The sequence below is a fragment of the Deinococcus peraridilitoris DSM 19664 genome (assembly GCF_000317835.1).
GTDB classification, from domain to species: Bacteria; Deinococcota; Deinococci; order Deinococcales; family Deinococcaceae; genus Deinococcus_A; species Deinococcus_A peraridilitoris.
The window spans coordinates 3,015,124-3,068,282 of sequence record NC_019793.1 but is presented as its reverse complement, the minus strand read 5'-3'; the positions used below and the strand labels follow the sequence as shown (position 1 = coordinate 3,068,282).

At 63.8% G+C, this 53,159-nt stretch carries 67 protein-coding genes and 1 tRNA gene (2 of these 68 only partly in view); 19 read left to right on the top strand and 49 right to left on the bottom strand.

Annotated features, from left to right (window positions below; all coding sequences use genetic code 11):
• The 29 genes from infA to rpsL all read right to left on the bottom strand — a co-directional run.
• Positions 1-233: the 5' portion of a translation initiation factor IF-1 gene (gene infA, locus DEIPE_RS14945; RefSeq protein ID WP_015236808.1), read on the bottom strand. It extends 19 nt beyond the left edge of the window; 233 of the gene's 252 nt are visible here — the first part of the coding sequence; it begins with the start codon at positions 231-233; the stop codon falls past the left edge of the window.
• A gap of 52 nt (positions 234-285) precedes the next feature.
• Positions 286-876 carry an adenylate kinase gene (locus DEIPE_RS14940; protein WP_015236807.1) on the bottom strand — a complete coding sequence of 197 codons (591 nt, stop codon included), beginning with the start codon at positions 874-876 and terminating at the stop codon, positions 286-288.
• Positions 873-2,183, bottom strand: a complete 1,311-nt coding sequence (gene secY / locus DEIPE_RS14935) for a preprotein translocase subunit SecY (RefSeq protein WP_015236806.1) — start codon at positions 2,181-2,183, stop codon at positions 873-875. The genes DEIPE_RS14940 and secY overlap by 4 nt, the downstream gene beginning before the upstream one ends.
• A gap of 94 nt (positions 2,184-2,277) precedes the next feature.
• A complete protein-coding gene (gene rplO, locus DEIPE_RS14930; RefSeq protein ID WP_015236805.1) occupies positions 2,278-2,736 on the bottom strand; it encodes a 50S ribosomal protein L15 in 459 nt (152 codons plus the stop codon).
• Positions 2,733-2,900, bottom strand: a complete 168-nt coding sequence (gene rpmD, locus DEIPE_RS14925; protein WP_015236804.1) for a 50S ribosomal protein L30 — start codon at positions 2,898-2,900, stop codon at positions 2,733-2,735. The genes rplO and rpmD overlap by 4 nt, the downstream gene beginning before the upstream one ends.
• Positions 2,897-3,403 carry a 30S ribosomal protein S5 gene (gene rpsE / locus DEIPE_RS14920; protein WP_015236803.1) on the bottom strand — a complete coding sequence of 169 codons (507 nt, stop codon included), beginning with the start codon at positions 3,401-3,403 and terminating at the stop codon, positions 2,897-2,899. Before rpsE ends, rpmD begins: the two co-directional genes overlap by 4 nt.
• Entirely contained in the window at positions 3,393-3,722 is a 330-nt protein-coding gene (gene rplR / locus DEIPE_RS14915) for a 50S ribosomal protein L18 (RefSeq protein WP_015236802.1), read from the bottom strand. Before rplR ends, rpsE begins: the two co-directional genes overlap by 11 nt.
• Complete coding sequence (rplF, locus tag DEIPE_RS14910; protein ID WP_015236801.1) at positions 3,722-4,279, bottom strand: 50S ribosomal protein L6; 558 nt, start codon at positions 4,277-4,279, stop codon at positions 3,722-3,724. Before rplF ends, rplR begins: the two co-directional genes overlap by 1 nt.
• A 9-nt stretch (positions 4,280-4,288) precedes the next feature.
• Positions 4,289-4,690 (bottom strand): 30S ribosomal protein S8, encoded by a 402-nt coding sequence (rpsH, locus tag DEIPE_RS14905; RefSeq protein ID WP_015236800.1) that lies wholly within the window; start codon positions 4,688-4,690, stop codon positions 4,289-4,291.
• 179 nt (positions 4,691-4,869) lie between these two features.
• A complete protein-coding gene (gene rpsN / locus DEIPE_RS14900) occupies positions 4,870-5,139 on the bottom strand; it encodes a 30S ribosomal protein S14 (protein ID WP_015236799.1) in 270 nt (89 codons plus the stop codon).
• Between the two features lie 40 nt (positions 5,140-5,179).
• Positions 5,180-5,716: a 50S ribosomal protein L5 gene (rplE, locus tag DEIPE_RS14895; RefSeq protein ID WP_015236798.1), complete on the bottom strand. Its 537-nt coding sequence runs from the start codon at positions 5,714-5,716 to the stop codon at positions 5,180-5,182.
• A gap of 72 nt (positions 5,717-5,788) precedes the next feature.
• Positions 5,789-6,130, bottom strand: coding sequence for a 50S ribosomal protein L24 (gene rplX / locus DEIPE_RS14890; protein WP_015236797.1), 342 nt, complete (start codon positions 6,128-6,130; stop codon positions 5,789-5,791).
• A complete protein-coding gene (gene rplN, locus DEIPE_RS14885) occupies positions 6,130-6,534 on the bottom strand; it encodes a 50S ribosomal protein L14 (protein ID WP_015236796.1) in 405 nt (134 codons plus the stop codon). Before rplN ends, rplX begins: the two co-directional genes overlap by 1 nt.
• Positions 6,531-6,827: a 30S ribosomal protein S17 gene (gene rpsQ, locus DEIPE_RS14880; RefSeq protein WP_015236795.1), complete on the bottom strand. Its 297-nt coding sequence runs from the start codon at positions 6,825-6,827 to the stop codon at positions 6,531-6,533. The genes rplN and rpsQ overlap by 4 nt, the downstream gene beginning before the upstream one ends.
• Positions 6,827-7,030 (bottom strand): 50S ribosomal protein L29, encoded by a 204-nt coding sequence (rpmC, locus tag DEIPE_RS14875; RefSeq protein WP_015236794.1) that lies wholly within the window; start codon positions 7,028-7,030, stop codon positions 6,827-6,829. The genes rpsQ and rpmC overlap by 1 nt, the downstream gene beginning before the upstream one ends.
• Entirely contained in the window at positions 7,017-7,442 is a 426-nt protein-coding gene (gene rplP, locus DEIPE_RS14870; protein ID WP_015236793.1) for a 50S ribosomal protein L16, read from the bottom strand. The genes rpmC and rplP overlap by 14 nt, the downstream gene beginning before the upstream one ends.
• A complete protein-coding gene (gene rpsC / locus DEIPE_RS14865; RefSeq protein ID WP_015236792.1) occupies positions 7,442-8,191 on the bottom strand; it encodes a 30S ribosomal protein S3 in 750 nt (249 codons plus the stop codon). The genes rplP and rpsC overlap by 1 nt, the downstream gene beginning before the upstream one ends.
• Positions 8,184-8,576 carry a 50S ribosomal protein L22 gene (gene rplV / locus DEIPE_RS14860; protein ID WP_015236791.1) on the bottom strand — a complete coding sequence of 131 codons (393 nt, stop codon included), beginning with the start codon at positions 8,574-8,576 and terminating at the stop codon, positions 8,184-8,186. The genes rpsC and rplV overlap by 8 nt, the downstream gene beginning before the upstream one ends.
• Positions 8,576-8,863, bottom strand: a complete 288-nt coding sequence (rpsS, locus tag DEIPE_RS14855) for a 30S ribosomal protein S19 (protein ID WP_015236790.1) — start codon at positions 8,861-8,863, stop codon at positions 8,576-8,578. The genes rplV and rpsS overlap by 1 nt, the downstream gene beginning before the upstream one ends.
• A 12-nt stretch (positions 8,864-8,875) precedes the next feature.
• The gene (gene rplB / locus DEIPE_RS14850; protein WP_015236789.1) at positions 8,876-9,709 is read right to left on the bottom strand and encodes a 50S ribosomal protein L2; all 834 of its coding nucleotides are present in this window, start codon (positions 9,707-9,709) and stop codon (positions 8,876-8,878) included.
• 13 nt (positions 9,710-9,722) lie between these two features.
• Entirely contained in the window at positions 9,723-9,953 is a 231-nt protein-coding gene (rplW, locus tag DEIPE_RS14845) for a 50S ribosomal protein L23 (RefSeq protein ID WP_052326806.1), read from the bottom strand.
• Positions 9,954-10,009: 56 nt separating this feature from the next.
• The gene (rplD, locus tag DEIPE_RS14840) at positions 10,010-10,615 is read right to left on the bottom strand and encodes a 50S ribosomal protein L4 (protein ID WP_015236787.1); all 606 of its coding nucleotides are present in this window, start codon (positions 10,613-10,615) and stop codon (positions 10,010-10,012) included.
• Positions 10,615-11,235, bottom strand: a complete 621-nt coding sequence (gene rplC, locus DEIPE_RS14835) for a 50S ribosomal protein L3 (protein WP_015236786.1) — start codon at positions 11,233-11,235, stop codon at positions 10,615-10,617. Before rplC ends, rplD begins: the two co-directional genes overlap by 1 nt.
• Positions 11,232-11,555, bottom strand: coding sequence for a 30S ribosomal protein S10 (gene rpsJ, locus DEIPE_RS14830; RefSeq protein ID WP_015236785.1), 324 nt, complete (start codon positions 11,553-11,555; stop codon positions 11,232-11,234). The genes rplC and rpsJ overlap by 4 nt, the downstream gene beginning before the upstream one ends.
• A complete protein-coding gene (gene tuf, locus DEIPE_RS14825; RefSeq protein ID WP_015234848.1) occupies positions 11,555-12,772 on the bottom strand; it encodes an elongation factor Tu in 1,218 nt (405 codons plus the stop codon). The genes rpsJ and tuf overlap by 1 nt, the downstream gene beginning before the upstream one ends.
• A 318-nt stretch (positions 12,773-13,090) precedes the next feature.
• Positions 13,091-13,468 (bottom strand): hypothetical protein, encoded by a 378-nt coding sequence (locus DEIPE_RS14820; RefSeq protein WP_015236784.1) that lies wholly within the window; start codon positions 13,466-13,468, stop codon positions 13,091-13,093.
• A 64-nt stretch (positions 13,469-13,532) separates the two neighbouring features.
• On the bottom strand, positions 13,533-15,626 hold the full coding sequence (gene fusA, locus DEIPE_RS14815) for an elongation factor G (RefSeq protein WP_015236783.1): 2,094 nt from the start codon (positions 15,624-15,626) through the stop codon (positions 13,533-13,535).
• Between the two features lie 112 nt (positions 15,627-15,738).
• Positions 15,739-16,209: a 30S ribosomal protein S7 gene (rpsG, locus tag DEIPE_RS14810; protein WP_015236782.1), complete on the bottom strand. Its 471-nt coding sequence runs from the start codon at positions 16,207-16,209 to the stop codon at positions 15,739-15,741.
• Between the two features lie 8 nt (positions 16,210-16,217).
• The gene (gene rpsL / locus DEIPE_RS14805; protein ID WP_015236781.1) at positions 16,218-16,622 is read right to left on the bottom strand and encodes a 30S ribosomal protein S12; all 405 of its coding nucleotides are present in this window, start codon (positions 16,620-16,622) and stop codon (positions 16,218-16,220) included.
• Between the two features lie 321 nt (positions 16,623-16,943).
• Between rpsL and DEIPE_RS14800 the strand changes: the two genes are divergently transcribed.
• Positions 16,944-17,028 (top strand) — tRNA-Leu (locus DEIPE_RS14800).
• Between the two features lie 69 nt (positions 17,029-17,097).
• Here DEIPE_RS14800 and DEIPE_RS14795 read toward each other — a convergent pair.
• Positions 17,098-18,243: a glycosyltransferase family 4 protein gene (locus DEIPE_RS14795; RefSeq protein WP_015236780.1), complete on the bottom strand. Its 1,146-nt coding sequence runs from the start codon at positions 18,241-18,243 to the stop codon at positions 17,098-17,100.
• Between the two features lie 79 nt (positions 18,244-18,322).
• Between DEIPE_RS14795 and hisA the strand changes: the two genes are divergently transcribed.
• The 3 genes from hisA (at position 18,323) to proB (ending at position 21,484) form a co-directional block, all read left to right on the top strand.
• Complete coding sequence (gene hisA, locus DEIPE_RS14790) at positions 18,323-19,036, top strand: 1-(5-phosphoribosyl)-5-[(5-phosphoribosylamino)methylideneamino]imidazole-4-carboxamide isomerase (RefSeq protein WP_015236779.1); 714 nt, start codon at positions 18,323-18,325, stop codon at positions 19,034-19,036.
• A gap of 65 nt (positions 19,037-19,101) precedes the next feature.
• Complete coding sequence (locus DEIPE_RS14785) at positions 19,102-20,352, top strand: glutamate-5-semialdehyde dehydrogenase (RefSeq protein WP_015236778.1); 1,251 nt, start codon at positions 19,102-19,104, stop codon at positions 20,350-20,352.
• A gap of 19 nt (positions 20,353-20,371) precedes the next feature.
• Positions 20,372-21,484: a glutamate 5-kinase gene (proB, locus tag DEIPE_RS14780; protein ID WP_015236777.1), complete on the top strand. Its 1,113-nt coding sequence runs from the start codon at positions 20,372-20,374 to the stop codon at positions 21,482-21,484.
• A gap of 75 nt (positions 21,485-21,559) precedes the next feature.
• On the opposite strand, the gene DEIPE_RS14775 is transcribed toward proB, so the two are convergent.
• From DEIPE_RS14775 to DEIPE_RS14765, 3 genes are read right to left on the bottom strand one after another with little or no spacing between them, the layout of a single operon-like run.
• Entirely contained in the window at positions 21,560-22,744 is a 1,185-nt protein-coding gene (locus DEIPE_RS14775; protein ID WP_015236776.1) for a YihY/virulence factor BrkB family protein, read from the bottom strand.
• Between the two features lie 45 nt (positions 22,745-22,789).
• Positions 22,790-23,566, bottom strand: coding sequence for an FAD-dependent thymidylate synthase (gene thyX, locus DEIPE_RS14770; protein ID WP_015236775.1), 777 nt, complete (start codon positions 23,564-23,566; stop codon positions 22,790-22,792).
• 6 nt (positions 23,567-23,572) lie between these two features.
• Positions 23,573-24,064 (bottom strand): EVE domain-containing protein, encoded by a 492-nt coding sequence (locus tag DEIPE_RS14765; RefSeq protein WP_015236774.1) that lies wholly within the window; start codon positions 24,062-24,064, stop codon positions 23,573-23,575.
• Between the two features lie 107 nt (positions 24,065-24,171).
• Here DEIPE_RS14765 and DEIPE_RS14760 point away from each other — a divergent pair, with 107 nt between their 5' ends.
• Complete coding sequence (locus tag DEIPE_RS14760; RefSeq protein WP_015236773.1) at positions 24,172-25,308, top strand: S1C family serine protease; 1,137 nt, start codon at positions 24,172-24,174, stop codon at positions 25,306-25,308.
• Positions 25,309-25,375: 67 nt separating this feature from the next.
• Here DEIPE_RS14760 and DEIPE_RS14755 read toward each other — a convergent pair whose 3' ends face one another.
• Positions 25,376-26,119: a chlorite dismutase family protein gene (locus tag DEIPE_RS14755; RefSeq protein WP_041230927.1), complete on the bottom strand. Its 744-nt coding sequence runs from the start codon at positions 26,117-26,119 to the stop codon at positions 25,376-25,378.
• A gap of 65 nt (positions 26,120-26,184) precedes the next feature.
• Positions 26,185-27,201, bottom strand: coding sequence for an aldo/keto reductase (locus DEIPE_RS14750; protein ID WP_041231604.1), 1,017 nt, complete (start codon positions 27,199-27,201; stop codon positions 26,185-26,187).
• Between the two features lie 88 nt (positions 27,202-27,289).
• Here DEIPE_RS14750 and DEIPE_RS14745 point away from each other — a divergent pair, with 88 nt between their 5' ends.
• The gene (locus DEIPE_RS14745) at positions 27,290-27,667 is read left to right on the top strand and encodes a VOC family protein (protein WP_015236770.1); all 378 of its coding nucleotides are present in this window, start codon (positions 27,290-27,292) and stop codon (positions 27,665-27,667) included.
• A gap of 67 nt (positions 27,668-27,734) precedes the next feature.
• Here DEIPE_RS14745 and DEIPE_RS14740 read toward each other — a convergent pair whose 3' ends face one another.
• The 4 genes from DEIPE_RS14740 to DEIPE_RS14725 all read right to left on the bottom strand — a co-directional run bounded on the left by DEIPE_RS14740 (position 27,735) and on the right by DEIPE_RS14725 (position 33,317).
• A complete protein-coding gene (locus DEIPE_RS14740; RefSeq protein WP_342663271.1) occupies positions 27,735-28,850 on the bottom strand; it encodes an AI-2E family transporter in 1,116 nt (371 codons plus the stop codon).
• A gap of 304 nt (positions 28,851-29,154) precedes the next feature.
• Entirely contained in the window at positions 29,155-30,210 is a 1,056-nt protein-coding gene (locus tag DEIPE_RS14735; RefSeq protein ID WP_015236768.1) for a helix-turn-helix domain-containing protein, read from the bottom strand.
• Positions 30,211-30,435: 225 nt separating this feature from the next.
• The gene (locus tag DEIPE_RS14730; RefSeq protein ID WP_015236767.1) at positions 30,436-31,341 is read right to left on the bottom strand and encodes an ABC transporter permease; all 906 of its coding nucleotides are present in this window, start codon (positions 31,339-31,341) and stop codon (positions 30,436-30,438) included.
• Positions 31,341-33,317 carry an ABC transporter permease gene (locus DEIPE_RS14725; protein ID WP_245557542.1) on the bottom strand — a complete coding sequence of 659 codons (1,977 nt, stop codon included), beginning with the start codon at positions 33,315-33,317 and terminating at the stop codon, positions 31,341-31,343. The genes DEIPE_RS14730 and DEIPE_RS14725 overlap by 1 nt, the downstream gene beginning before the upstream one ends.
• Before the next feature lie 79 nt (positions 33,318-33,396).
• Between DEIPE_RS14725 and ndk the strand changes: the two genes are divergently transcribed.
• Positions 33,397-33,813 (top strand): nucleoside-diphosphate kinase, encoded by a 417-nt coding sequence (gene ndk / locus DEIPE_RS14720; RefSeq protein WP_041231603.1) that lies wholly within the window; start codon positions 33,397-33,399, stop codon positions 33,811-33,813.
• A 237-nt stretch (positions 33,814-34,050) separates the two neighbouring features.
• Positions 34,051-35,214 (top strand): pyridoxal phosphate-dependent aminotransferase, encoded by a 1,164-nt coding sequence (locus DEIPE_RS14715; protein WP_015236764.1) that lies wholly within the window; start codon positions 34,051-34,053, stop codon positions 35,212-35,214.
• Positions 35,215-35,310: 96 nt separating this feature from the next.
• Here DEIPE_RS14715 and DEIPE_RS14710 read toward each other — a convergent pair whose 3' ends face one another.
• The 4 genes from DEIPE_RS14710 to DEIPE_RS14695 form a co-directional block, all read right to left on the bottom strand.
• Complete coding sequence (locus tag DEIPE_RS14710; protein WP_157448890.1) at positions 35,311-35,670, bottom strand: hypothetical protein; 360 nt, start codon at positions 35,668-35,670, stop codon at positions 35,311-35,313.
• 110 nt (positions 35,671-35,780) lie between these two features.
• On the bottom strand, positions 35,781-36,788 hold the full coding sequence (locus tag DEIPE_RS14705) for an LptA/OstA family protein (protein WP_015236762.1): 1,008 nt from the start codon (positions 36,786-36,788) through the stop codon (positions 35,781-35,783).
• The gene (locus DEIPE_RS14700; protein WP_015236761.1) at positions 36,785-37,669 is read right to left on the bottom strand and encodes an LptA/OstA family protein; all 885 of its coding nucleotides are present in this window, start codon (positions 37,667-37,669) and stop codon (positions 36,785-36,787) included. Before DEIPE_RS14700 ends, DEIPE_RS14705 begins: the two co-directional genes overlap by 4 nt.
• Before the next feature lie 2 nt (positions 37,670-37,671).
• Positions 37,672-38,247 (bottom strand): hypothetical protein, encoded by a 576-nt coding sequence (locus DEIPE_RS14695; protein WP_015236760.1) that lies wholly within the window; start codon positions 38,245-38,247, stop codon positions 37,672-37,674.
• A gap of 109 nt (positions 38,248-38,356) precedes the next feature.
• Here DEIPE_RS14695 and DEIPE_RS14690 point away from each other — a divergent pair, with 109 nt between their 5' ends.
• Positions 38,357-39,145 (top strand): TatD family hydrolase, encoded by a 789-nt coding sequence (locus tag DEIPE_RS14690; RefSeq protein WP_015236759.1) that lies wholly within the window; start codon positions 38,357-38,359, stop codon positions 39,143-39,145.
• A gap of 3 nt (positions 39,146-39,148) precedes the next feature.
• Here DEIPE_RS14690 and DEIPE_RS24110 read toward each other — a convergent pair whose 3' ends face one another.
• Positions 39,149-39,301, bottom strand: coding sequence for a hypothetical protein (locus tag DEIPE_RS24110; protein WP_157448889.1), 153 nt, complete (start codon positions 39,299-39,301; stop codon positions 39,149-39,151).
• A gap of 159 nt (positions 39,302-39,460) precedes the next feature.
• A complete protein-coding gene (locus tag DEIPE_RS14685) occupies positions 39,461-40,054 on the bottom strand; it encodes an NUDIX domain-containing protein (protein WP_015236758.1) in 594 nt (197 codons plus the stop codon).
• A gap of 122 nt (positions 40,055-40,176) precedes the next feature.
• Between DEIPE_RS14685 and DEIPE_RS14680 the strand changes: the two genes are divergently transcribed.
• Positions 40,177-41,730 (top strand): N-acetylmuramoyl-L-alanine amidase family protein, encoded by a 1,554-nt coding sequence (locus DEIPE_RS14680; RefSeq protein ID WP_052326716.1) that lies wholly within the window; start codon positions 40,177-40,179, stop codon positions 41,728-41,730.
• Positions 41,731-41,745: 15 nt separating this feature from the next.
• Here the strand turns inward: DEIPE_RS14680 and DEIPE_RS14675 are convergent, their stop codons facing one another.
• Together DEIPE_RS14675 and DEIPE_RS14670 are read right to left on the bottom strand one after the other, a co-directional pair.
• Entirely contained in the window at positions 41,746-42,432 is a 687-nt protein-coding gene (locus DEIPE_RS14675; protein ID WP_015236756.1) for a Crp/Fnr family transcriptional regulator, read from the bottom strand.
• Positions 42,433-42,633: 201 nt separating this feature from the next.
• The gene (locus tag DEIPE_RS14670) at positions 42,634-42,870 is read right to left on the bottom strand and encodes a ferredoxin (protein WP_015236113.1); all 237 of its coding nucleotides are present in this window, start codon (positions 42,868-42,870) and stop codon (positions 42,634-42,636) included.
• 116 nt (positions 42,871-42,986) lie between these two features.
• On the opposite strand from DEIPE_RS14670, the gene DEIPE_RS14665 reads away from it, so the two are divergent.
• Both DEIPE_RS14665 and DEIPE_RS14660 read left to right on the top strand, forming a co-directional pair.
• Positions 42,987-44,222 (top strand): M16 family metallopeptidase, encoded by a 1,236-nt coding sequence (locus DEIPE_RS14665; protein WP_157448888.1) that lies wholly within the window; start codon positions 42,987-42,989, stop codon positions 44,220-44,222.
• Entirely contained in the window at positions 44,209-45,486 is a 1,278-nt protein-coding gene (locus DEIPE_RS14660) for a M16 family metallopeptidase (protein ID WP_015236754.1), read from the top strand. The genes DEIPE_RS14665 and DEIPE_RS14660 overlap by 14 nt, the downstream gene beginning before the upstream one ends.
• 8 nt (positions 45,487-45,494) lie before the next feature.
• Here DEIPE_RS14660 and DEIPE_RS14655 read toward each other — a convergent pair whose 3' ends face one another.
• Positions 45,495-46,910 carry a DUF512 domain-containing protein gene (locus tag DEIPE_RS14655; protein WP_245557541.1) on the bottom strand — a complete coding sequence of 472 codons (1,416 nt, stop codon included), beginning with the start codon at positions 46,908-46,910 and terminating at the stop codon, positions 45,495-45,497.
• Between the two features lie 253 nt (positions 46,911-47,163).
• Between DEIPE_RS14655 and DEIPE_RS14650 the strand changes: the two genes are divergently transcribed.
• From DEIPE_RS14650 to tmpR, 3 genes are read left to right on the top strand one after another with little or no spacing between them, the layout of a single operon-like run.
• Positions 47,164-47,955 carry a CDP-alcohol phosphatidyltransferase family protein gene (locus DEIPE_RS14650; RefSeq protein WP_015236752.1) on the top strand — a complete coding sequence of 264 codons (792 nt, stop codon included), beginning with the start codon at positions 47,164-47,166 and terminating at the stop codon, positions 47,953-47,955.
• On the top strand, positions 47,952-48,374 hold the full coding sequence (locus tag DEIPE_RS14645) for an NUDIX domain-containing protein (protein WP_015236751.1): 423 nt from the start codon (positions 47,952-47,954) through the stop codon (positions 48,372-48,374). Before DEIPE_RS14650 ends, DEIPE_RS14645 begins: the two co-directional genes overlap by 4 nt.
• The gene (gene tmpR / locus DEIPE_RS14640; protein WP_015236750.1) at positions 48,340-49,077 is read left to right on the top strand and encodes a bifunctional dihydropteridine reductase/dihydrofolate reductase TmpR; all 738 of its coding nucleotides are present in this window, start codon (positions 48,340-48,342) and stop codon (positions 49,075-49,077) included. The genes DEIPE_RS14645 and tmpR overlap by 35 nt, the downstream gene beginning before the upstream one ends.
• 91 nt (positions 49,078-49,168) lie before the next feature.
• Here tmpR and DEIPE_RS14635 read toward each other — a convergent pair whose 3' ends face one another.
• On the bottom strand, positions 49,169-50,455 hold the full coding sequence (locus DEIPE_RS14635) for an LCP family protein (protein ID WP_015236749.1): 1,287 nt from the start codon (positions 50,453-50,455) through the stop codon (positions 49,169-49,171).
• 218 nt (positions 50,456-50,673) lie between these two features.
• Here DEIPE_RS14635 and DEIPE_RS14630 point away from each other — a divergent pair, with 218 nt between their 5' ends.
• The 4 genes from DEIPE_RS14630 to DEIPE_RS14615 form a co-directional block, all read left to right on the top strand.
• Entirely contained in the window at positions 50,674-51,459 is a 786-nt protein-coding gene (locus tag DEIPE_RS14630) for a TVP38/TMEM64 family protein (RefSeq protein ID WP_052326715.1), read from the top strand.
• A 201-nt stretch (positions 51,460-51,660) separates the two neighbouring features.
• Positions 51,661-52,284 (top strand): DNA-3-methyladenine glycosylase family protein, encoded by a 624-nt coding sequence (locus tag DEIPE_RS14625; RefSeq protein ID WP_015236747.1) that lies wholly within the window; start codon positions 51,661-51,663, stop codon positions 52,282-52,284.
• 73 nt (positions 52,285-52,357) lie between these two features.
• Complete coding sequence (locus DEIPE_RS14620) at positions 52,358-53,047, top strand: Crp/Fnr family transcriptional regulator (RefSeq protein WP_015236746.1); 690 nt, start codon at positions 52,358-52,360, stop codon at positions 53,045-53,047.
• 1 nt (position 53,048) lies between these two features.
• Positions 53,049-53,159: the beginning of a hypothetical protein gene (locus DEIPE_RS14615; RefSeq protein ID WP_015236745.1), read on the top strand. It continues 165 nt past the right edge of the window; only the first 111 of its 276 coding nucleotides appear in the window; its start codon is at positions 53,049-53,051; its stop codon lies off the right edge, out of view.

Sequence of the window (53,159 nt, the reverse complement as noted above, 5' to 3'; positions counted from 1 at the left end):
CGACCGCGAGACGTATCATACGGCGAGATTTCGAGAACCACGCGGTCTCCAGGCAGGATGCGAATGTAGTGAATTCGCATTTTCCCTGAGATGTACGCCAGGAGTTCCTGACCGCCATCAAGCTGCACTTTGAAGGTAGTGTTGGGCAGTGCCTCTAGTACCACACCCTCAGCCCGAACGGTGTCGGAATCTTTTCGTTCTTTCCGCGGTTCCCGAAGTTGTCGTTTCGCCACTCGTCCTCCAGGCTTCTAAAAGCCAAAAGCTATGTTAACACGCACTCCCGCCTCAGGCAAGGACGTTTTGCAGGCGCGTGTAAACTTCGTCCATGTCGCCAACCCCGTCGACGGTCTGCAACTGGCCACGGCTCGAGTAATACTCGATCAGCGGCTGGGTCTGCTCGCGGTACACTTCCTGCCGTCGGCGCGCCACCTCTTCGGTGTCATCACTGCGCCCCGAATCACGACCCCGCGACACGATGCGCGCGATCAGTTCGGCGTCAGGAACTTCCAGCAGGGGAACGCCCGCAATTGGGGTCCCGAGCTCCTCAAGCAACACATCAAGTTCGCGCGCTTGTGCAACCGTCCGAGGAAAGCCGTCGAAAATCACTCGCACCCGTTCCAGGCCGGCCAACTTGTCACGGATCAGGGCAATCAAAATGTCATCAGGGACCAGGTGGCCAGCATCCAAGATGGGCTTGACCTGCAAGCCAAGATCGGTCCCACGTGTCACGTGGTCGCGCAAGATGTCGCCCGTTGAAATCTTGACAAGCCCGTAATTGCGGGCCAGCCGCTCTGCCTGAGTGCCTTTTCCCGCACCCGGAGGTCCAAGAAAAATGACCGCATGGTTCTGGCTACGGTTATCCAGTCGGTTGGTCACAGGCGCCCCCGCAGACGGCCCTTGGAAATAAAGCCGTCGTACCGGCGAACCGTCAGCTGTGCTTCCACCTGCTTGAGGGTGTCAAGCGCCACACCGACGATGATCAGCAGGCCGGTACCGGAGAACTGGAACGTCTGAATTCCGGTCAGCGTGCGTACTACCTGTGGCAGCACGGTCAAGACCGCCAGGAACAACGCTCCCCACAAGGTGATGCGACTGGAAATGTGTCCCATGTAGGCCGCAGTGGGCGTGCCGGGGCGCACACCGGGCACAAATCCACCCGACTCGCGGAGGTTCTCGGCGATCCGTTTTGGATCGAACTGCACGCTGTTGTACAGATACGTGAAGCCGATGATCAAGAGCACTTCCACGGCGATTCCGGTGGGGGATCCCAACGACAGCCAACGCTGGATAAAGTCAGCCGCACCGGGCGACCGCTCCTGCAAGGCTCCTTGCAGGATCTGCGGCAGCGTGAACAGTGCTCCGGCAAAAATGACCGGAATGACCCCGGCCTGGTTGAGCTTGATGGGAAGATAGGTCTGCTGTCCGCCATAGGTGCGCCCGCCTACCTGCTTACGGGCGTATTGCACGGGTATGCGACGCTCGGCCTGGTAGACCAGCACGATGGCTGCCACGGTCGCCAGCAGGATCGCGGCAAAGCCGAGAATGGCCAGGATCGATACTGAGCCGTTTCGCAGCAACTCGGCGGTCGCAGTGATTTCGCGTGGGTACGCCGCAACGATCCCCGCAAAAATAATCAAGCTGATCCCGTTGCCGATGCCGACCTCGGTGATGCGCTCACCGAGCCAGAGCGTGAAAGCGACACCCGCCACTTGCGTCAGCACAATGATCAGGGTCAGCTCCAGCCCCGGCTCCCAGCCCGGCGACAAAAAGCGTCCCCCCTCGGCCTGCACGAACGCTACCGAGAAGAATAGGGCCTGCACGGCGCCCAACGCAATGGCCGAATACCGGGTGTACTGGTTGATCTTCTTGCGGCCTTCTTCGCCCTCTTTGGAGAGCTTTTCCAGCGCCGGCACGGTGGTGGTCATCAGCTGAATGATGATGCTGGCCGTGATGTAAGGCAGTACTCCCAGCGCAAAAATGGAGAACTGCGCCAGATTGCCACCCGATATCAGGCTCACAAGTCCCAGCAACCCACCCGAATTCTCCTGCGCCAGCGCAGCCGAGTTGACACCCGGGGTAGGAATAACGCTGCCCAGCCGGTAAACCGCGAGCAGCAACAGCGTGAAGATGATTTTTCGTTGAAGCTCAGGCACCCGGAGCGCATCACGAAAAGCGCGCAGCATTATCTCCCTCCGCCCTTAAACGTCGTGATCTGCCAATGCGAGAGAGGGCGGCGATGACTCGCCGCCCGACCCGAACAACGGGCCTCTCTGGTCATTAGCCTTCCTGTTCGGCGCTGGTCGTGGGCAGAACGACCGAGCCGCCCGCCGCCTCGATGGCCTGCACGGCCGCCGATGAAGCCGCGTCGACATGCAGGGTGTAAGCGCCCGAAACCGTACCACGGGCGAGCAGCTTCACAGGACGGTCTGCGCGGCGCACCAGCCCCGCAGCTTCAAGTGCGGCCCGATCGACCGTCGCGCCGGCCTCGAACAACTCAAGCTGACTCAGGTTGACCACTTCAAAAATGGTGCCGACGTGGTTGAAACCACGCTTGGGCAGGCGCGAGATCAGCGTGCTACGACCACCCTCGAAGAATTGGCCTTTGCCAGCGCCGCTGCGGCTCTTCTGACCTTTGTGGCCGCGACCGGCGGTCTTGTCAGTACCGCCCGGACCGCGCCCGACGCGTTTACGCTCACGCCGCGAGCCGTTTGATGGTTTGAGATCGTTGAGCTTCACTCGGAAACCTCCAGCAGGTGCTTGACTTTCTCGACCATTCCACGCTGGGCCGGGTTGTCGGCCACTTCACGCGAGTCGCCGATACGGCGCAGACCGAGGGCCTTGACGGTATCGATCTGTTCTTTGGGGCGGCCGATCAGGCTGCGCTTCAGGGTCACCTTCATGCGGCACCGTCCCGGAGCGCCTTGACCTGGGCGGGCGTCCGAAGGTTCTTGAGGCCGTCGAACACCGCATAGGCGACGTTGATTTGATTGCGGCTTCCCAATTCTTTGGAAAGCAGGTTGGTGATGCCCGCAAGCTCGGCAATCGAACGGGGCACGGTGCCAGCGATCACGCCGGTACCCGGACCTGCTGGCTTGAGCAGCACGCGGCTGCGGGTGCTCTCGCCCACGATGTCATGGGGAATGGTGCCGTTCTGCACCGGAACCTGGATCAGGTTCTTGCGGGCGACCGACTTGGCCTTCTCGATGGCCACAGGTACTTCCTTGGCTTTACCGATCCCCATGCCCACGCGGCCGTTGCGGTCGCCAATGACGACCAGGGCCGCGAAGCGGAAGCGGCGACCACCCTGGTAAGTCTTGGCAGTGCGATTGATGGAGATCATCTTCTCCTCGAACTCGCTTTCGCGCTCGGCGCGATCACGGTCGTTGCGACGGTTAAAAGTCAAGGCCACCCTCCCGCGCGGCGTCCGCCAGCGCTTTTACACGACCATGGAACTTGTACTGACCACGGTCGAACACGACTTGCTTGACACCCTTGACGGCGGCCGCTTCAGCGAGGGCCTTGCCAACGGCGGCGGCCGTGTCAGACTTGCTGCCCGACTTGAGCGCCTTGCCACCTGCCTGGGCGATGGTGACACCGGAGGCATCGTCGATCACCTGGGCATAGATGTACTTGCTGGAGCGGAACACGCTGAGGCGCGGGCGGCCTTGGGCGGCTGTCATTACCTTGCTGCGGTTGCGCAGTTTGCGACGGATGCTCGACATTACTTCTTGCCTTTCCCGCCGGTGGCGCCCGCCTTACCGGCCTTGAGGGCGATCTTCTCGCCGACGAAGCGCACACCCTTGCCGTGGTAGGCATCGGGCTTACGGACCTTGCGCACGTTCGCAGCCACCTGACCGACGAGCTGCTTGTCAATGCCGCTCACGTCGATACGGGTCGGTTCAGGAACCGTAAAGGTGACGCCCTCGGGCGGCTCAATGATGACCGGGTGGCTGTAACCGATGGTCATTTCGAGGTTGCGACCGTTGAGACGGGCGCGGTAGCCGACACCCTTGAGCTCGAGGTTGATGGTGAAGCCGTTGCTGACCCCCTGCACCGCATTGGCAATCAGGGTGCGGGTGAGGCCGTGCAGTGAACGGTGCTCGGGTCGGTCGGTCGGTCGGGTGACGACAATACCGCCTTCATCTTGCTGAACATTGAGAGCGGGGTTGAAGGGAACCTGCAGTTCGCCTTTGGGCCCCTTGACGCGGAACAGGCCGTTCTCGATGGTGGCATTCACGCCACTCGGAACGGTGATGGGTTGTCTACCGATGCGCGACATGACGCCTCCTTACCACAACACGCAGATGACTTCGCCGCCGATGCCTGCTTTGCGCGCTTCACGGTCGGCCATGAGGCCCTTGGAGGTCGAAACGACCGCCAGGCCGAGACCCTTGTGAATGCGGGGCAGGTTTTCGTGGCTGACGTAAGCGCGGCGTCCCGGGCGCGAGATGCGCTCGATGTGCTTGATGACCTGCTCGCGCTTATTGCCGTACTTGAGACCAAGACGCAGAACGTCAAATTTGGTGCCCTCGTCGCGCACACGCTCGACCGACGCGATGTAACCTTCGCGCACGAGCAGCTTGGCGAGTTCCTCCTTGAACTTGGAGGCCGGCACGTCCACGTTTTCCTTGTGAACACGCGTCGCATTGCGAATGCGCGTCAACATATCAGCGATTGGATCGCTCAGCATTACTTCCTCCGCACGGAGCCTCCTCCGCAGACTTTGCGGCGCTCCGGCTGGAGGGGAAACTTTCAAGCTTGCCGTGCAGGCGTTGAAAGCATCCCCAAGAGACTGCTTATGGTTTCTTGTCTTGTGGCTTCAGGAGGCCGGACGATCACCGTGCATCTGCGCGGTTCGTATCCGAGTCCTTACCAGCTCGACTTCTTGACGCCGGGCAGTTCGCCCTTGTGCGCTTTTTCCCGCATCACAATGCGCGAGACGCCGAAAAATCGCGACACGCCACGCGGACGGCCGGTGATTTCACAGCGGTTGCGCAGGCGCACCGGGCTCGCGTCGCGGGGCAGCTCCGCCAGGCCTTGGTAGTCACCCGCAGCCTTGAGCGCGGCGCGCTTCTCGGCGTACTTGGCCACCATCTTCTCGCGTTGCTTCTGCTTGGCAATCTTGCTTGTCTTCGCCATGAGGCTCCTTACCCACCTTTCGCGTGGATGCCGGGGTGGTTTACTTGCGGAACGGAAAGCCCATTGCCGCGAGCAGCGCGCGGGCTTCTTCATCGGTCTTGGCGGTCGTCACGATGGTAACGTCCATGCCGCGAACAGCGTCCACCATATCATAGGTGATCTCGGGAAAGATCAGTTGTTCACGCACGCCGAGGTTATAGTTACCGCGTCCGTCGAACGAGTTGGGATTGATGCCGCGGAAATCGCGGATACGGGGCAGACCAATGTTCATCAGCTTGTCCAGGAAGGTATACATGCGCTCTTTGCGCAAAGTGACCTTCACGCCGATGGGCATGCCCTGGCGCAGCTTGAAGTTGCTGATGCTCTTTTTGGCCTTGGTGACCACTGGTTTTTGCAAGGTGATCAGCGAGAGTTCGCGGCTGGCCTTGTCAATGGCCTTGCTGTCCTCTTTGGCGCTCCCGAGGCCCTGGTTGACGACGACCTTCTCGATGCGGGGCACCTCCATCACGCTGCTGTAGCCAAACTGCTGCATCAGCGCGGGTCGCACCTCCTGCACGTACTTGTCTTTCAGACTCATGTTTCTCCCTCAGTGTGGGCGGTCTTGGTCGCCCGGGTGGTGCGGCTTGCAGTCTTCTGGCAACACCAGAAGTCAGTCGACGACTTTGCCGCTTTTGACGGCCACACGAACTTTTTTACCGTCCACGATCTGTTTGCGGGTGCGGGTGGGCTTGCCGGTTTCCGGATCGACCAGCTGCACCTTGCTGGCATGCAGCGCCGCTTCGCGTTCTTCGATGCCGCCCTGCGGGTTGGTCTGCGAAGGCTTGACGTGCTTCTTGATAATATTCACGCCTTCAACGACGACCTTCTGCTCTTTGGGCAGCGCCAGGATGATCTTCCCGGTCGCGCCCTTGTGCTTGCCGCGCGTGACCATGACGGTGTCGCCCTTTTTGACGTGCAGCTTGACGCTTTTGCTCTGCTGGGCGGTGGCCATCACAGCACCTCCGGCGCGAGGGACACGATCTTCATAAAGCGGCGGTCACGCAATTCACGAGCGACGGGTCCGAAGACGCGGGTGCCGCGAGGCTCGCCCTGGTTGTTGATGATGACGGCGGCGTTCTTGTCAAAGCGGATGGTGCTGCCGTCAGCGCGCTTGATGTCCTTGGACGTACGCACGACGACGGCCTTCACCACGTCGCCGGCCTTCACGCCGCCACGGGGAGCGGCTTCCTTGACACTGGCCACGATGATGTCACCAACATGAGCGTAGCGCTTGTTGCCGCCCCCGCCGGTGGTCAGGCCTTTGCCGCCGATGCCGCTGTTCAGGACGCGAATGCACATGATCTCACGGGCACCACTGTTATCGGCCACGTCGAGTCGGGTCTGCGGCATGATCATGCTTGTTCACCTTGTTGTTGGGTCGTGTCGGCAATGCCACCTTCGATGCCGATGGCGTGACCGATCAGGCGCGAGACCTTCCAGGCCTTGCTCTTGCTGATCGGACGAACCGAAAGGATCTCCACGCGGTCACCGATGCGGTACTCATTGTTCTCGTCGTGGGCCGCGTACTTCTTGCTGCGCGTCACGATCTTGCCGTACAGGGGGTGCATGAAGCGGCGCTCGACCTTGACAGACACGGTTTTGTCCGCCTTGTCGCTCACCACGACACCCTCCAGGGTCTTCTTGGGCATTACTGACCACTCTCCTGGCGCTGCTTCTCGGTCTTCACCGTGAGCAGTTGGGCGATTTCCTTGCGCAGCGTACGGACGCGCGCCGGGTTCGCCAGCTGTCCGATGGCGCCCTGGAAACGCAGCTCCATCAGTTCTTTTTTGCGCGCGGTGACTTCCTGATCGAAGTCGCCGAGGCTCAGGTTACGAATTTCATTGAGCTTCATCGTAGACCTCGCGCTTGACCATCTTGGTCTGGATAGGAAGCTTGTGACCAGCGAGGCGGAATGCCTCTTTGGCCTGCTCTTCGGTAACACCCGACACTTCGAACATCACGCGGCCCGGCTTGACAACCGAGACCCAGTATTCTACCGCACCCTTACCTTTACCCATTCGGGTTTCGGCGGGCTTTTTGGTAACGGGCTTGTCCGGGAAGATCCGGATGAAGATCTTACCGCCACGGCGGAAGTGACGGCTCATCACGATGCGGCAGGCCTCGATCTGGTTGCTCTTGATCCAGGCCGGCTCCATGGCGATCAAACCGAAGTCGCCGAACGCGACGTAGTCGCCTCCCTTGGCGGCGCCGGTCATACGGCCACGAAACTGCTTGCGGTATTTGGTGCGCTTGGGAAGCAGCATTACTCAGCTCCTCCTGAACGCCGGCGCGCCTGCGGGCGGCGGCGGTTCGAACGATCGCCACCTTCGTCACGACGCGGACGGTCGCCACGAGGAGGGCGTTGCACGGTTTCGGTCTTTCCACCGATGATTTCGCCGTTGAACACCATAACCTTCACCCCGAGGATGCCGTAGGTGGTGCGGGCCAGGGCGGTGCCGTAATCGATGTCGGCACGCAGGGTGTGCAAGGGCACGCGACCTTCGAGGACCTTCTCGGTGCGGGCCTGCTCGGCGCCACCGAGGCGGCCCGAGAGCACGATACGCACGCCGCGGGCACCCGACTCCATCACGCGCTGCGCGGCCTGCTTCATGGCGCGGCGGAACGCGAAGCGGCGCTCGATCTGCTCGGCGATGCGCAGGGCTACTAGGGGCGCGCTGGTGTTGGGGTTGGGAATCTCGGCGACGTTCACCGCGACCGTACCGGCCGACACGAGGCGCTCGATGTCCTGACGCAGGCGCTTGATGCTGTCGCCGCCCTTGCCGATCACGATGCCGGGCTTGGCAGCGCTGATGATCACATTGACCTGCTGTCCGGCACGCTCGATTTCGATGCGGGCGATGCCAGCAGCCTTCAGCTGCTTTTGCACCAGGTTACGGATCTTCTCGTCCTCGAGAATCAGGGTGCTGTAGTTCTTCTTGCTGGCGTACCAACGGCTGTTCCAGTCCTTGGTGATGCCCAGGCGGAAGCCGTTCGGGTTGATCTTGTTACCCATTGCGCTCCTCCAGAACGATGGTGATGTGGCTCGAGCGCTTCTTGAGAATGTCGCCACGGCCACGGGCACGCGGAAGGATGCGCTTGAGGGTCGGGCCGGCGTCAACGAAGGCGCGCGCGACGAACAGGCGGTCTTCGAGCATGTCGTCGTTGTTGACAGCATTCGCCTTGGCGCTCTTGAGCACCTTCTGAATCGGCTCAGCGGCGCCACGCGGAATGAAGCGCAGCAGGTCCTCGGCCTCGCGCACGCTCTTGCCGCGAATGACGTCGACGACAAGGCGCACCTTGCGGGGGGCAATGCGGATGTAACGCGCGACCGCCGTGCCAGGCGTGCGCCGCTTCTCGGTCTGGCGGCGCTGCTTTTTGGTCAGTGCAGTGTCGGTCATTACTTCTTCTTGCTCCCTTTGGCGCTCTTCTCGGAACCGTGACCGCGGTAGGCGCGGGTAGGCGAGAATTCACCGAGCTTGTGGCCGATCATCTGTTCGGAGACGAACACCGGCACGTGCTGCTTGCCGTTGTACACCGCGATGGTGTGACCGATCATCTCGGGCACGATGGTGGAGCGGCGGCTCCAGGTCTTGATGACTCGCTTGTCGTTGCGGTCGTTCTGCGCGTCCACCTTGGTCAGCAGGTGGGCGTCGACGAACGGACCCTTTTTCAGGCTACGGGGCATTCGCTAGTCTCCTTACTTCCCGCCGCGGCGCGAGATGATGAAGCGGTCGGACACCTTGCGCTTCTTGCGGGTCTTGAAGCCCTTGGTGGGTTGGCCCCAGGGCGTCACAGGCTGGCGGCCGATGCCGGTGCGGCCTTCACCACCGCCGTGCGGGTGGTCGACCGGGTTCATGGCGCTGCCGCGCTGGTGGGGCTTGCGGCCCATCCAGCGGGTACGTCCGGCCTTGCCGTACACGATGTTCTTGTGCTCGGCGTTGCCGACGGTGCCGACGGTCGCGTAGCACTCGGTGTGGACGCGGCGCAGTTCGCCACTGGGCAGGCGCAGAACGACGTAGTCGCCTTCCTTGCCTTGCAGCTGGATGCTGGTTCCGGCGCTGCGGGCGAGCTGGGCACCCTTGCCGGGCACGAGCTCAACGGAGTGCACGACCGTACCAACCGGCACGAAGCGCAGCGGCAGGGCGTTGCCCACGCGCGGCTCGGCTTCAGGGCCGCTCACGACACTGGCACCCACGGCCAGGCCTTCGGGAGCGAGCACGTAGCGCTTTTCACCGTCGGCGTAGTTGAGCAGGGCAATGCGGGCGCTGCGGTTGGGATCGTACTCGATCGCGGCGACCTTGGCGGGCACCCCGGCCTTGTCGCGGCGCTTGAAGTCGATGATGCGGTAGAGCTGCTTGTGACCACCGCCGATAAAGCGGCTGGTGATGCGGCCACGGTTGTTGCGTCCGCCCGTTTTGGGCATCGCTTCGGTGAGGCTCTTCTCGGGACGCTTTTTGGTCAGGCCCGAGTAATCGGCCGTGGTCATCTGGCGCCGTGACGGCGTATAGGGACGGTATTTCTTGACAGCCATGTTTCAGTTCTCCTTAGACCAGACCCTCAAGGGCGTCGATTTTCTGGCCGTCGGCGAGCTTGACCATGGCCTTTTTACGGTCCACACGGTGGCCTTCGAACTTGCCGACGCGCTTGCGCTTGCCCGCAATGTTCATCATGTTGATCTTGACGACGCGCACACCAAAGGCCTGCTGAATGGCGTTCTTGACTTCCGTCTTGTTGGCGTCCTGGTGCACCCAGAACGAGTACACGCCGCGCTCCATGCCCGCGTAGGCTTTTTCGGAGATCACGGGCGCCTTGATGAGGTCGTAAAAGCTGCTCACGACGAAGCCTCCTCTTGCGCGGGCGTCAACACGACGGCGTCGATGATCAGACGGTCGTGACGCAGGATGTCATAGACGTTGAGGCCGGCAACGGGCAGCGCGGTGACCCAGGGCAGGTTGCGCGCGCCACGGCGGGCATTCTCGTCATCGGTGACCAGGAACACGCGCTCGCTGCCGTCCACACCGTTTTGTGCGGCCCAGCTCAGAAAGCTTTTGGTCCGGCCGTCAAGCTCAAATCCGTCCACGGCGAGCAGCTTGCCGCTCTGCGCGCGGTCGGACAGCGCCATGGCGAGGCCGAGCTGGCGCACCTTCTTGGGCAGGGTGAAGCCGTAGTTGCGCGGCTTGGGGCCGAAGGCCACCCCGCCGCCCACGAAGATCGGAGCAGCACGGTTGCCGTGACGGGCGTTGCCGGTGCCCTTCTGGCTGTACATCTTCTTGCCGGTGCGGCTGACTTCGGCGCGCGTTTTGGTACTCGCGCTGCCTTGACGGCGCTTGGCCAGCTGCCAAGTCACCACTTCGTGCAGCAGACCGGGGTTTACATCGGGCAGATCGAGGTCGAGCGTGCGCCCGCCGTTCTTACCCACCACGTTGATTTGGGGCATTACTTGCCTCCCTTGACGGCGCCACGCAGCACCACAAGGCCACCGTTATGACCGGGAATGGCGCCCTTGATGAGAATCAGATTCTCGTCGGGGCGAATCTCGACCACTTCGAGGTTCTGCACAGTGATGCGCTCGTTGCCCATGCGGCCTGCCATACGCTTGCCTTTGTACACGCGGCCGGGCGTCTTGCGCTGACCGATCGAGCCGGGGCGGCGGTGCCACTTCTTCGAGCCGTGGCTGGCAGGACCACCGGCGAAGTTCCAGCGCTTCATCACACCCTGGGTGCCTTTACCCTTGCTGGTGCCAGTCACGTCGACTTTTTCACCTTCGTTGAAGATGTCGACGGTGACGGTGTCTCCTTCAGGAGTGAAGTTACGGAACTCGCGCAGGTAACGCACGCCGCTCACCCCGAACTTCTTAAGGTGACCGAGCTCCGGCTTGTTGATGCGCTTTTCAGATTTGGGCGCAAAGCCCACCTGAATGGCCTCGTAACCGTCCGTGGCAGCGTTCTTGCGCTGCACGACGGGGCATGGGCCCGCGAGCACGACCGTTACGGGAACGGCGCGGTCGCCCTTCCAGATCTGGGTCATGCCGACCTTGGTGCCGAGGATGCCTTTCACGACCGACCTCCCACTGTCTTGATCTCGATGTCCACACCGGTGGGCAGATCGAGGGTCATCAGGCTGTCGATGGTCTTCTTGGTGGGGTTCTCGATGTCGACCAGGCGGTTGTGGGTACGGATCTCAAAGTGCTCGCGGCTGTCCTTGTTGACGAAGGGCGAACGCAGCACGGTAAAACGACGGATACGCGTAGGCAGGGGCACGGGACCGCTCACCGTCGCGCCGGTGCGGCGCACGGTGTCCACGATCTTGGTGGCGCTGGAGTCCAGCGCTTTGTGGTCAAACGCACGCAGCTTGATGCGGATTTTGGGGCTGACCATTACTCGATCACCTTGGTGACGACGCCGGCGCCGACGGTACGGCCACCTTCGCGGATGGCGAAGCGCAGACCGTCTTCCATGGCGATGGGCTTGATGAGTTCGACGACAAAGGAGATGTTGTCACCGGGCATCACCATTTCGACACCTTCGGGCAGTTCCACCACGCCGGTCACGTCGGTGGTGCGGAAGTAGAACTGCGGACGGTAGCCACCGAAGAAGGCGCTGTGGCGTCCTCCTTCGTCCTTGGAGAGCACGTACACGCTGGCTTCGAACTTGGTGTGCGGCTTGATGCTGCCGGGTTTGGCCAGCACCTGACCACGTTCCACGTCATCACGCGCCACACCACGCAGCAGCACGCCGACGTTGTCACCGGCCATACCCTGGTCGAGCAGTTTGCGGTGCATTTCGATGCCGGTCACGATGGTCTTGCGGGTGTCGGTCAGACCGACGATTTCCACTTCGTCCTGCACTTTGACGATGCCACGCTCCACCCGTCCGGTGGCAACCGTGCCACGGCCAGTGATGGTGAAGACATCTTCGACGGGCATCAAAAAGGGCTTGTCGGTGGCGCGTTCGGGGGTAGGGATGTAGCTGTCCACCGCATCGAGCAGTTCCCAGATGCGGTCGACCCACTGGTTTTCACCACGCCCGGTCTTGGGGTTGCCTTGCAAAGCCTCCAGGGCCTGCAGGGCGCTGCCCTTGACCACTGGCAGGTCATCGCCGGGGAATTCGTAGCGCGACAGCAGTTCACGCACTTCCATCTCGACGAGTTCCAGCAGTTCTTCGTCGTCGACCATGTCGACCTTGTTCATGAACACCACGATGTAGGGCACGCCCACCTGACGGGCCAGCAGGATGTGCTCGCGCGTCTGGGGCATCGGGCCGTCGGCCGAGCTGACCACCAGGATGGCGCCGTCCATCTGCGCTGCGCCGGTGATCATGTTCTTGACGTAGTCGGCGTGTCCGGGGCAGTCCACGTGGCTGTAGTGGCGCGCCTGGGTGTTGTACTCGACGTGCGCGGTGTTGATGGTGATACCACGCGCTTTTTCTTCGGGGGCCTTGTCGATCTCATCGTAACGCTGGGTTTCGATGGTCGGGTCGACTGCGGCCGCCGTGAAGGTGATCGCCGCGGTCAGGGTGGTTTTGCCGTGGTCCACGTGTCCGATCGTTCCCACGTTCACGTGCGGCTTCGTGCGCTCAAACGTTCCTTTTGCCATGTTCGGTTTCCTCCAAGCGGTGGACAGCTCCGGCTTTCACCGGCGCCCACATTGGGTTGCATCTCGCCGAGGGTCTCCACGTGCCCATTGCACGGACGCCTTCTCGGCACAAAAGCGCGCCATCGCCTTTGATCGGCGCACCAAGGTCCCATGCTATACCAAGTCTTCAGACAAGGCAAGACGGCCCTGCGGAGCGGCGTTGGAACGACATTCAGGTGGCTTCGCGCCTATCGATTCTCCGGAGGGCACGGCGTCCCGGGGTACCGGCGACAAAGCAAGGGACACTCGGGGCGTCTGCTGCTCTCGAACGGAGAACGCTCAGCGGCTGGTGTAGCGCTGCACTTCCTGATCGAGCGCGCCGATCAGTCCGAAGATGCCAAGAATAGTCCCGAGGGGAAAGCTGAGGAGGTTCAGGGCAAAGAGCACGATGGCCGCGATTCGGCCCCAGTTTTTCCCGGCGATGACAGCGTTGCGAACCACAAACGTAAAAACGGCGGCTGCCAGGGTCAGCAAGCCTGCGCCCAGCATCAGCCCTCTGGACAGTTCGCCAGCGCCGGTCATATTCGGATCTCCCATCTGCATCATCGCGGCACTCATGGACGGACCGGCCACGATGAGCAGCAGTCCGCCGATCGCGTTGAGAATGACCATGATCAACAGCGGAATCGTGACCCAGGAAAGTTTTTGAGGCTTCATGCCCTGAAGCTAACATGCAAAAAGCGAAGCGGCACCCGAAAGTGCCGCTTCTGCCTGTCGTGCTTTATTTCTTGATGAGCTGGTTGACGATGTTCTGCGGGGTCTGGCTGTAGTGATCGAAGAACATCGAGTAGCTGGCACGACCCTGGGTCATGGAGCGCATGTCGGTGGCGTAACCGAACATCTCGCTGAGTGGCACGAAGGCCTTCACGATCTGCGCGTTGCCACGCGCTTCCATGCCCTGAATCTGGCCACGGCGGCTGTTGAGGTCGCCGATGATGTCGCCCATGTACTCGTCGGGCACCGTCACTTCGACGCGCATGATGGGCTCGAGCAGTGCGGGAGCGCCCTTCTGCACGCCTTCCTTGAGGGCCATCGATCCGGCGATCTTGAAGGCCATTTCCGAGGAGTCCACTTCGTGGTAGCTGCCGTCGTAAATGGTGACCTTCATGTCCACCACCGGGAAGCCGAGGAGCGGACCACTCTGCATGGCTTCCTCGATGCCTTTTTGGGCCGGGGCAATGTACTCGCGCGGCACCGTTCCACCCACCACCGCGTTCTCGAACACGAAGCCCGAGCCCGGGGGCAGCGGCTCAACCTTGACCTTGACGTGGCCGTACTGACCACGGCCACCCGACTGGCGAACGAACTTGCCTTCGACGTCGGCCGGCTTGGTGATGGTTTCACGGAACGCCACCTGCGGCGCGCCCACGTTGGCCTCGACCTTGTACTCACGCTTCAGGCGGTCAACCAGAATTTCGAGGTGCAATTCGCCCATCCCGGAGATGGTGGTCTGACCGCTTTCGGGGTCGGAGGCGACCCGGAAGGTCGGGTCCTCTTCGGCCAGTCGGGCCAGGCCCACGCCCATCTTTTCCTGGTCGGCTTTGGTCTTGGGCTCGATGGCGAGCTTGATGACGGGCTCGGGCACGTCGATGCTTTCGAGCAGCACGTGCTCGTCGCCGTCACCGATGATGGTGTTACCGGTGCCGGCGTCCTTGAGGCCGATCACGGCACCCAGCTCGCCTGCCTTGAGCTCGCTGACTTCCTCGCGGTGGTTGGCGTGCATCTTGAGCAGGCGGCCCACACGGTCACGCTTGTTCTTGGAGGCGTTGTACACGTAGGTTCCGCTGGCCAGGGTACCCGAGTAGATGCGCACGAAGGTCAGGCGTCCGACGTAGGGGTCGGCCATGATCTTGAAGGCCAGTGCGGCCAGCTTCCCGCTCGGATCGGCGGGGAACTCGCGGGTTTCTTCGCTGTCCTCAAGGGTGCCGCGAATGGCGGGCACTTCGAGCGGGCTCGGCAGGTAGTCGATCACCGCGTCGAGGAGCAGCTGAACGCCCTTGTTCTTGAGGGCGCTGCCACACAGCACCGGGAAGATCTTCTTCTCGATGGTCCCCGTACGCAGCGCCCGGGCCAGTTGCTCGGCCGTCGGCTCTTCGCCTTCGAGGTACATCATCATGAGCTCTTCGTCGACTTCGGCAGCCGCTTCGATGAGGGCGGCGCGCATTTCGGTCACCTTGTCGGCGAACTCGGCCGGAATGTCGTGCTCCTGAATTTCGGTGCCGAGATCGTTGGTGTAGGTGTAGGCGCGCTGACGCACGAGGTCGATGATGCCCTTGAACTCGCTTTCCTCGCCCATGGGGTACTGGATGGGAGCAGGAATCGCGCCAAGACGCTCTTTGATGTCCCGGAGCACCAGCTCGAAGCTCGCGCCGGTCTTGTCCATCTTGTTGGCAAAGGCAATGCGCGGCACGCCGTACCGGTCGGCCTGACGCCAGACCGTTTCGGACTGGGGCTCGACGCCCTGGCTGGAATCAAAGACCGCGACTGCGCCGTCGAGCACGCGCATGGAGCGCTCGACTTCAATGGTGAAGTCCACGTGGCCGGGAGTATCGATGATGTTGACGACGTATTCCTGCTCGCTGCCCGAGCGCGTCCACTTGGCGGTGGTGGCGGCGGCGGTGATGGTGATGCCGCGCTCGCGCTCCTGCTCCATCCAGTCCATGGTGGCGGCGCCGTCGTGCACTTCACCGATGTTGTGCGTACGGCCGGTGTAGTAGAGAATGCGCTCGGTCGTGGTGGTCTTGCCCGCGTCGATGTGCGCGGCAATCCCGATATTGCGGAAGAACCTGAGGTAGGTGCCGGTCTGGGTGGTCATACTGCGTGCTCCTTGTCGGAGATACTGGCGGGCTTTTCGGCGAAACGGGACCACGGGCAGCCGTGGTCCCGTTTCGCTTCGCTCAGGGTCGCCCTGAGCGACCCGGGAGATATTACCAGCGGTAGTGCGCGTAAGCGCGGTTGGCTTCCGCCATACGCTCGACGTCGTCTTTTTTCTTGACGGCGCCACCACGGCCCTGCGCGGCGTCCATCAGCTCACCCGCGAGGCGCTCCACAGCGGTGCGCTCGGGACGGCTGTCGGCCGCGAGGGCGATCCAGCGCAAGGCGACGCTCTGGGTACGGCGGGGATTCACTTCGACGGGCACCTGGTAGGTGCTGCCGCCGACGCGGCGCGAACGCACTTCCACACGCGGCTTGACGTTGTCAAACGCCTGGCGGAACACCTTGAGAGGCTCCTGACCGGTGCGCTCCTGAATCAGACGGCAAGCGCCATAGAAAATACGGCTGGCGATGTTCTTCTGACCATCACGCATCAGACGGTTGATCATGGCGCTCACCACGACATCGCTGTACACGAGATCAGGTTGAACGGGACGGACTTCAGCTCTGCGACGACGTGCCATGTCTTACCTCACTTCTTCTTGGCACCGGCCGCCGCCGCGCCCGCTTTGGGTTTTTTGGTGCCGTACTTGCTGCGGCTCTTGTTGCGATCCTTCACACCGGCGGTGTCGAGGCTGCCGCGCACAATGTGGTAGCGCACGCCGGGAAGGTCCTTCACACGACCACCACGGATCAGCACGACGCTGTGTTCCTGCAGGTTGTGGCCTTCGCCGGGAATGTAGGCCGTGACTTCAAAGCCGCTCGTGAGACGCACACGGGCGATCTTGCGCAGTGCCGAGTTGGGCTTTTTGGGGGTGGTGGTCTTGACGACCGTGCAGACGCCGCGGCGCTGCGGGCTGCTCTTGAGGGCCGGAACCTTGGTTTTTTTGCGCAAGGTGGCGCGGCCCTTCCTCAGAAGTTGTTGTACGGTTGGCAAGTGGTGATCACTCCCTTTGGGTGGCTAGAGTCTTGTCCTTCCTTGCTCGGCCAGCACGCCGCTTCCAGAGGACCGCAGGAACGCCCGGCGCAACCCCACCAGGCAGTTTCCAACCTGAATAGCTTAGCGCGTGACTCGGCGTGCTGGCAAGACGCCCCGGAAACGGCACGCACAGATCACACAGATCAGCACACGACCCCACGCACACGGTCAGTACCCACGCACACGGTCACTTCGTGGCACCTGCGGGCGCCTGGAGGCTACGCTTGACAAGCGCAGGACCCTTCGCTACAGTAAGCGAGCCTCAGATTTCTGAGCCGTGCCCAGGTGGCGGAATTGGTAGACGCACTAGTTTCAGGGACTAGCGCCGCGAGGCGTAGGGGTTCAAGTCCCCTCTTGGGCACCATAAGAAACGCTCCCGCAAGGGAGCGTTTTGCGGTTGGCAAGTTCAGGTCCTGCTGCCTCAGAACAGTGCTCAGGCAGCCTGGTGGGCCGCGCGGCCTGCAATGGCCAACGCGTACAGATCGGCCAGTTGCCCGGCGCGCGCCGTCATGTCGAATGCCCGGGCGCTGCTCAGGGCTCCCGTGTGCAGGGCCGGCAAGGCGTCTGCCTGAAAGACCCGCGCGATTCCGTTGGCCAGTGCAGCAGGCGAGGCCTCACACAAAAAGCCGTTTTCTCCCTGGATAACGAGATCCTCGGCTGCCGGAGAACGGGCAGCAACCAGCGGCAGACCGGCGGCGAGCGCCTCGATCATGCTCATCGGCAGGACTTCTGAGGTGGAAGCAGTGATAAAGGCGTTCGCAGCGCTCAAATACTGTGGTACGCGGGCATGTTCGACCGCGCCCGCGAAATGCACTGGCCAGCCCGCCGCGAGGTTCTGCAGGTGTGCGCGCTGCAAACCGGCGCCGACCAGCAGCAGGTGCGCGCCTGGAATTTGTTCCAGTGCTTCCTTGAATGCAGCGAGCAGTGTCGGCAGGTTCTTTTCGGGTGCCAGCCGCCCAACGTAGATCAGCAAGGGCGCTTGTGCAGGAATGCCGTGCCAGGCGCGCACCTCGTGACCGGTCGCTTCCCGGAAGGATGAAGGGTCAATCGGGTTGGGCAGCAGGTCCACGTCGCCCTGATAGCCATAGCGGCGCAGCATGTCCACCATCGCGCCTCCGGGGGCCAGCACCACATCGGAAGCGCCTGCAAAGGCGCGCACGTGACGGCGGATCAGCCAGCGCCCCAGCCTTCTCGACATGCGCGTGTAATGCACGTACTGGTGGTACTGCGTGTGGGCGGTAAAGAACAGCGGAACCCCCAGGCTGCGCGCCCAGCGCAAGGCCACCTGCCCGGCCAGAAAGGGATGCATGGTGTGTATCACGTCGAGGTCGCGCAACGGCAGCCGCCCGATCACCGACGCCGAGGGTGGCAGCAACAGCGGGTAGTCGGCGGGAGCGGCCACCATGGTACTCGGCAGGCGGAAGATGTCTGCCTCTTCCCTGCCCCGCTGGGGATGGTCAGGCGCAAAAATCCGCACCTCGTGCCCCAGGGCACGGAGTCCACGGGCAAACAGGGCCGTCGAGGTGGCCACCCCGTTCTTCGAGGGCAGGTAGGTTGCGGTGACGATCCCTATGCGCACTTGAGCCTCCGCATCCAGTGTAAGCGGAGGTGGACATGAGGAGGGCCGGACATGGCCGGGCGCACCTATACTCTGCTTCATGCCGCTTGTGATTCCCTGTGTCGACATTCAGACCGGACGCGCCGTACGTCTCTTCGAAGGCGACCCGCAGCGCGAAACGGTGTACTTCGACTCGCCGCTCGAAGCGGCGCTGCACTGGACCGGGCTCGGAGCGAGTCTGCTGCACCTGGTTGACCTCGACGCGGCCACCGGTCGCGGCGAGAACCGCGCCATCATCTATGAGATCGCGCGCGCGCTGGGCGACCTGAGCGTGCCCGTCGAGGTCGGCGGCGGTGTGCGCAGCACCGAGTCCGCGCGGGAACTGCTGGAAGGTGGCGTACGCCGGGTGGTGGTCGGCACGGCGGCCGTGCGTAGCCCGGAGCTGGTCGGTGAGCTGCTTTCACGCTACGGCCCGGAGCGCATTGTCGTGAGCGTGGACGCGCGTGGCATGGACGTTGCCGTGCACGGCTGGGCCGAAGGCAGCGGCGTGCGGGTGGAGGAAGTGCTCTCGCGCCTGGCGCAAAGCGGGCTGGAAACCCTGATCTTCACGGATGTGAGCCGAGACGGCACGTTGCGTGGCCTCGACCGTGAATTGATGGGCCAAGTACGGGCCCTGTGGACCAACACCCTGATCGTGGGCGGCGGCGTGGCGAACTCGGACGACATCGCACTGCTGGACGAGCTGAACATCGAGGGAGCCATCGTCGGACGCGCAATCTACGAGGGGACGCTTCCCTACCCACTGCCTTCTTGAGTGCTGGCCCAACACGCCCAGACGACTGCCTGCTGCCACCCGGGCCAGCCCGCTAGACTCCGGCCATGACGGAGTTGCGTAACCAGAGCGTGCGGGACCTCCTGACGAACGCCAAAAAAGCCAGCAAAACACTGGCACGTGCCGAGCGCAACGCCGCCCTGCGCGCCATGCAGGCGCGCCTGCTGGAAGCAGAACCGGAAATCCTGCGTCAGAACGCCGTCGACGTGCAGCAGGAGCGCCAGCGGGGCACGGGCGAGGCGCTGCTCGACCGGCTGACCCTCACGGGGGCGCGGCTGCGGGAAGTGGCGCAGGGCATCGAACAGGTCATCGCGCTGCCCGATCCGCTGGGCCGCACCCTCGACGGCTGGCGGCACCCGAAGGGCATGCAGATCGAGAAAGTCAGCGTGCCGCTCGGGGTGATCGGTGTGATCTACGAATCACGCCCCAACGTCACCGTGGACGCCGCGGTGCTGTGCCTCAAAGCCGGCAGCGCCCCTGTGCTGCGGGGCAGCGCCAGCGCCCTGAACACCAACCGCGTTCTCGTGCGCGCCATGCGTCTGGGTCTGCGCGACGTGGGTCTGCCCGAAGACGCCGTGACCCTGATCGACAGCGCGGACCGCGCCAGCGTGACCGAGCTGCTTGAAGCGCGCGGGCTGGTGGACCTGGTCATTCCGCGCGGCGGGGCAGGGCTCATTCAGCATGTCGTGACACACGCCAAAGTGCCGGTGATCGAAACCGGGGTAGGCAACTGTCACCTGTACGTACACCGCGACGCCGATCTCGAAATGGCGCTGAACATTTTGCTGAATGGCAAAACACAGCGTCCCGGCGTGTGCAACGCGCTCGAAACGCTGCTGGTGGACCGCGAAATCGCGCCCGTATTCGTGCCGCTGGCCGTCCGGGCGCTGCGGAGCGCGGGCGTCGAGGTGCGCGGCGACGAGGACGCGCGGATGTACGCACCGGGCGTGGAAGCGGCAAGTGACACCGACTGGGAAAGCGAGTTTCTCGACCTGATCCTGGCCCTGCGGGTGGTGGACGGCCTGAGCGGCGCGCTCGAACACATCGCGCGCTACGGCTCGCAGCACAGCGAGGCCATTGTCACCTCGTCACTGCACTCAGCACGCGAATTTCAGGAAAGCGTCGACGCCGCGGCGGTGTATGTCAACGCCAGCACCCGCTTCACGGACGGTTTCGAATTCGGCTTCGGTGCCGAGATCGGCATCAGCACCCAGAAGATGCATGCCCGTGGTCCGATGGGTCTGGCCGAGATGGTGACCTACCAGTACCGCGTCACGGGCGAAGGACAGATTCGTTGAAACTCCTCGGGAGCAACCCATGAAGCGGGTCGTGGTGAAGGTGGGATCGAGCAGCCTGACCGACGCGGCGGGCCGCATCGAACCTCCTCGGCTGTGGGCCATTGCGCGGGCGGTACAGGGCCTGAACGCCGAAGTCGCGCTGGTCTCCAGCGGAGCGGTGGCTGCCGGGCGTGGCGCCCTGGGAGCCCCACGCCCGACGACCCTGCCCCAGAAGCAGGCCCTGGCGGCCGTCGGGCAGGCCGTGCTGATGCAGGAGTGGGCCCGCGCCTTTGCGCCCAAGAGCGTCGCGCAGTTTCTGCTGAGCGCCGACGACATTCACGACCGAAAGCGCTTCGTGAATGCCAAGCACGCCCTGGAGCGTGCCTTCAAGCTCGGCGTGGTCCCGGTGCTCAACGAAAACGACACCATCGCCACGCAGGAGCTGCGCCTCGGGGACAACGACACCCTGTCTGCCTGGGTGGCTTACCTCGCAGACGCCGACACGCTGCTGCTGCTCACCGATGTAGACGGACTGTACACGGCCAATCCGCACACGCAGCCGGACGCCCGGCGAATCGAGGTGGTCGACGACATCAGCAGCGTACTGCACCTCGCCGAGGGTGCCGGCAGCGCCCTGGGCACGGGAGGCATGACCACCAAACTGCGCGCGGCGCAGATCGCCTCCGAGGCAGGCATCGACACCATCATTCTGGGAGGGGGCGGGGTGGGGCTGGAACGCTGGACTGCGGGCGCGGCACTGGGAACCCGTATTCGTGCTCACCACCGGGGAGCCAAGCGAGGCTGGCTGCTCCATCAGAGTGCGCGGGGGGTGCTCGACGTGGACGCCGGGGCCGCACGCGCCCTGCGCGAAGGCCGTTCACTGCTGCCCAAAGGCGTTGTGCGGGTCCAGGGCCGCTTCGCCTTTGGTGATGTGGTGCGCATTGATGGGCCCCACGGACCGGTTGCCCAAGGCCTGAGCAATTACGCTTCCTCCGACGCCGAACGCATCCGGGGACTCGGTTCCTCCGAGATCGCAGGAGTACTGGGCAGCAAGGATTTCGATGAGCTGGTACACCGCAACCAGCTGGTGCTGCTGCCCGGCGAAAGAGAAACGTTCACGGCTTCGCAAGCGCAGGGCGAGCCCGGTGAGTAACCCGGGACAGCGACCCCAGGTCAGCAAAAAGGACGCGTCCAGATCGGACGCGTCCTTTTTGCTGAAGCCCCGATGTCACCGGCGTCTGCGCACCAGCCGTCCCACCGCCCGGGTCACACCGAACAGTGTCAGCGCGGGCAAGGCAAGCACCGAATACACCGCGTGAAGTGCCGCCCTACCCGGTCCGGGCACGGGTGCGGCCGGAATGACCACAGCACCGACCGCTCCGCGGGCCGACCCCTGCCCGCCCTGCTGACGGTCCGACTGTCCGCTGTAGGGTGTCGCCGCGCCGGTGGGCAGCTGACTTCCCGGGGTTCGCTCGACCGCCTCGCGTTCCTGCCGACTGACATTCGTGGGAATATCCGAACCCTTCTGCGCCAGCGCCTGTTTCTTGTCTGGACTCTGGGCCCCGCCGCCTTGTGAGCCGTACTTCTGCGAATAGACCCAGGTCATCTCGGCACCGAAGAACAGGATCATGCTGGAGTAGTAGATCCACAGCAGCAGCACCACCAGAGACCCGGCCGCCCCGAACACCGAGCCCGGGCTGACCCGCGCGAAGTACAAGCTGATCAGCAGCTGCCCTACCGTGAAGAGCGTCGCCGTGAAAATGGCGCCCGTCCAGACTTCACGCCACTGCAGGCGCACGTCGGGCAGGTACTTGTAGATCATGGCGAAGATGACCGAAAACAGCCCGATGCCCAGCAGCAGGCTGGCCAGGCGCGCCAGGATCGCCCCTGCCCCGATGGTCTCGCCCAGGGTGGTCGCAAAGGCTGACAGGATCGTGCTGCCGATCAGGTACGCCAGGATCAGCACGGCGATCAGTACCACCAAGGCAAAGGACACCAGCCGGGTACGGATGATGTTGAGAAATCCGTTGACCGGCGGCGGGTCTGCGCCCCAGAGGGCGTTGATGGTCTGTTGTAGGTTGGCGAAGAGCCCGGTGGCGCCCATGAACAGCGTCACCGTTCCGAGCACTGCAGCCAGGCCCCGGCCGCTTTCCACGTCGACTTTCTCGACAAGATCCTTGATGAAGGTGCTTTCCTCGCCGCCGCCCATATTTTGTGGCACTAGGGCAAGCAGCTGCGTCTGCACCTCGTCCTGACCCAATACCAGGCCGGCAATGACGATCACCATGAACAGCAGCGGGGCAAGGGCGAAGATGGTGTAGTACGCGAGCGCCGCGGCCAGCCGCGGCGCCCGGTCCGCCGAAAAGGCTTTCGCGGCGTCACCCAGCAGGGAAAACAGTTCAGGCAGCTTCACGCCTGCATGGTAGGCGTAGGCGGTGCGACCCTCGTTTGCCCCGGATTAATGCGGCATTTCGGAATGCAGTTCGCGCCACGCCCGAAAGGTGACCGGGAAGAGCGGCTCGGCCAGTTCGGCCAACGCGCGGGCATACAGCTGCGTCTCGAATTGTGCACCGGGATGGTCACGCAGCGCCAGGAAATGCAGCAGCGAGCGCAGGTTGAAGGTGTAGTAACTCTCGGTGTACATGGCCTGAGGCAACACGCCGCGCGCCTGCTCGCGGGTCACGCCGAGGTCGAGCAGGCGCTGGTACGCAGCGTAGGCGAGCTGCCAGGCTTCCTGCCATACGAGGGCCGCGCCTTGCTGGTCGATCTCGCCGGCTTCATCGGCGACGCTTGCCTGGCGATTGCTTTTGGCCTGCCTGCGAAAGGAGCGCGGTACGTACACCCGCTCCCCGACTTCGACATACCTGCCCGAAATTTCGTTTTTCGAGACACCGACACGGTGACGCACCATCTGGCGGTCCACGAAGATCGGACAGACGATCTTGAAAGTCAGCAGGTTGTGCTCGAACGGGCTGCCGTGCTGTTCGCGCAGCAGGTACTTGATGAGCTTCTCGTCGCGCTCGGTCAGGGGCGCATCGTTGTCACCGCCAAAACTCACGCGGGCAGCATTCACGACGGATTTGTCATCTCCGACATGCTGCACGAGCGCGACGCTGCCGATGTCGTCCTGAAGGGGGTAGAGCACGTTCTGGGCGGTGATGGTGGTCATCTCACCCCAGCTTACCGTGCCGGTGGCGCGCTCAAGGACAGAGACGACCCGAGGTGCATCGCGCAAGAAACATCACGCCACCTCGACCGGTTCACCCAGGCGCGCCGGATCGAGCCCTCCGGCCTGCAGAACAGCTTCCCATTCGGCGAAGGTTACCGGCAGCACCGACAAGCGGTTTCCCCGATTGATGACGGCACAGTCAGCCAGTTCCGGTAGCCGTCGCAACTCGTCGAGCGGCACGAAGCGTGGCAAGGCTTGCACGGGCGCGATGTCTACCATGCTCCAGCGCGGCTCACCCCCGGCACTTTTCGGGTCGTAGTACGGACTCTGCGGATCGAACTGCAGATCGTCCGGGTACGCCTCACGCACGATGCGCGCAAGTCCCGCGACACCGCTGGGCGAAGTGTTGGAATGATAAAAAAGCGCGAGATCACCCTGACGCATGGCGCGCAGAAAGTTGCGGGCCTGATAGTTGCGCACGCCGTTCCACGGTTCGCAGCCCCGCGCGCACAGCATCTCGAACGAGAAAACGTCGGGTTCGCTTTTGAGCAGCCAGTACCGCATGACGCCATTCTAGAGAGGTATTGAGGCATTCTTGAGCCCGCGCGCGAACGGTGTTCAGCGTATTCCCCGGCACCTTGACAGCTCCTGCCTTTCACTAGGCTGGGAATATGCGCCGCTCTCCCTGGCTTCCTATTCTGATGCTCGTCGCGCTTGGCATGTACCTCGCGCCGCGCGATGGTGGGCGGCCGCTCGAGTACAATTTCGATTTCAACCCGATTCCCCGGTTGCAGGAACCGGAGCAGCTGCCCAACCAGGTGCAGGACCTCTTCAAGAAGTCGCGTCCGGCCACCGTACGCGTCGAGCAGAGCATCACCGGTGGGGGAGCGCCCGAAGCGATCGGAACCGGCTTTTTCATTGACGATCAAGGCACGCTGCTCACGGCCTACCACGTGATCGAGGGCGCCAAATTCCTGAACGTCACCACCCAGTCCCGTCAGCGTTTCCGCGCCGAGGTGGTGGGCTTTGACGCCGCGCAGGACGTGGCCGTGCTGAAAGCCAACGTGCGTGGCCGCGTGCCGTTTCTGGCGCTGGCCGAACGCACGCCCAACCCGGGCGAGCGCGTATTGGCCATCGGCAACAGCCGACAGCAGTTCTTGCAGCCCCGTCAGGGCCGGCTGCTGCGCCTGAACGCGGAGGCCGCACGGGCAGATTTTCCGCAAGGCACCCTGGAAATGAGCGCGCCCCTCGCGCCGGGCGATTCGGGCGGGCCGATTCTTGACACGGCAGGGCGCGCCATTGGCGTGGTGAGCTACATCCGGCTGGCCAACAGCGACATTGGCGCCATGGCTAACCCGAATGATGTGCAGACCCTGGCGTCGTACGCCATTCCCGTCACCACGGTGGATGAAACGCTACAGGCCCTGCGCGCCGGCGAAAAGCGCGATGTGCCAGCTTTAGGCATTTTCGGCGACTCTCCGCACCAGTACAGCACGCCCGGCGCGGTGGTGGCGCGGGTCGTCCCGGGCAGCCCGGCCGACCAGGCAGGCCTGCGTGGAGAGCGCGTCGTGCCGCGCACCGATGCCGACCGCAACGCCCAGGGGCAGGCGGGCGAGCGCCTGCAGGCCGACATCATCGTGGCGGTCGACGGCCAGCCCACCTCTGACTTTTACGAGCTGCTGTTTCAGATTCGCCAGAAGCGTGTGGGCGACACGGTCAACCTGACCGTCGACCGGGACGGCGAACGGCTGCGGGTGCCCGTGAAGCTGGGCGCCAAGGGCAGCATCGACTATCAACAGACCGAATAAGCCAGGAAGGGTCAACGGCGGATATGCACCCGCCGTTGACTTCATGAATTGAACTCGCGAAGAGAGGTTACGCGAGGTCACCCAGAAGGCCCGCGAGGTCCTTTTTGACACAGGTGAACATCGGTGTATCACGGTGGGTGTAGAGGCTCGCCTCGGTGTAGCGCAGGCGTCCCACAAGGTCGACGAATTCCTGCGGGTAATCGCTGTCAAAGGCCACGATGAACTCCTGATCGTCGATGCCGTAGCTGTAGCTGGTATTGAGGCGCACACCCTTGAAAGGCCCCGAAGCGTAGATGTGCTCGTCCATCATGCCCTGCCGTGCGTGCGGCGAAAGGTCGTACCAGGCGCGCGTCTTCACGAAGGGATACACGAACAGGTAGGTACCCTCGCCGGGCAACAGTTCCAGGCCGTGACCGCTGCCCTCGACGCGGTTGACGTACTGGCTGCGCTTCTGCATCGAGATGAAGTTGTAGGGCTGCGTCAGGTAACCGGCCAGCCGGGTGCGGTTCAGGCGCGCCTGCGCGTCGTTGAAGTCGCGCAGATCGAAGGCCATGCGCCACAGCATGAAATCTGTTTCGGCACGCGTACCGACGGTACTGTAGGTGCGCAGGATACGCCCGGCTTCGGCGGGCGCGTCAAGCCAGCCCTCGACTGCCGCCGTAAATTCCTGTTTCAATTCGGCCTGCTCACTCTGGGAGAGACGCCGGAAAGCCGGATCGAGCTTGTAGAACGCGTAGTTGAGGTACTGACGCTGCGCGCGGTCGGCAGGCTTCTGGGTCACCTGCCCGCTGGGGTCGAGATCGACCATCATGCGCGGACGCTGCGGACGACCGCCTTCTCCCCCACCCGCCGGGGGTTGCTTGTGTTCATCGGACATCAGCGAATCGTTTCTCCGATCAAATTGGTCTTGAGCCCGAAGTTCTCCGCGTACAGCTGCTGAATTTCGGCGTACTCGACGTCTGAGAGGGGGCGTGCGTCGAAGGTGGCGGCGTAGTTGGTCAGACCAGCCTCATCGTAGATGTTGGGCAGCACGGACGCCATGGCAGGTGAGCGCAAGGCCCACTGAATGGCCAGCTGACCGATGGTGCGCCCATCCAGAAAACGCTGCAGCATGTCGACTTTCTTGAGGCCGTCTTCCAGCCAGGCTTTCTTGCGTTCGTTGGTGGTCAAGCGCCAGTTGCGGTGATCGCCGCTCTCGAAGGTGGTGTCCTGGGTCATGTAGCCTTCGAGGAGACCCGAGGCGTGCGGCACACGGGCCACGACGCCCACACCCTCTTTCTCTGCGACGGGCAGAATGGCCTGGCCCAGCACCTGCTCCAGCAGGTTGTAAATGATCTGGGTGGGCGCGCGACGCTCACGCAGCGAAGCTACGCCCTCATCGATCTGCCGTTCGTTCAGGGCAGGGCCGAGCGCGGTGCCGTAAGCGCGAATGAGTCCCTCGATCTTGGCCTTTTCCAGTTCTGCCCACAAATCATCTTTCTGGATGGCGTCCAGGCGTGGATTGTGCAGCTGGTAATAATCGATGCGGTCGGTGCCGAGACGCCGTAGGCTGCCTTCGAGCGCCTTGCGCAGATATTGCGGCGTCCAGTCGTGCGGACGCTCCTGCTGCCCGGGACGCTCCGGGTTGTTGTAGATGTCATAACCGAATTTGGTGGCAATCACCAGCTCGTCACGCTTCTCGCGCAGGGCCTTGGCAAGGATGCTTTCGGCGGCGCCACTGGCGTAGGTGTCGGCAGTGTCGAAGAAGGTGACCCCCAGGTCGAAGGCGCGGCGCAACAGCTCCAGCCCCAGCGCTTCGTCCTTGACCCCCCACCAGGTGGTCCCCACCGTCCACACGCCAAATCCCAGCGCGCTTACGCGCAAGTCGGTTCCCAGCAACTGACGGTATTCCATGCCGGCATGATACGAGGCCGCGTCGCCGCCCACAGAGGACAAACATACTCTGCCAGCGCCGGCGGCGCGAACTGCTAGCGTGGAAACCATGCTCAAGCACGTCTCGTTCCTGACCCGGCGGCCCGATGAAGTGCTCGCTTTTTACACCCGGCTGGGTGGACAATTGCTGAAAGACAGCACCGCTCAGGACGGACTGCGGCGCATGGTCATCGAATTCCAGAACAGCGGAAAGCTCCAGTTCTTCGCGCCGCCACCACCGATCCCCGACCCGGCACAGCTGACCGGTTCGTCCTGGATGGAACATGTGGCGCTGGAAGTGCCCGATCTGCTTTCCTGCGCCGAAGCCCTGAAAAAGGCAGGTGTGACTTTCTCACGCGAGATGCAGCGCACACCGAGTGGCAAACTGGTGGTCTTCGTGCTCGACCCGGACGGACGGCAGGTCGAGCTGCTCCAACAGGAGCCATAAGGGCGCGGCCCTCGGGTACACGGAAAGCGGGCGGCATGAACATGCCGCCCGCTTTCACACAACCTCGCTAAGGCCCACCCTTGTATACGCGGCTGGGGTAGTAATACTCATGCAGCAGAAGTTTTCCGAGCGCGGCCAGCGGCACGGCAATCAGGGCGCCAACGATCCCGAAGAGCCCCAGGCCGATCAGAATGCTGAGCAGCACCGTGATGGGGTGTAAATCGGTGGTACGCCCCAGGATATAAGGTGACAGAAAGTTACCCTCGATCTGATTGGCCGCCACGAAAACCACGATCACCAGCACCACCTTCAGCCAGCCGTCCGGCAGGGCCAGCAGAATCGCCGGCAAAGCGCCGATAATCGGCCCGAGGTACGGCACGATGTTGAAGATGCCCGCCAGAAACCCGATGGCCGCCGCCTGCGGCACCCCGACGATGGCGAGGCCCACGCCGATCATGGTTCCGACGGCCACCGCGATCAGAATCTGGCCCCGCAGATAACCACCCACCGCGCGCTCGACATTCTGGGAGAGTTCGAGCGCGAGAGGCTGCCAGCGCCGTGGAAAGATTCGCAGCAGCGTCAGGCCGATCTTGTCGAAGCCCGCCATCATGTAGATGCTGAGAATCAGGATCAGCACGAGGTTGCCGAGCCAGCCGGCTGCTGTTGAGAGCCCGCCGACCAGCGGGCCGTTGGCTGACACAAGACGCTGCAAGAAGGGCAGGATGTTGCGCTGCAACGTCTCAGCACCGCTCTGGGTGAAGCTGGTGATTTGCTGTTGAAACCCACCCAGAATCGGTGAGTCTCGGAATCGCTCCAGCCAGCCACTGAGGCTCAGGATCAGTTCGTTGGCGCGGGCGACCAGTTGCGGCAGGCTTTCGATCAGATTGGCGAACTGCTGAATGACCGCCACCAGCAGGGTCGAAGCGAGCGCCAGCAATCCGATCAGTGCGAGCAGCACGAACAGAATACCGACGCCCCGACGCACGCGCCGACGCTCGAACCACACCAGCAAGGGATTGGCCAGGTAGGCAATCACGTACGCCACGGTCGCCAGGATCAGCACGTTGGCGATCTGGCCGATGAAGCGGTACGCCAGGTAGGCCAGCAGCAGGAACACGGCGACGCGAACATAGGGGTTGCGCCAGATGGACACGAAGGCATTGCCTTCAGGAACTGGGTTCATCATGCAGTGTGCGCCTTTCTTCAAGGTCGGGTTGGACCCGAGGACACGCTAACACGCACCCGGAGCGATCCGGCAGCGACTTGCCAAAAGGGCATCTTTCGATTTGCCCGGCCCCATGGGGTGACGACGTGAAAGGCAGGCAAGCGCGCCCGCTTCCTTATGCCCGTTTCACACCGAAAACAGTGAGATTGCCCAGAAGTCGATGCCGTTACACGAATCCGGGCGACGCCGTACTCAAGACCACAGGCCCGGTGGGGCGCTGCACCATGAATTGACCGGATAAGCGGAGCGAATCGCCGGACTGTTACGGAAAACGGCGGGTAACCGGACTGGCGCCGGACCCGAAAGGCGCCGCTTCAGCGCTTCCCTGGCGAATCTGCACAGCCGTTGGGGCACCGACCCGCACTGTCACGCCAGCCGGAAATACCCGCTCGGCTCCGACCTGCGGAATCCCTTCATACAGCACGCGGCCTGACGGGCTGGTCACCCGAACCCACGAGCGGCCACGAAAAAGCAAAGTCACGCCGCCGTCTGCCGAAGCGGGCACGGAAGCAGCGCCCGCAACCGGGGCCGGGGAAACAGCGGGAGCAGGCGCGGTGCTCGTTGGGGCGGAAGGAGCGCTCAGGGCTTTTTGCGGCGTCGGTGTGACCGCCGAGGAGGCCGTGACCTGGTCGCCTGGGGTCGCTCCTTCACCGACCTGTACCTGCGCCGCATCCTCTCGCTCGAGCTGAACCTGAATTGTCCTGGTCTGGCCGAGGTCCACGTTCTGACGTACCGTCTTGTGCCCGGAGAGTTCCAGGCGAAGCTGTCCACGGTTGCGCGCTTCCAGCGGAAACTCGCGCACCGGCGTTTCACCCAGCAGACGATTGTCGAGGTACACCCGCGCGCCGGAGGGTCGGCTGGCCACACTCAGACGAATCTGCCGCTCGGTGGTCAGCGGCACGGTGGCGCCCGATTCGGGAGGCGTCACCCCAGTGCTCGAACGCCACATCGCGTAGCCAGCCCAGCCGAGTGCGCCCACCACCACCAAGCTGCTGAACACGGCTGCCAGCGCGCCCACCGGAACGACCGGGCGGCGCGTCGCCTGGGTTCCGCGCAAGGCGCTGCTGATTTCTGGCCGTTGTGGCACAGCTCGGTCGAACTCCGCCAGGAGCGGGGCCGCGTCGACGCCCAGTTCAGCGGCGTAACGTTTCAGATAACTGCGGGCAAAGGGCCGCTCGGGCAAAACCGCAAAGTCACCTTCCTCCAGGGCCCGCAAGTACTCCGCGCGGATCTTGGTCGAAGCAGCGATGTCCGGCAAGGTCCGGCCGGCTTCCTCGCGGGCCTGTCGTAGGGAGTCTCCGAATGGGCTATGACGCATCTGCACTCCTGCCAAACCTAGCATGTTTGCTCCAGGCTGACCTTGGCCTTATGGCCGTCAGTCTATCTCCACACGTTAATGGGGGGCAGTGAAATTTTGATTCTGAAGCTTGCGCCTGACCGCCCGCCCGCCTTCGTTCCCGCGACGACGGGAACGCGGTCCCTCCTGGGCCGGCGCTCCATAAGACCGACCCGCGCACGTGTGCGCGGGGCGAACCAGTTTGTCTCAACCGTCGTAAGGTTTGCCGACGGCGCGCGGCCCGGCCGAGCGTCCCGTAAAGGCCAGGGCCGCGATGGTGATCACGTAGGGCAGCGCTTCGATGAACGCCGAGGGCAGGATATTCTCGCCTCCCAACTGCACCGCCAGGGCGCGCAGCACTCCGAACAGCACCGTGGCGCCGAGCACGCCCAAGGGCGTCCATTTGCCGAAGATCAGCGCGGCGAGTGCAATGAAACCCTGGCCGGCCGCCAGGTTGCGGGTAAAGGCGTCGAGGTTGCCAATCGACAGAAAGACACCGGCAGTGCCGGCCAGCACCCCGGACAGGATGACGGCGCTGTAGCGCATGCGGCGAACGTTGACGCCCATGCTGGCACTGGCGTGCGGATGCTCACCGGTCGCTCGCAGGCGCAGGCCGTACGGCGTGCGGTAGAGCACGTACCACGTCAGGGCGACCAACATGAAGGCCAGGTACACTGGCGGTGAAAACCCCAGACCTTCAGGGCCCCACAGCGGCAAGCGGTACTGCACCGAGGGGGAATCGGTCGATGCACCGTAGAGTGCGTTGAGCAGCACCGGAGGCACGCCGAGTGCCAGCAGGTTGATGGCCGTGCCCGAAATGATCTGATCAGCACGGTACTTGATGCTCACGACCGCGTGAATCCACGCGATCAGACCTCCCACCAGCATGCCACCCAACCAGCCGACCCACGGGGAGAGCTCACCCAGGAACGGATCGAGGCTGAGGGTAATGACCGCGCCCGCCAGTGCCCCAAAGATGATCAGACCTTCCAGGGCGATGTTCACGACGCCGGAGCGCTCACTGAAGAGCCCACCCAGTGCTGCCAGCAGCAACGGCACCGTGAATCGCACGGCAGTGGCGAAAAACGCAAGGGTCAACAACTGATCGAGCATCAGGCGTCCCTCCCGTCGTTGTTGGGGTTGCTGGCCGGCGTCGCGGTGGGACCTTCCCCGGTGCGGCCCGCGTCGTTCCGGTCCTTGTGGCCGAGCGCTTCGCGCGATTCACCGCTTACCTTGCCCACATTGGGCTGCAGCACGGCTGGAGGCGGGTCCGTAATGCGCTTGCTGAGGAACCCGCCGGCCGCGATGAACAGCACAATCAAGGCCTTGAGTACGGTCACGATGTCCTTGTTGACCTTGCCCAGCTGCTGGCTGACGTACAGCCCGCCGGTGTCAAGGGTTCCGAACAGCACGGCTGCGGCAGCGACACCCACCGGGGTGGACTGACCCATCAGCGCCACGGTGATTCCGTCAAATCCGACGTTCTGATACGGCAGGTTCTGCTTGAGTCGGTATTCGTCGAGTGCGCCGCCCATGACGTAGTGGGTGGCCGCGAGGCCTGCGAAGGCGCCTGCCAGGGTCATGGCCAGCACGGTATTGCGCGCCACGCTGATTCCGCCGTACTCGGCAGCTTTCGGCGCAAAACCCACGGCGCGCAGCGCGTAGCCGCTCGATGTCCGCCACATGAACACTGCAAAGAACACCACGGCCAGTAGCGCCAGAAACAGGGCCGCATTGAGGTTGCTGCCCGCCAGACCGCTGGTGACCTGCACCCGCACCCCGAACCACGACCAGCTGAGCAGCAGCGTCAGGAGGCTGGCACCGATGGCAATCAGGGTCCGGCGCGGGTGCCGCGCCAGCAGAACGTACAGCGCGGTCAGCACCAGCAGCGCCAGTAGGGGTGCGAGTGGAACAAAGCCGCTCTGGTTGGATTGAAAGCCCAGCAGATCGGGAAGGCTGGGCAGCCGCGCACCTTCCTGCAGGTCCTGGCTGGTCGCCTCGTTGGCGCCGGGAGGCTTGAAGGGCAGGCCGTACGTGCGTCCAAAGAGCGGGAAGCTGTTCGAGCCGATCAAAAAGATGAACACGGCCGAGGCGATGTAATTGAGCATGATGGTGTTGATGACTTCGCTCGAACCGAAGCGCGCCTTGAGAATCCCGGGAATGGCACCCCACAGTGCGCCCCCCAGTGCGGCCGCGATCACGGTCAGCGGCAGCAGCAGCACGGGCGGCAAGGGGGCATACACGCCGACGATCATGGCAAAGACAGCGCCAATGGCCAGCTGGCCCGGCGCGCCGATATTGAACAGGCCGGCACGAAATGCAAAGGCCACCGAAAGTCCGGTGAAAATCAGCGGTGTGGCCAGCGTCAGGCTCTGAAAGAAATCACTGAGGTTGCCAAGCGGTGCGAACAGCGTCGAGTACACGAACCAGACGACGTCGATCTTGCCGTACCAGGCAATGGCAGGTGTCAGCCGCGTCGCTCCCTCGACGGGCACCGGTTGGATGATCAGCACCACAATCGCACCCACCACGACGGCCAGAGCAATGGCCACAAACGGCACCATCAGCGCGCGCAGACGATTGAGACGTCCGTACCACGCCGGAGAAGCGCTGGCCCCGGCCAGCAAGGTCACCAGACTTGCCAGCAACACCATGAACAGGCCCAGGTTGAGACCTCCGGAGGCATAACCAATACGCCGCAGGGGCGTGCCCCCGGCAAGCAGACGTTGCACCTCGGCACCCAGGGCACTCTCGAAAGCGATGCCGGACACAAGGCCCAGCACCAACGTCACGAGGCCGCCGAGCCATAACCAGCGTGACCGCAAAAAGGCCAACGCCACGATGGCCAAAAGCCCCACCAGCGCCGCCCAACCGAAGGCGAGCGCCGTGCCCGCCGGGGGCAGGGTGGGAGCGGCAAAACCGGTCACATCCAGAACCTGCCCGGTCAGCAGCAGCAAAGTCCCCGTGCCACCGAAACTGCGACCGTACGTCGCGTAAGGAAACAAAAACAGCCCCAGAATCGCCAGCACCGCGAATCCCGCGCTGAGATTCGCCGAGAAGCGTGTAGGACGAGGGTGAATGGAAGTCACCCTGGTATTGTACTCAGGTTACAAACATCACAGTGGGCAGGCGCGCCCGAGCGGGCAAGTCGTGTATTGTGGGCGCGATATGCAACGCACCTACGCCATGATCAAGCCGGACGGTGTCCGTCGTCAGCTGACCGCCCGCATTCTGCAGCGCTTCATCGACAAGGGCTACCGTGTCATCGGTCTCAAGCAGCTGGTCATTCCCCGCGAACTGGCCGAGCAGCATTACGCCGAGCACCGTGAGCGCCCCTTTTTCGGAGAGCTGGTGGACTTCATCACCTCGGGTCCGGTGGTCGCCATCGCCCTTGAGGGCGAGAACGTCATCACCGGCCTGCGCGCCATGATGGGCGCCACCAATCCCAAGGACGCCGCACCTGGCACGATTCGCGCCGATCACGCCACCACCATTGGCGAGAACGTCATTCACGGCAGCGCCAACGAGGAAGACGCCGCGCGCGAGCTGGGCCTCTTTTTCGGCGACGCTGAATTGCTTCGGTAAAGCCTGATCTCAGGGGCAAGAAGGCGGACCCGGAATAGGGTCCGCCTTCGGCTTTGGTCATCCTTATGCCCAATTCAAGCCCTGCCCCACCGAGCTCTGTTCAGCCTTCCAGAGGCAGCCAGCCTAAACAGGTGCAGCGCACTGCGAACCACAGCCTGCAACACCTCGGTACACTGAGCGAACGCCAGGCCGCGAGCCGTGTCATGTCGGCTGCGGTTCTCGTTTCCGGAGGCTGAAATGTTCGAATTCAAACTGTCCGACAAGGTGCGCAGCCTGAAGCCTTCCTCAACCATTGCCGTGACGGGGCGCGCCCTGGAGCTGCAGCGCGCAGGTGTCGACGTGGTCAGCATGGCCGCCGGGGAACCCGATTTCGATACGCCCGAGCACGTCAAGGAAGCGGCCTACGCCGCGATTCGCGCGGGGAAAACCAGATACACCCCGGTGCAGGGCATTCCGGAACTGCGCGAAACGATCTGCGCCAAATTCGAGCGCGAGAACGGACTCACCTACTCACCCGAGCAGGTCACGGTTTCGACAGGGGGCAAACAGGCACTCTTCAACGCGTTTTTCGCGCTGCTCGATCCTGGCGACGAAGTGATCATTCCGGCGCCTTACTGGGTCAGCTATCCGGAAATGGTCGCGTTCGCGGGCGGCGTGCCCGTGGCGGTCGATACTCAACCCGAAAACGGCTACGACCTCGACCCGGCCGCCGTGGCGAGGGCCATCACGCCCCGCACGCGCGCCATCGTGCTGAACTCACCCGCCAACCCGACGGGCGCAGTGTACGGTGAAGCGACCCTGCGCGCGGTGGCCGAGTTGGCCGTAAAGCACGGCCTCCTGATCATCACCGACGAGATGTACGAGCACATCATCTACGACGCCGAGCACCTGTCGATCGCGCGTTTCGCGCCCGAGCACACGCTGACCATCAACGGGGCGAGCAAGGCGTACGCGATGACCGGCTGGCGTATCGGTTACGCCGCCGGGCCACAGGCGTTGATCCGGGCCATGAACGCCATTCAGGGTCAGAGCACCAGCAATGCCAACTCGGTCGCGCAGTGGGCGGCGGTCGCGGCCATTCAGGACAGCTCGGCGTTCATCGCCAGTGCCCGTGAGCAGTTTCGTCGTCGCCGCGACCGCATTGTGAGCGGTCTGAACGACCTAGGCCTCCCCACTCCCCTGCCGCAGGGTGCGTTTTACGTGATGGCAGACACTTCCCGCATTCACGCCAGTGAGCTGGAAGCCGCGCGCATCATTCTGGACGACGCGCGCGTGGCGGTGGTGCCCGGAACTGACTTTCGTGCTCCGGGCCGCGTCCGGCTCAGCTACGCCACCAGTTTCGAAAACATCGAGAAAGCCCTGGGGCGCATGGGCGCACTGCTGAGCGTGTCGGCCCGCTGAACGATGAAAAGGGGCCGGGCACGGCCCGGCCGTGTGGTTGGCTGCCTCACCCGACGTGGCGCAAGCGCGCCGGGAGCACCCATCACCTGCCTGTACTCAGAGGTCCGGGTCGGCCTCCCAGTCAGTCAGGCTGTACACCGTGGCGACCGTGCCCAGCAGGCCCAGAAAGTACATCCGGGCTTTCGGGTCTTTCAAGGCGCCCGTCAGCCAGGGAAGGGCGAGCAGCGCGGGAGCACTGGCGAGTTCCAGCTTGCCGTGCGTCCTGAACGGCAGCGCCCGCTTGAGGCCCAGGGGGTCGTCGGTGAAGGCGCTCAGCAACAGGTAACTTCCGCCAAACGCGTACGAAAGGGTACGGGCGGCGCCCGTCAGGCCCAGAACGCTGGGCGCGGCGAGCATCAGGGCGACCGAGCCGTAGTCGATCATGCCGTGCGTGCGGGGCGTAATGGGTTTGCTCATGCCTTCATGGTGAGCGCTGCTCATGGAAGGCGGCTTGGAGAACGCCGAGGGCGTCTTGAGGCGGCGTGAAGCCAGCCTCCAGAAACGCCGGGGCGGCGTGTTCCAAAACGCTAAGGGGTGTCCTGTGCAGGTGCAGGAGCTTCGCTCTCCTCGTCCTCGAATTTGCCGCTGATCGGTTTCTCGCCGCGCAGCACGACCGCTTCACCGGTATCGAGGTTGTAGCGAATCGTTTCGGCACGCAAGGTGTCTTTGGACGTGCTGGTTTCGGCCAGGTTTTCCGGCGTGCCACGCAGGATCGCCACGTTGCGCGTGTCGTCGTAGTCAACCCGCTCGGCTTTGCTGGTACGGTCACCATCCCGGAACTCGACGGCGCCCACCAGGGTGGTCACTTCGCGTTCCACGTCGACATCGATGCGCTGGCTTTTGCCGGTCAGCTTCTCGCGGGCGAAGGTGATGGGCCCGGAAATGCGCGCCACTCCGTCGTTTTCATCGTAGACCAGCTTGCTGCCCTTCAGCGAGGTCTTGCCCTGGGTAACGTTCACCGTGTCGCTCTTTACTTCAGGCCGGGCTTCGACTTCGCAGCGGCTCAAACGGTCGGTCTTGCCTTCCGGCGCCTCCTCGAGGTAGCGGGCGGTACCCGCGGTCATCTCGATGTGCCCGTCGCCTCCCTGCTGCTTGGTGATGATCGCCAGCGGCGCGCGAATGACGTTCTTGTCGACGGTGACCCGCACGCCCCGAGACGTGGACTCGGAATAGACCACGATGGTCGGAGCGTCGTCGGGTTCGTCGTCCTGTGGACTGCAGGTGGCCGAGATGCCAGTCTCGTCAGTTCCCTGACGCACGATTTCAATCGTGCGTTTCTCGTTTGACCTGGTGGTTCGCTCCAGGGTGATGGTGGCCTGGGGCAACTCTCCCTCGGGCGCTGCCGGTTGGGCCGGGGGCTGCCCTGAGGGTTGCGCGGGCGTGCCCTGAGGCGCCGGAGCAGAAGCCGGAGCCGGAGCACCTTCCTGCGCGAAAGCCAGCCCGCACAGCAACAGCAGCGTGAGGGGACGGGCCGACCCTCCTGCCCGGAAGGCGGCCAGCCCGCTCACGCTGAATGTGGTGGGAAAGAATTTCACTTCTCGTTGGAAAGTTTAAACTGATCGACCGGAATCTGGTACCCGCCCGTCAGTTGCCGCACCCGCCCGAGGTCGGTGCGTTGCTCCAGTACGTTACCGGTGACACGCGTACCGTCCTTGGCGTTGACGCTCACGGCGTTCCCCACGATCACCGCGAGGTTCTTCTGATCGTCGTAGAACATGTTGTCGCCGGTGGTGGTGATGTCGCCCGAAACCAGACGGACCTTGCCCTTCACGTACATCAGCTTGTTTTTGGTCAGCAGACGTGCTTCGGTGCCCGTGACGTTCAGGGCTTTCTGCTTGCCGCTCGCAGCGCGGTTCATCTGTACGTCGCCGGTCAGGAAACCAAGTTCCTTTTTCTCGTCGAAGACCATCGTGCTGCTGGTGCCGGTCTGGGTGCCGCTCACCATCTTGACGCTGCCTTTCGACGTGCTGATGTCGGTGTCGACGTCAAAGCTCATTTCCCCGGCGGTGATGTTCACCGGATCGTCGCCCTGTTTCTCGGGAGCGAACACGGCCGAGGCGCTTCCCTTGAGCACGCCGACACCGGTGGCTTCTGCGTAATTGAGCGCCGAACCCTTGGCGTTCAGGCGACCGCGCACGACCGTCACACTGTCCATGAAGTCGGCGCTGCGCTTGCCTTCGGCCGAAGTGATGGGCGTACCGTTGGGCGCCGCGAGCACCGCCCGCAGGCTGCTGATTTTCATGGTGCTGATCGTGGCGGTCACGGGAACGCTGGACGATCCCGTGAAGTTGTAGGGTCCGGTTCGCAGATTGCCAGAAAACTTGATGTCCGGACTAAAGCGCACGACGCGGTCCTTGGCCTGCTGCGCAAATGCGGCACTGGCCAGCGCGGCACCGATCAGAATGATTCGTTTCATGTTCAGTCTCCTCTGGCGTTCACCAGTTTTCCGTCAACGCACTCTCCTGAGGCGTCAGGATCAACTTCCATCTTCTTGACGTCTCCCTGCGCGTCCAGCTGAAACGAGGACACCAGGTTGGCAATCTCGGAGACGACGCCCGGCGAACTCATCTTGCCGGTGGGTGCGGTGTAGCCCCTCGTCTGGTCGATGCGCACCGGAGTCTCCGCTGTTCCCTCCAAGTCCAGCGTGGTGCACTGGGATGGAATGTACAGTTGGGCCTTGAGCGTCTGCAAATTATCGCTGCTGTCGATTACCAGACGCTCGGTGCTGATGGTCATGTCGAGTTTGCCACGCAGCAGACGCTCACCCTTGGTGGGTTTCACGATTTCGGTCTCACCACTGAGGGGATCAAAGGAAATATCCTGAGCGCGAAAACGCCACTCGGCTTCCTGGTCCTGCTGTGGGTAGAGCCGCAAGTTCACCCCGGAAAGGGTGACACCAGGCTGGCTCCTCGCCTGTTCTCCCTCGGGCAACAGGGCCACGATGACCCCGAAAGCGAGGAGGACGCCGAGTGCAAGCCAACTGTATTTCAGCACGCCCCGATGATAGCGGCGAGGCAATGAAAACGGTGAATCAGGACTGACGCGCTTCGTCAGGAACGCCGCGCAGCGTTCAGGTAACCTTGGCGACGCTAGTCTGACGTTCATGTTCGATTCGCATTGCCACCTCGACTACCTCGACGATCCGGAAGCTGCCCTGGGGGAATTCGGGCTGAGCGGCGTGGTCTGCATCGGCGCGGATCCCGAGCACGCCCACAGCGCCGTGAAGCTGGCCGAGCGTTTCCATCAGGTCTGGGCAACAACCGGCCTGCATCCCACCGAGGCGTCGCGTGACTCGGCCGAGGTGCGCGCCGAAATCGAAGCACTGAGCAGGCATCCGCGGGTGGTCGCCATCGGGGAAAGCGGGCTCGATTACTACTGGGACGCCGCTTCCCCGGAGCAGCAGCGCGGCGCGTTCGAGTGGCAGCTGAAGCTGGCACGGGAGCGGGACTTGCCCATCGTGATCCACGTGCGCGACAAACAAGGTCAGGACACCGCCAGCCGGGAAGTCGCCGAAACGCTCACGCATGCCGGCTGGCCCAGGGGTATCCTCCATTGCTTCAACGGACACGCCATGCTGCTGCGCGCCGGGCTCGATCTGGGCTTCTACGTCAGCTTTGCCGGAAACCTCACCTACAAAAATGCCCGCGACCTGCAGGAAGCCGCGCGCTTCGTGCCCCGCGAACGTCTGCTGATCGAAACCGACGCGCCTTTTTTGGCTCCCGTGCCCAAGCGAGGCAGGCCGAACCGGCCCGGCTACGTCCGTTACACCCTGCAGTTTCTGGCCGAACTTCTCGGCCTGTCCGAAGCGCAGCTGGAAGCCATTACCGATGACAACGCCCGCCGCGTGTACGGCCTGTCACAGCCAGCTCCACGGGCACTGCCTGAAGGTTGACCCTCAACCCACGGATGGGTCTTCACCGCGCGTCACCTGGGCCTGGCCGTGGGTAGCGTCACGCAAGGTCATCTCGAAAGAAGGCAGCGCGTCCAGCAGCAGCGAAACTTCGAGGCGCAGACCGGACGCCTCGTACATCTCGGCGCCCCGCCGCACGTCGAAGCTTTCCAGAACCCGGTACAGGGTGCTGACGTGCGAGCAGGGCCAGTGCCTCCTCGGGCGTGTCGGCCCGGCGGGCGAAAGTCAGAAATTCACTGTTCTGCACCAGCTCGGCACGTTCGACGGGCGCAGCCAGGGTTGTGAAGGCCCGGCGACTCAGAGCAGCCCCCGGCGTTGCAGTTCACCCCGGGCGTGAAACAGGGTCAGCGCGCTGGGCGCGTTGGGAATGGCCCCGGCGTCCAGACGGCGATACGCCTCGGCAAGCGGCACAGTTTGCACGCTCAGCAGCTCGCTTTCTTCGGGTGCGCTGTCGAGCAGCCGCACGTTCAGGGCAATGAACGGATAAAAAATCTGCCCGGTAAAGCTGGGTTGCGGACAGAAACACGGCAGGGCAAGCCACTCTTCCGACACACCTCCGACCTCTTCGCGTAATTCCCGATGCGCGGCTTCAAGGGGCGTTTCACCAACTTCTACACCTCCCGCGACGACCTCGGTGAGGGTGGTGCGTAACGGGTAGCGGTACTGCTGCAAGAGCACGATTTCGCCTTGTGGCGTGATAGGCACCACCAGCGAAGCCTTCTCGCCGCGTGGACGGTAAAGGTAGCTGGTATGCCCGCCGCCATGCAGCCGCACCGTGTCGAGGTGCAAGAGCGGCTCAAACGGTAACTCACGGCTGGTCTGTACCTGCCAGGGTTGTTCGGCGTCCGGGGTCAAAGCCTCAAGTGAAGCGTGATGTGTGGTGTCGGCCATGCCCCTCAGGGTAATTCTGATCGTAGATGAGGATACTTAGATCTTTCTCTCATGAGATGAAATGCACCAAAACAGCGTATTTCCGCGCAGTTCTCATTGAGAATGGGTAAAGTGGGGCGCATATGAAGTCGCGGGTTCTCGCGGGTCTGCTGCTCTGCTCAGGCGCGCTCGCTCAACCACTCTCCCCTTTTGTTCCCTCCACGCCTCCCGCTTCTTCGGCGCCCAGCCTCGCGCCGTCCGTCAATGCTCAAAGCGCTTCGTTGGGAATGCTGCCCACGCCACGAATCAGCAGTGCGGGCGGCACAACCCGGGTGGTGCTGGATCTGCCCGAAGACGCGCGTTATTCGCTCACCCCCACCTTCGGCGGGCTGCGCATCGATTTTGCCAATGTCAGTGCCCGCGCGCAGGGCACGACCAACATTTCCGGCGAGGTGTCCTCGTGGCAATACACCGCCACGGCCAGCGGCGCCATCGCGACCATTTTCACGCACTATCCGTTGGGGCTCAGCGGAGGCTGGCGCAGCTTCGAACTGCCGGCCGACGGTGTCACGGCGCGGCGGCTGGTCATTGACTTCGCGGCCACCCTGCAAGGTGGAGCGCAGGATGCCCCGGAAGGCACGGTACGGACCGTACCGCCCAGCAGCGCATCCCAAGTCGCCACCACGAGCGTTCCCACGCTGCCGCTGCCCGAGACCACCGCGCCCGTCGGCGGCCTGATTCCCCTGGCCGCACCGCGCATCGGCAAAAGCCCGGGCAGTACGCGCGTGGTGCTGGAGTTGCCCGCCAGTTCCCGTTACAGCATCACGACGGGACCGCTGGGGCTGCGCGTCGAGCTGACCGGAGTAACCGCGGCGGCGCAGGCGGCCCAGCAGGTGTCACCCGAGCTGGCCGAGTGGCGTTTCGAGCCGACGGCCTCGGGCATTGGCGTGGTGTTGCGCACGACCTTTACCATGAACGGACGGGGAGGATTCAAGACCCTGCTGCTGCCTCCTGTCGAAGGTGGAACCCTCAACCGGCTGGCCATTGACATTGCGCCGGCCATTGCCGATACGTCGCCGCTGCCGCTCACGGAAGCGGCGCTGCCGCGCTTCACGCTGCCGGTACGGATCGTGCTCGATCCGGGGCACGGCGGAACGGATCCGGGCGCCATCGGGACAGTCATCGAAAAACAGGTGGCGCTCGATGTCGCCCTGCGGGTACGGGCGTTGCTGCAGGCGGCAGGCGCGCAGGTCACCATGACCCGCGACCGCGACTCGCAGTTGTCGAGCAACAAATCAAGCGACCTCGCCATGCGCGGCGGAATGGGACAGGCGCCCAACAACGTACTGGTGAGCATCCACGTCAACGCAATGGACAAAAACGCCGTGATGCGCGGCTACGGCGTCGAGACGTGGTGGTATCCCAACGCGGCGGGCAGCGGCGGCCTCGCGGCCAGCTTGCAGGCACAGGTGATCCGCTTTTCGGGCGCGTATTCGCAAGGTCTCAAAAGCACCTCGCTGGCAGTGCTCCGCAATTCGAAAATTCCGTCAGCACTCGTGGAAATCGGCTACACCAGCCATCCCGTGGACGGTCAGAACCTGCTGTCGTCCAACTACCTGGACCGGGTGGCCGCCGGCATCGCCTGGGGCATCCGGGATTACCTGATGCCCGGCAACGCCAGCCTGCCGGACAACTGAAGGTGCGCGGCCAGCTCAGCGCGCCCGGCTTTCTCCTTCGGCCAGGGCGCGCAGGGCTTCCACGTCGAGAATGCGCACGGTGCGGCGCGAAAGCGTGATAAACCCCTGACGGTAGAACTCGCCCAGTTTGCGGCTCACCAGCTCGGGCACCGTGCCCAGCAGCGAGGCGAGTTCGGAATTGGTGGGCAGGGCGTACGGAGAATGCGCGCCCGAAGCCAGCAGGTGCGCGGCCAGACGCTCGCTCAGATCGCTGAAGAGCAACTGCTCCATGCGGTGCAGCAGATCACCCTGACGCCGCGCGAAATACCCGATCACCGCCTGCGCGACCGTGGGAGAGTGGAACGTGACATGCCGCACCACGTCGGCTGGCAGGCACAGCACACAGGCGTCTTCCAGGGCCACGCAGCTGGCCGCCAGACGTGCATCCTCGATCAGCGCCGACACGCCGGCCACCACCTGCCGTGGCCCCTCCAGATACAGCGTGACTTCGCGGTTGCCCCGTGGACTGAGCTTGAAGATTTTGAGCCAGCCGCTTTCGACGGCGTACAGCGCGTCGGCGCGGTCCCCTTCGTGGAACAGCGCCTCAGTGCGGCGCAGTTGCCGGAATTGTCCGTGACGTGCCAGCGTGAGCACGTCCGCCTCGCTTGCACCGTGAAAGAGCGAAACGAGACGGATCAGGGACAGGGCGCGTTCAGTCGTCATCAGCGAGAACTTTCCGCTCAGAGTGCCACGAAAACGCCCAAGTGTACTGCACCCGGCGTCCGGGCCGCCGGATGATCGCCGGGCACCCCGAGGCGTCTGCAGCAGGCGCTGCTCCGACCGGCGGGCGTTCGTGACCTGCCCGCTCAGCCACTGCCCGCTCGCTCCAAAGGCAAGCGGCTCCGCCTGCGCCCACCCCTGAAATCAGAGGCCGAAGAATTCGCGGTTTTTGGCGATGAAGGGCAGCTGGTCCTGCGGGGTGTCTTCCTCGGGGTAGATGGCCGCGACCGGGCAGGCGGGCACGCAGGCGCCGCAGTCGATGCACTCGTCAGGGTGGATCAGGAACATCTCGCCTGCATCGTAGATGCACTCCACCGGGCAGACTTCGGTGCAGCTCTGGTCCTTGACGTCGATGCAGGGGCTGGTAATCACGTGAGGCATACCGGCAGTCTGCCCGCTGGAGGAAGCGGGCAGCCATGACTTTCGTCAAGGCCGCCTGCGAGGCAATGGCAACCTGAAGCAGCGCGAATCCGGCGCTGAGCGCGTAGAATCGTGCGGTGACTGTGCTTCACCCTTTTCAGAGCGGCCTGACGTTGCTGTTCGAACGCCGCCCTGGCCCTGGCTTCGCCCTTGAACTGCGTCTCCCGCTGGGCGCCGCCCACGACCCTGCCGGGCAGGAAGGCACGGCAGCCGTGCTCGAGGAGTGGCTGCACAAGGGTGCGGGCAACCTGGACGCGCGCGCGCTGGCCGACGCCTTCGACGATCTCGGTCTGCGGCGCGGTGGCAGCGTCACGCACGAAAGTACCCGCTTCAGCGTGAGCGGTCTGCGAAGCGATTTTCCCCGCGCCCTGACGCTGCTGGCCGACGTGGTTCGCCGTCCTCACCTGCAGGATGGCGAACTGACAAGCGTCCTGGACCTGGCCCGGCAGGATCTCGAGTCCCTGGCCGACAGTCCGGCCGACCAGTTGGCCGTACGTCTGCGTGAACTGGCCTTTGCCCGTCCGTACGCTCACCCGGTGAGTGGCACCCTGGCGGGCATCGCGGCCATCACGCCCGAAACGGCGCGTGCGTTTCACTCGCGCTACGGTTCACGTGGCGCGGCACTGGCCGTCGTGGGTGACTTTGAAGAGCAGGTGGTCCATGACCTGGTTACCGTGCACTTCGGCGACTGGCAGGGCGGCGGCCAGGAACTGCCGGCGGTCATCTTCCAGGGCGACTTCGTCCGGCATCAGCCGGATGACAGTCAGCAGACCCACATCAACGTGCTGTTTCGCTCTCCCGGTCCGACCGAGCCCGGCTGGCTGGCCTTTCACGTGGCGCTGGGCGCACTGGCGGGCGGATCGGCTTCGCGGCTGTTCGAGGAGGTCCGCGAAAAGCGCGGGCTGGCCTACAGCGTCGGCGCGAGCGTTCACGTGACCGGCCGCGACGGCTTTGTGTGGGCCTACGCGGGCAGTACCCCGGGACGCGCGGCCCAGACACTGGACGTACTGCTGAATGAGTTCGCCCGTCTGCGTCAGGGCGTCACTTCCGAGGAGTTCGAGCGGGCCCGCACGCAGCTGCTCGCAGCGACGGTCTTTGCGGCCGAGACGGCGCGCGGGCGGGCCTCGGCACTCACGCGTGACTGGCTGACGCTGGGCGCCGTGCGGGCCCTCGGTGAGGTGCGCCGTGACCTGGAGGCCCTGACGCTCGCGGACGTGAACGAACTGCTGGCCGAACGCCCTTTCGAGCGGCCCGCCGTGATGTCCCTCGGACAGGGCGCGGTACTGAGGAATGGTGCACATGCCCTGGCCTGACCCTGGAGCGCGGCCCTCCCCGGCCAGGGGACCGCAGGTACTTCAGATCGTGCTGCCGAATGGCCTGACCGTGCTGGGTGAAAGCGACGAGCACGCCGAGACGGTCGCGCTGGGCTACTTCGTACGAACGGGCGCGCGTGACGAAACACTTCAGGATCTGGGCGCTTCGCACTTCATCGAGCACCTGCTCTTCAAAGGCAGCGAACGGGTATCGGGCCGTGAACTGAACGTGCGCCTGGACGCTTTGGGCGCCAATGTCAACGCCTTTACCAGCGAGGAAACGACGGTGTATCACGCCGCCTGCCTGCCCGAAACGTGGCCGGAGCTGCTCTCCCTGCTGACCGAACTGATGCAGCCAGCCTTCCGCCCTGCTGACGTGGAAATAGAGCGTGGCGTCATCCTGGAAGAAATCGCCATGTACGCCGACGATCCGTCTTCGCGCACCTTCGACGAGCTGCGTGCGCAGGCCTGGGGAACCCATCCCCTGGGGCACCTGGTGCTGGGCACACCGCAGACGGTCGCAGGGCTGACCCTCGAGCGGCTGCAGGACAACTTCCGGTCACGCTACGGCACGGGCAGCGTGACGCTGGTGGCTTGCGGCCGTTTCGACTGGAATGCGCTGGTCACTGCCGCGCTGGCCCTGACGTCGGCCTGGCCTCAGGGGAATTTCACGCGAGCGCTTTCCCCGCACAGTTTTTCGGCGGGCCTGCAGATCGTCGAGGACACCGACATGAACCGGGCCAACATTGCCTTCCTGGCGCCGGGCCTGCAGGCTTCGCATCCGCTGCGCGAAGCGGCCGTGGTCCTGGCCGAGATTCTGGGCGGCGACAACGGCCGCCTGTACTGGGCGCTGGTGGACGGTGGGCTGGCCGACAGCGTGGATTTATCACACGTGGAGTTCGAGGAAACGGGCGCTTTCGAGGGTGCCTGGAGCTGTGACCCGACCCGTGCCGGGCAGACCCTAGAGGTGGTGCGAGGCGAACTGCAACGCGTTCAGCTGGAAAGCGTCACGGAAGCCGAACTCGCGCGCGCCCGCAAGAAACTGGCCGTGAGCGTCGCCTTGCGCGCTGAAACTCCGTACGCGCGGCTGTTCACGTTGGGGATGGACCACACCTACCTGGGCCGCACCCCCAGCGTTGCCGAAAGTGTGGCCGCTTTCGAGCGCGTCAGCCGGACCGAGGTCGAAGAGGTACTGGCACTGCGACCGTTCGATGCCCTGAACATCGTGGTACTCGGCCCGCCTGCCGGGCAGTTTCCTGCCTGATCCGAAGTTCAGGCCTGCCCGCGCTGCTCTTTGACGGCGTGGGCGCTGAACCCGAACTGCGGCTGTGAATTCAGGTCTTCACCGAGCAGCACCCGCGCGAGTTCACCCAGCGTCGAGCCTCCCGGTCGGACGTCCATGCGCAGTTCACCGCGCAGTTCGTTCAGGCTCACGTCGTCCAGCATCAGCTCGGTGCCATAACGCAAGGTGGTGGGCGGTACGATCAGCAGGTCCGCTTCGCCCGGCTCGACCGCGTGGCGAAAGCAGCGCCCGGTCAGCAGGCCCGCTACCGTCGTGGCCACGCCGAACGTGCGGTTGATAATCGGACGCACCTCGATCTGCAGACCCTCGACGTCACGCAAAGGTTCGACGGCACGCTCCAGGGCGGGAGCGAACAAAGTGCCCGTCGCCAGAATCACCCGGCGTGGGGAAACGCGCGCGGGCAAGGGAGGCAACCCCTCGGTGAGGAAATCACGAACCATGCCCACGCCGTTTTCCAGCATGGGAAAACCTTCGTACTCCTCCTCGCTGGGCAAACTCTCGCCCGCGAGCAGGTAAAACTCGTCGCTGGGAAACACGAAGCGGGTACCGCGCTCCTGTAGCAGGCGGGCACGCCAGAGGTTCACACGCCGCAACACGTCACGCGCCCCGTCGGCGTCGAACGTGTCGACGTGCGCCAGGTTGTTGCGGTGGTCGGTCAGTCCCACCGGCACGACGGCCGCGCTGATGACGTTGGGGCGCCCCGCGAGATACGCCAGGGTTTCGTCGAGGTGCTCCCCGTCGTTTCGCCCGGGCACCAGCACCACCTGCGTGTACAGGTCAATGGGTTCGAGCCGCTCGATCATGTCGCGGATGTTGGTGGTGCGTTCGTCCTTGACCTTGAGTTTCCACCACTTCATCAGGTCCTGGCGTAATTCTATGTTGGCCGTGTGGACGCTGACGTACAGCGGCGAGAGGTTCTCGTCGAGAATTCGGTTCACGTCAGCGTCGGTCAGATTGGTAAGCGTGACGAACGAACCGTACAGAAACGACAGGCGGAAGTCGTCGTCCATGATGTAGAGGCTCTTGCGAAAACCACGCGGCATCTGGTGGATGTAGCAAAAATCGCACTTGTTGGCGCACTTCTTGATGCCGTCGAAGAGGACTTCCTCGAACTCGAGCCCCGGGTCTTCCCACTCGACTTCGAAGGTGAACGTCGGCGCTTCCTGCGCCTTGATGGTGTGGTGGTCCTGCGCCACCGCGAAAAAGGCAGGCGCGGCCGGACGGGCGATTTCCAGGGAAGCGCGGCCCGCTTCGAGCAGGGCGCGGTACGCCAGGATGTCCGTCACGGCCTGGCCATTCACGCGCAGCAACTGATCGCCACTTTTCACGCCGGCACGCTCGGCGGGACTGCCAGGTGCGACACTTTTGATTTGAGCCGGGTACACGTCACCAGCGTGGTTTTGCGAAGTTGGGTCAGGTTGTGGCTGAAGGTACACGCGGCCTCCAAAAGGCTTGAGAAGTGTGGCGTCCGCGCCTCGCAAATCTGCCGAGGGAACGCGCTCCAAAGAAAGGAGTGTATCACCCGGCGGCGGCGAACTTTAGGCCATAGACCACAGAAGGCAAGCGGCTGGCCCCCGGCGAGGTGACACTGCAATCATTCGCGCACTCTTCAGGAGCACGCTTGCTAGTGTGACGGGCATGTTCTCGACTGCCTTCTCCGGGCTGCGCCATTCACGCAAACCGCGCCCGGGAGTGGAAGTGCTCAACGAGTTCGTGTACCGCCCGCTGGCTCAGCTGCTGGTGCCCGCCTTGGTGCGTACGGGGGTGAAGCCTGAGACCGTGGTGCTCGCGCACACCGCCCTCGGACTGCTGGCCGCCTGGCAGGTCGCAGGGGGCCGGGCCCTGACTCCCGCGCTGCTGCTGCAGGTCAAGACGGTACTCGACAACGCCGACGGGCAACTGGCGCGCGCCACGGGCCAGACGAGCGCGCTGGGGCGGTACCTCGACTCCGAAATGGACCTGCTCGTCAATGCGGCGCTGCTGCTGGCCATCGACCGGCGCTGGGGAGCCCCGGCCCTGGTGCTGCTGCAGTTGCTGCTCACCGTCGACTTTCTGCTGGAGCGCGAGTACCGTGAAGCGCGCGGCGAAGTGTTCCGCTCGGAACCCCACGAAAATTCGTCATCGGCGACCCTGGACCTGCTGCAGGCGGTGTACCGCTTCTCCTTCGAGCCTCAGGAGAAGCTGCTCGCACCAGTGTTCGAAGCGCGCTTTCGGGACGCCGGGGGCCGAGCAGAAAACCGCGCGGCCTATACTCCCCGGGTTGTCACTCACGTCGCCGCCAATCTGGGCCTGTCCACCCAGCTGGCACTCGCAGGCGTGTGCATCGCGCGAGGCCGACCACGGGACTACCTCGTCAGCCTGCCGCTGCAGGCGTTGGCTCTGGTCTCGCTGCAACTGTGGCGTGAAGCCCACCTGCGGAGGCAGCGGTGAGTACAACGCGTCCGCTCACCACGGTCGGTGCGCTCGTCGAGTGTGACGGGCGTCATCTGATCGTGCGCACCACCAAATGGCGCGGCAGCTGGGGCGTTCCGGGAGGCAAAGTCGAGTACGGTGAGACCCTGCAGGCGGCCCTGCTGCGCGAGTTTCGTGAGGAAGTGTCGATCATGCTCGCCGATGTACGCTTCGCGCTGGTGCAGGAGGCCCTGAACAGTGCCGAGTTTTACAAACCCGACCATTTCGTGCTGCTGAATTATCTCGCGCGCACCGATGACCCGCGGGTGACTCCCAACGAGGAAATCGTCGAGTGGGCCTGGGCGACGCTCGAAGAAGCCCTGGAGTTTCCCCTCAACTCGTTCACGCGTACCCTGGTGGAATATGCAAGAGAAGAGCAAGCCCGTGAGCGGGCGTAAAACGGCGCTGGTGACCGGGTCGGCCCAGGGCATCGGGCGGGCCATTGCCCTGGGCCTCGCGGGTGAAGGCTTTGACCTCGTGGTGCATTACCGCTCATCGAAGGACGCCGCCGAGCACACCGCCCGCCTGGCGCGCGAGTCGGGCGCGCAGGCCACGACCGTGCAGGCTGACGTGACCGACCCACAGCAGGCGGCGGCACTTGTGCAGTCGGCCCACGAAGCGTTCGGTGGACTGGGGGTGCTGGTCAACAACGTCGGCAACTACGTTCAGAAACCCTGGCTGGAAACCACGCCGGAAGAATGGCGCGACATGCTCGACTCGAACTTCAGCGCGACGTTTTACACCTGCCGGGCTGCGGTGCCTCACATGCGCGCCCTGGGCTGGGGCCGCATTGTCAATCTCGGTTACGCAGGCTCACAGCACCTGCTGGGACGCAGCGGCATCGTGCCTTACGCCTCGGCCAAGAGCGGTGTGATCGTTCTGACGCGCGCGATTGCCCGCACCGAAGCCGGGCACGGCATCAGCGCGAACGTCGTTTCGCCGGGCGTCATCGAAACAAGCGTGTCCAAACCCCTGACCGAGATTCCCGCCGGACGGCTCGGCACGGTCGAAGAGCTTTCAGACGCCGTGTTGACCTTTGTGCGCGCCAGCGACTACGTCACTGGCCAGGTGCTGGAGGTCGCCGGAGGCTGGAACTTGTGAAGCACGTCCTCCGGTGACTCGCGCCCACATCCGGCGTCGACACGGCGCGCCTACACCGGGCGTTCCTGAGCCTCATCTGTCACGATTTGTTTCAGCGCGCATCCGTTCCCAGCCAGATGGTGATGTCGGCACCCAGCACGCCCTCGCCGCTCAGACGGCTTTCACCCCGTCCCAGCACTGCCCGGACCCGTTCGAGGTCTTCGATATCGTGCTGGCCGAGAATGATGGTCGTGCCAGGTTCGCTGTCCGCCGGTGCAATTCGCGCGCGGGCGTAGCCCCGGGCACGCAACAGGTCACGGACTCGCAAGGCGGCCATTGTGCCCGCCCCGGCGTCCACGATGGCCACATCCAGTGCGGCCGCACCGATATTCGAGTCGACGCTCCCGCCGGCAGCGAAATGACGGGTGAACAACGCCGCCACTTTCGCTTGGTCTGCCACCCAGTAACTCGCGCCTCCGGTGTTTTCAAAGGTGCCCGGCAAGGTAAATGACTCCAGTTTCGGGCGTTGGCGAAGCAGGTCAAAGGCGGCCGCGAGGTGCTCACTCGTGACGTTCGAGCGGGTATTGCGCTCAAGAACGCCACCCAGCGCCGGCAGTCGGGTCAATCCGGCGGGCGTGAGCATTTCAGCGAGAACTGCGCGCATGAATGCCTGCTGACGCTGCACGCGGCCAAGATCGCCCAGCGCGTCGTGACGGAAACGAACAAACCCTTCTGCCTGCTCACCGTTCAGGCGTTGCGGGCCGCGTTTCAGGCGAATGTGCAGCCCGGCAGCGCGATCGTCGTAATACATGTCCTTGGGTACGACCACGCGGACGCCGCCAAGGGCGTCGGTCAGCTGTCTGGACGCGTTCAGACCCAGCAGCAGGTACGCGTCGATCGGCACACCCGAGACGTCGGTGAGCACTTGGCGCAGACCGTCCGGGCCGAATGTGGGCAGCGCGGCATTGAGCTTCATAAAGCCGCCTCCCGGGCGGGTAATTCTGGTGTCGCGCGGAAAACTGAGCGTGCGCACCGTCTTGGTGCCCGCGTCAAGCTGTACCAGCAGCAGGGTATCCGTCAGACCACGAAAGTTTTCGGGCAGACGCTGTCGCGGCCCGGCGTATTGCGGGGTGACGCCCGCCACTGCGATGTTCAACGGACGAATTGCGGCGCGTGGCATGACCACCAGACGCCCAAGGGTCAGGGGCTGCTCATCCGCTGCCGCGCCTGCCTGAACGGGCGCTACCAGCGTCCTGACGGGCGTCTGGGCCGGAGCATGCACCCGCCGGGCAGACGTGGCCGGTGCGGCAGTTCGCTGTTTCGGGGAGGAAATCAGGTAAACGAGTCCAACGGACAGGCCAGCCGCGACGGCGAGCAGGGCGGCACGCAGGGGAGTCACACCGTCATCGTAACGCGCTCTGTCCCGCTGAACGACAAAGCATGGGCGGCGGACTGCTTTTCATGAGACACGGCCGAGCAGGCGGTCATTCCGGCGATCAGAGCAAGATTCGAGGAGCATGTCCTTTACACTGATCGTGACGTGCCTGTTCGCAGCCATTCTCAAAAAGGTCCGCTAGTCTGAAGCGTGCCCCGGCAGAACAGACCTCGATGAAACGCATGGCGCCCTCTCCTGCTCCCCCTTCCCAGGACAACGTTCCTGAAGTTCCGACCCCCGCGCGTCCGCGTGAAGTGGGAACGGAGAAGACTTCCTCCGTTCCCTGGCTCGAATGGACCGCCCTGCTGGTCCTGATCTCCGGCATCATGGGAGCGTACTTTTTCGTTCCTGCCGTGCAGCAAAGCGCGCAAGAAGCCTTCGCGGCCGTAGCGAGCGGCGAGGACGCGCAAATCCGTGCCTGGGCCGACTCGCTGGGCGTCTGGGGCCCCCTCACCATCCTGGCCTTGCAGTTGTTGCAGGTGGTACTGGCCGTCATTCCCGCCTTACCGCTGATGATCCTGTCGGTGCTGGGTTACGGTCCGCTGTGGGGCGGACTGCTGGCCTGGGGAGGTCTGCTGCTGGCCTGCGCCTTTGGCTACTGGATCGGCCGGACATTCGGGCAAGTGGCCGTTGACCGTTTCGTGAAGCCCCGGACGGCCCGTTCCGTGCAGGATTTCGTCGAGCGTTACGGAGCCTGGGCCATCGTGGCAGCACGTTTCTCGCCGCTCTTTCCGGCTGACGCGGTGAGCTTCGTCGCCGGACTGTCACGGCTGGGCTTCCGGCGCTACCTGCTGGCTTCAGCCGTTGGGACGCTGCCGGTCACATTGCTGCTGATTTTCCTGGGGTCAGATGTCAAACGCCTGCTGGGCGGGCTGGTGGTGGCCTCGCTGCTGGTGCTGGTGCTGTTCAGCGTGTACGTCGTGCGCGACCGCCGACGTCTGCGAAACGGCGCACTCCCGCAGGAATAGAGCGTTTGTCCATTTCATTGATGGAGAAAAGCACTCCATCAACTCCATTCCCAACCGCTCCTGGTCAAGGTCACTCGCTCCGCTCGGTCAAAGACATTGATCAAAAACCTATCAATGTCTTTGACAACCGCTTTAAAGTGCCGGAGTGGGCCGTAGTCGCTGGCGCCACACGCGAGCAAAAGACCGTATGATCGGCGCAGCATGAGTGATTTCGATCTGTCTGCCGGTCTGGCGCACCTGCAGCGTGACCCGGTGCTGGCCGCCTTGCTGCTGCGTGCCGACGCAACGCCCGGCGTGCAGCCGTGGTGGCCGCCACCCGAGCGGGGAACGCCGTTCGCAGCGCTGATCCGCTCGGTCGTCGGTCAGCAGGTGTCGGTCAAGGCGGCGGCCAGCATCGAGGGACGGCTGCGCGAAGTGGCGCCGTCTCTGAGCCCGCACGAGCTGGTCTCACTGTCTCCGGAAGAGCTGCGCGCGCGAGGTCTGTCGTGGGCCAAAGTACGCACGGTTCACACCCTCGCTCAACGGGCAGCCGAAGGCCTGCTGGACTTCGAAGCCCTGTCGCGCAGCGACGACGAGACCGTGATCGAGGCCCTGTCCGCCGTTCCCGGCATTGGACGCTGGACAGCCGAGATGTTCCTGATGTTCGCGCTCCGGCGCCCTGACGTTTTTTCCTGGGGAGACGCGGGTCTGCGCAAGGCCGTGAGGACCCTGTACGGACCGGCCTCCGGGCCGGAAGTGGCGCAGAAGTGGAGCCCTTACCGCTCGGTGGCCGCGCGTCTGTTGTGGTGGTCACTGCACAACGAACCGCAGCGCAAGGAAACATAAACGTTGGCGGTGAATTGTAAATGAGCAAAATCCGAGAGTAAGAAGTTTCGATTCGGTATAAAGTAAAGCAACCATGAATTATCCGAGCCTGGTCTGGCACCTCAAGCGTACAGAACTGTTTGCCGACTTCGAGCTGGCGGAACTCGAGCGGGTGGCCGTCTCGACGCCCTACCGTTCGTACCAGCCGGGCGAAGTCATTTTTCGCATGGACGATCTTGCAGATGCGCTTTTCTTCGTTCGAAGCGGTCTGGTGAAAATCAGCAAGCTGTTTCCCAACGGCAAAGAAGCCATTCTGGGCGTAGTGGGTCAGCACGATACCTTTGGCGAATTGCTGCTGGAGCCCGAGGAGCGCCGGCCCACCCAGGCCGAGGCAGTCGAGCCTACAACGCTGATCGTGCTGCCGCGCGCCGAGCTGCAAAAGCTGCTCGGCAGCAAACCCGACCTGGCGATGAAGCTGATCCGCCTGATGGCCGCGCGGCTGTTCGAGGCGCAGGCGTGGAGCGCCGAAGTGAGCGCCTACAGTGCTCCCGAGCGCGTTGCCAGCCTGCTCTACCGTCTGGCCAAGGAATTCGGTAAACCCCATCCCCAAGGCGTCGAACTGGATCTGAAACTCAATCAGGAAGACATCGCCCGTATGGTCGGCGCGACCCGGGAAACGGTCAGCCACAGTCTGGGCAAACTCAAGCAGCTGGGCGCCATCGCACGTCCGCGGGCACCCATGGTGGTGCGGCTGGAGCAGCTGAAAAACTTCATCGAGCACTGAAGTGCGTTTCGTGCTGTACACCGAACTCCAGGGAGAGGACGCGCTGCACACGTTGCGTCCTCTCCTTGCCCATTGTGCGACCCTGCCGGGCTTTGAGGGAGGCGAGCTGCTC

Bases quoted from the DNA above. Each gene is read 5' to 3' on its own strand.
- secY (WP_015236806.1), bottom strand. From the start codon at position 2,183: ATGCTGCGCGCTTTTCGTGATGCGCTCCGGGTGCCTGAGCTTCAACGA.
- rpmD (WP_015236804.1), bottom strand. From the start codon at position 2,900: ATGAAGGTGACCCTGAAGCGCAGCCTGATCGGCCGCCCCAAAGAACAG.
- rplR (WP_015236802.1), bottom strand. From the start codon at position 3,722: ATGTCGAGCATCCGTCGCAAACTGCGCAACCGCAGCAAGGTAATGACA.
- rplF (WP_015236801.1), bottom strand. From the start codon at position 4,279: ATGTCGCGCATCGGTAGACAACCCATCACCGTTCCGAGTGGCGTGAAT.
- rpsH (WP_015236800.1), bottom strand. From the start codon at position 4,690: ATGCTGAGCGATCCAATCGCTGATATGTTGACGCGCATTCGCAATGCG.
- rpsN (WP_015236799.1), bottom strand. From the start codon at position 5,139: ATGGCGAAGACAAGCAAGATTGCCAAGCAGAAGCAACGCGAGAAGATG.
- rplE (WP_015236798.1), bottom strand. From the start codon at position 5,716: ATGAGTCTGAAAGACAAGTACGTGCAGGAGGTGCGACCCGCGCTGATG.
- rplX (WP_015236797.1), bottom strand. From the start codon at position 6,130: ATGGCCACCGCCCAGCAGAGCAAAAGCGTCAAGCTGCACGTCAAAAAG.
- rplN (WP_015236796.1), bottom strand. From the start codon at position 6,534: ATGATCATGCCGCAGACCCGACTCGACGTGGCCGATAACAGTGGTGCC.
- rpsQ (WP_015236795.1), bottom strand. From the start codon at position 6,827: ATGCCCAAGAAGACCCTGGAGGGTGTCGTGGTGAGCGACAAGGCGGAC.
- rpmC (WP_015236794.1), bottom strand. From the start codon at position 7,030: ATGAAGCTCAATGAAATTCGTAACCTGAGCCTCGGCGACTTCGATCAG.
- rplP (WP_015236793.1), bottom strand. From the start codon at position 7,442: ATGCTGCTTCCCAAGCGCACCAAATACCGCAAGCAGTTTCGTGGCCGT.
- rpsC (WP_015236792.1), bottom strand. From the start codon at position 8,191: ATGGGTAACAAGATCAACCCGAACGGCTTCCGCCTGGGCATCACCAAG.
- rplV (WP_015236791.1), bottom strand. From the start codon at position 8,576: ATGACCGACACTGCACTGACCAAAAAGCAGCGCCGCCAGACCGAGAAG.
- rpsS (WP_015236790.1), bottom strand. From the start codon at position 8,863: ATGCCCCGTAGCCTGAAAAAGGGTCCGTTCGTCGACGCCCACCTGCTG.
- rplB (WP_015236789.1), bottom strand. From the start codon at position 9,709: ATGGCTGTCAAGAAATACCGTCCCTATACGCCGTCACGGCGCCAGATG.
- rplW (WP_052326806.1), bottom strand. From the start codon at position 9,953: ATGGAGCGCGGCGTGTACTCGTTCTGGGTGCACCAGGACGCCAACAAG.
- rplD (WP_015236787.1), bottom strand. From the start codon at position 10,615: ATGCCCCAAATCAACGTGGTGGGTAAGAACGGCGGGCGCACGCTCGAC.
- rpsJ (WP_015236785.1), bottom strand. From the start codon at position 11,555: ATGGTCAGCCCCAAAATCCGCATCAAGCTGCGTGCGTTTGACCACAAA.
- tuf (WP_015234848.1), bottom strand. From the start codon at position 12,772: ATGGCAAAAGGAACGTTTGAGCGCACGAAGCCGCACGTGAACGTGGGA.
- DEIPE_RS14820 (WP_015236784.1), bottom strand. From the start codon at position 13,468: ATGAAGCCTCAAAAACTTTCCTGGGTCACGATTCCGCTGTTGATCATG.
- fusA (WP_015236783.1), bottom strand. From the start codon at position 15,626: ATGACCACCCAGACCGGCACCTACCTCAGGTTCTTCCGCAATATCGGG.
- rpsG (WP_015236782.1), bottom strand. From the start codon at position 16,209: ATGGCACGTCGTCGCAGAGCTGAAGTCCGTCCCGTTCAACCTGATCTC.
- hisA (WP_015236779.1), top strand. From the start codon at position 18,323: ATGCCGCTTGTGATTCCCTGTGTCGACATTCAGACCGGACGCGCCGTA.
- DEIPE_RS14785 (WP_015236778.1), top strand. From the start codon at position 19,102: ATGACGGAGTTGCGTAACCAGAGCGTGCGGGACCTCCTGACGAACGCC.
- proB (WP_015236777.1), top strand. From the start codon at position 20,372: ATGAAGCGGGTCGTGGTGAAGGTGGGATCGAGCAGCCTGACCGACGCG.
- DEIPE_RS14765 (WP_015236774.1), bottom strand. From the start codon at position 24,064: ATGCGGTACTGGCTGCTCAAAAGCGAACCCGACGTTTTCTCGTTCGAG.
- DEIPE_RS14760 (WP_015236773.1), top strand. From the start codon at position 24,172: ATGCGCCGCTCTCCCTGGCTTCCTATTCTGATGCTCGTCGCGCTTGGC.
- DEIPE_RS14755 (WP_041230927.1), bottom strand. From the start codon at position 26,119: ATGATGGTCGATCTCGACCCCAGCGGGCAGGTGACCCAGAAGCCTGCC.
- DEIPE_RS14750 (WP_041231604.1), bottom strand. From the start codon at position 27,201: ATGGAATACCGTCAGTTGCTGGGAACCGACTTGCGCGTAAGCGCGCTG.
- DEIPE_RS14745 (WP_015236770.1), top strand. From the start codon at position 27,290: ATGCTCAAGCACGTCTCGTTCCTGACCCGGCGGCCCGATGAAGTGCTC.
- DEIPE_RS14740 (WP_342663271.1), bottom strand. From the start codon at position 28,850: ATGAACCCAGTTCCTGAAGGCAATGCCTTCGTGTCCATCTGGCGCAAC.
- DEIPE_RS14735 (WP_015236768.1), bottom strand. From the start codon at position 30,210: ATGCGTCATAGCCCATTCGGAGACTCCCTACGACAGGCCCGCGAGGAA.
- DEIPE_RS14730 (WP_015236767.1), bottom strand. From the start codon at position 31,341: ATGCTCGATCAGTTGTTGACCCTTGCGTTTTTCGCCACTGCCGTGCGA.
- ndk (WP_041231603.1), top strand. From the start codon at position 33,397: ATGCAACGCACCTACGCCATGATCAAGCCGGACGGTGTCCGTCGTCAG.
- DEIPE_RS14715 (WP_015236764.1), top strand. From the start codon at position 34,051: ATGTTCGAATTCAAACTGTCCGACAAGGTGCGCAGCCTGAAGCCTTCC.
- DEIPE_RS14710 (WP_157448890.1), bottom strand. From the start codon at position 35,670: ATGAGCAAACCCATTACGCCCCGCACGCACGGCATGATCGACTACGGC.
- DEIPE_RS14700 (WP_015236761.1), bottom strand. From the start codon at position 37,669: ATGAAACGAATCATTCTGATCGGTGCCGCGCTGGCCAGTGCCGCATTT.
- DEIPE_RS14690 (WP_015236759.1), top strand. From the start codon at position 38,357: ATGTTCGATTCGCATTGCCACCTCGACTACCTCGACGATCCGGAAGCT.
- DEIPE_RS14685 (WP_015236758.1), bottom strand. From the start codon at position 40,054: ATGGCCGACACCACACATCACGCTTCACTTGAGGCTTTGACCCCGGAC.
- DEIPE_RS14680 (WP_052326716.1), top strand. From the start codon at position 40,177: ATGAAGTCGCGGGTTCTCGCGGGTCTGCTGCTCTGCTCAGGCGCGCTC.
- DEIPE_RS14675 (WP_015236756.1), bottom strand. From the start codon at position 42,432: ATGACGACTGAACGCGCCCTGTCCCTGATCCGTCTCGTTTCGCTCTTT.
- DEIPE_RS14670 (WP_015236113.1), bottom strand. From the start codon at position 42,870: ATGCCTCACGTGATTACCAGCCCCTGCATCGACGTCAAGGACCAGAGC.
- DEIPE_RS14660 (WP_015236754.1), top strand. From the start codon at position 44,209: ATGCCCTGGCCTGACCCTGGAGCGCGGCCCTCCCCGGCCAGGGGACCG.
- DEIPE_RS14650 (WP_015236752.1), top strand. From the start codon at position 47,164: ATGTTCTCGACTGCCTTCTCCGGGCTGCGCCATTCACGCAAACCGCGC.
- tmpR (WP_015236750.1), top strand. From the start codon at position 48,340: ATGCAAGAGAAGAGCAAGCCCGTGAGCGGGCGTAAAACGGCGCTGGTG.
- DEIPE_RS14630 (WP_052326715.1), top strand. From the start codon at position 50,674: ATGGCGCCCTCTCCTGCTCCCCCTTCCCAGGACAACGTTCCTGAAGTT.
- DEIPE_RS14625 (WP_015236747.1), top strand. From the start codon at position 51,661: ATGAGTGATTTCGATCTGTCTGCCGGTCTGGCGCACCTGCAGCGTGAC.
- DEIPE_RS14620 (WP_015236746.1), top strand. From the start codon at position 52,358: ATGAATTATCCGAGCCTGGTCTGGCACCTCAAGCGTACAGAACTGTTT.